At 62.7% G+C, this 40,779-nt stretch carries 36 protein-coding genes (1 of these 36 cut by a window edge); 25 read left to right on the forward strand and 11 right to left on the reverse strand.

Annotated elements, in window-relative coordinates; all coding sequences use genetic code 11:
- From ACCD05_RS23590 to murB, 9 genes are all read left to right on the forward strand, one after another.
- Window positions 1–435 carry the end of a peptidoglycan D,D-transpeptidase FtsI family protein gene (locus tag ACCD05_RS23590; RefSeq protein WP_047505809.1) on the forward strand. Its footprint begins 1,317 nt before the window's first position, so only the last 435 of its 1,752 coding nucleotides appear in the window; its start codon lies beyond the left edge, outside the window; it ends in the stop codon at window positions 433–435.
- A gap of 67 nt (window positions 436–502) precedes the next feature.
- Entirely contained in the window at window positions 503–1,963 is a 1,461-nt protein-coding gene (locus tag ACCD05_RS23595) for a UDP-N-acetylmuramoyl-L-alanyl-D-glutamate--2,6-diaminopimelate ligase (RefSeq protein WP_413395734.1), read from the forward strand.
- Window positions 1,960–3,393 (forward strand): UDP-N-acetylmuramoylalanyl-D-glutamyl-2,6-diaminopimelate--D-alanyl-D-alanine ligase, encoded by a 1,434-nt coding sequence (locus tag ACCD05_RS23600; RefSeq protein ID WP_047505805.1) that lies wholly within the window; start codon window positions 1,960–1,962, stop codon window positions 3,391–3,393. Before ACCD05_RS23595 ends, ACCD05_RS23600 begins: the two co-directional genes overlap by 4 nt.
- 22 nt (window positions 3,394–3,415) lie before the next feature.
- Window positions 3,416–4,516: a phospho-N-acetylmuramoyl-pentapeptide-transferase gene (mraY, locus tag ACCD05_RS23605; RefSeq protein ID WP_047505803.1), complete on the forward strand. Its 1,101-nt coding sequence runs from the start codon at window positions 3,416–3,418 to the stop codon at window positions 4,514–4,516.
- A 7-nt stretch (window positions 4,517–4,523) separates the two neighbouring features.
- Entirely contained in the window at window positions 4,524–5,936 is a 1,413-nt protein-coding gene (gene murD, locus ACCD05_RS23610) for a UDP-N-acetylmuramoyl-L-alanine--D-glutamate ligase (protein WP_413395736.1), read from the forward strand.
- 1 nt (window position 5,937) lies between these two features.
- Complete coding sequence (gene ftsW, locus ACCD05_RS23615; RefSeq protein ID WP_026282825.1) at window positions 5,938–7,092, forward strand: putative lipid II flippase FtsW; 1,155 nt, start codon at window positions 5,938–5,940, stop codon at window positions 7,090–7,092.
- Window positions 7,093–7,098: 6 nt separating this feature from the next.
- The gene (murG, locus tag ACCD05_RS23620; RefSeq protein WP_413395739.1) at window positions 7,099–8,229 is read left to right on the forward strand and encodes an undecaprenyldiphospho-muramoylpentapeptide beta-N-acetylglucosaminyltransferase; all 1,131 of its coding nucleotides are present in this window, start codon (window positions 7,099–7,101) and stop codon (window positions 8,227–8,229) included.
- Entirely contained in the window at window positions 8,226–9,641 is a 1,416-nt protein-coding gene (murC, locus tag ACCD05_RS23625) for a UDP-N-acetylmuramate--L-alanine ligase (protein ID WP_413395741.1), read from the forward strand. The genes murG and murC overlap by 4 nt, the downstream gene beginning before the upstream one ends.
- On the forward strand, window positions 9,638–10,612 hold the full coding sequence (murB, locus tag ACCD05_RS23630) for a UDP-N-acetylmuramate dehydrogenase (RefSeq protein ID WP_113010349.1): 975 nt from the start codon (window positions 9,638–9,640) through the stop codon (window positions 10,610–10,612). Before murC ends, murB begins: the two co-directional genes overlap by 4 nt.
- A 45-nt stretch (window positions 10,613–10,657) precedes the next feature.
- Here murB and ACCD05_RS23635 read toward each other — a convergent pair whose 3' ends face one another.
- Window positions 10,658–11,755 carry a metallophosphoesterase gene (locus ACCD05_RS23635; RefSeq protein WP_413395743.1) on the reverse strand — a complete coding sequence of 366 codons (1,098 nt, stop codon included), beginning with the start codon at window positions 11,753–11,755 and terminating at the stop codon, window positions 10,658–10,660.
- A 117-nt stretch (window positions 11,756–11,872) separates the two neighbouring features.
- Window positions 11,873–13,177, reverse strand: coding sequence for an MFS transporter (locus ACCD05_RS23640; protein WP_413395745.1), 1,305 nt, complete (start codon window positions 13,175–13,177; stop codon window positions 11,873–11,875).
- Between the two features lie 499 nt (window positions 13,178–13,676).
- Between ACCD05_RS23640 and ACCD05_RS23645 the strand changes: the two genes are divergently transcribed.
- The 8 genes from ACCD05_RS23645 (at window position 13,677) to ligA (ending at window position 24,973) form a co-directional block, all read left to right on the forward strand.
- On the forward strand, window positions 13,677–14,603 hold the full coding sequence (locus ACCD05_RS23645) for a D-alanine--D-alanine ligase (RefSeq protein ID WP_413395746.1): 927 nt from the start codon (window positions 13,677–13,679) through the stop codon (window positions 14,601–14,603).
- Window positions 14,591–15,523 carry a cell division protein FtsQ/DivIB gene (locus tag ACCD05_RS23650; protein WP_047505794.1) on the forward strand — a complete coding sequence of 311 codons (933 nt, stop codon included), beginning with the start codon at window positions 14,591–14,593 and terminating at the stop codon, window positions 15,521–15,523. The genes ACCD05_RS23645 and ACCD05_RS23650 overlap by 13 nt, the downstream gene beginning before the upstream one ends.
- Window positions 15,520–16,851, forward strand: a complete 1,332-nt coding sequence (gene ftsA / locus ACCD05_RS23655; protein WP_018897575.1) for a cell division protein FtsA — start codon at window positions 15,520–15,522, stop codon at window positions 16,849–16,851. The genes ACCD05_RS23650 and ftsA overlap by 4 nt, the downstream gene beginning before the upstream one ends.
- Before the next feature lie 57 nt (window positions 16,852–16,908).
- Complete coding sequence (gene ftsZ / locus ACCD05_RS23660; protein WP_111562103.1) at window positions 16,909–18,630, forward strand: cell division protein FtsZ; 1,722 nt, start codon at window positions 16,909–16,911, stop codon at window positions 18,628–18,630.
- A gap of 288 nt (window positions 18,631–18,918) precedes the next feature.
- Window positions 18,919–19,875 carry a UDP-3-O-acyl-N-acetylglucosamine deacetylase gene (gene lpxC / locus ACCD05_RS23665; protein WP_111562102.1) on the forward strand — a complete coding sequence of 319 codons (957 nt, stop codon included), beginning with the start codon at window positions 18,919–18,921 and terminating at the stop codon, window positions 19,873–19,875.
- A 273-nt stretch (window positions 19,876–20,148) separates the two neighbouring features.
- Window positions 20,149–21,015: an outer membrane protein assembly factor BamD gene (locus ACCD05_RS23670; RefSeq protein ID WP_026282828.1), complete on the forward strand. Its 867-nt coding sequence runs from the start codon at window positions 20,149–20,151 to the stop codon at window positions 21,013–21,015.
- Window positions 21,016–21,020: 5 nt separating this feature from the next.
- Window positions 21,021–22,694, forward strand: coding sequence for a DNA repair protein RecN (gene recN / locus ACCD05_RS23675; RefSeq protein WP_413395751.1), 1,674 nt, complete (start codon window positions 21,021–21,023; stop codon window positions 22,692–22,694).
- 116 nt (window positions 22,695–22,810) lie between these two features.
- Window positions 22,811–24,973 (forward strand): NAD-dependent DNA ligase LigA, encoded by a 2,163-nt coding sequence (gene ligA, locus ACCD05_RS23680; RefSeq protein ID WP_413395753.1) that lies wholly within the window; start codon window positions 22,811–22,813, stop codon window positions 24,971–24,973.
- A 52-nt stretch (window positions 24,974–25,025) separates the two neighbouring features.
- On the opposite strand, the gene ACCD05_RS23685 is transcribed toward ligA, so the two are convergent.
- Window positions 25,026–25,559, reverse strand: a complete 534-nt coding sequence (locus tag ACCD05_RS23685) for a GNAT family N-acetyltransferase (RefSeq protein ID WP_413395755.1) — start codon at window positions 25,557–25,559, stop codon at window positions 25,026–25,028.
- A 270-nt stretch (window positions 25,560–25,829) separates the two neighbouring features.
- On the opposite strand from ACCD05_RS23685, the gene ACCD05_RS23690 reads away from it, so the two are divergent.
- The 3 genes from ACCD05_RS23690 (at window position 25,830) to ACCD05_RS23700 (ending at window position 28,040) form a co-directional block, all read left to right on the forward strand.
- Entirely contained in the window at window positions 25,830–26,420 is a 591-nt protein-coding gene (locus ACCD05_RS23690) for a 3'-5' exonuclease (protein WP_112982016.1), read from the forward strand.
- A 147-nt stretch (window positions 26,421–26,567) separates the two neighbouring features.
- Window positions 26,568–27,062 carry a CreA family protein gene (locus ACCD05_RS23695; RefSeq protein WP_047505780.1) on the forward strand — a complete coding sequence of 165 codons (495 nt, stop codon included), beginning with the start codon at window positions 26,568–26,570 and terminating at the stop codon, window positions 27,060–27,062.
- A 108-nt stretch (window positions 27,063–27,170) separates the two neighbouring features.
- Complete coding sequence (locus ACCD05_RS23700; protein ID WP_413395773.1) at window positions 27,171–28,040, forward strand: aldose 1-epimerase family protein; 870 nt, start codon at window positions 27,171–27,173, stop codon at window positions 28,038–28,040.
- 88 nt (window positions 28,041–28,128) lie between these two features.
- On the opposite strand, the gene ACCD05_RS23705 is transcribed toward ACCD05_RS23700, so the two are convergent.
- Together ACCD05_RS23705 and ACCD05_RS23710 are read right to left on the reverse strand one after the other, a co-directional pair.
- Window positions 28,129–28,599, reverse strand: a complete 471-nt coding sequence (locus ACCD05_RS23705) for a chemotaxis protein CheW (RefSeq protein WP_037110830.1) — start codon at window positions 28,597–28,599, stop codon at window positions 28,129–28,131.
- 2 nt (window positions 28,600–28,601) lie between these two features.
- Window positions 28,602–30,566, reverse strand: a complete 1,965-nt coding sequence (locus ACCD05_RS23710; protein ID WP_413395757.1) for a methyl-accepting chemotaxis protein — start codon at window positions 30,564–30,566, stop codon at window positions 28,602–28,604.
- A gap of 304 nt (window positions 30,567–30,870) precedes the next feature.
- Here ACCD05_RS23710 and ACCD05_RS23715 point away from each other — a divergent pair, with 304 nt between their 5' ends.
- The 3 genes from ACCD05_RS23715 to ACCD05_RS23725 are packed head-to-tail and all read left to right on the forward strand — an operon-like array spanning window position 30,871 to window position 33,496.
- Window positions 30,871–31,473, forward strand: coding sequence for an SCO family protein (locus tag ACCD05_RS23715; RefSeq protein WP_413395759.1), 603 nt, complete (start codon window positions 30,871–30,873; stop codon window positions 31,471–31,473).
- Between the two features lie 4 nt (window positions 31,474–31,477).
- Entirely contained in the window at window positions 31,478–32,602 is a 1,125-nt protein-coding gene (locus ACCD05_RS23720; RefSeq protein WP_413395761.1) for an FAD-dependent oxidoreductase, read from the forward strand.
- Between the two features lie 15 nt (window positions 32,603–32,617).
- Window positions 32,618–33,496, forward strand: a complete 879-nt coding sequence (locus ACCD05_RS23725; protein ID WP_018897590.1) for a 50S ribosomal protein L11 methyltransferase — start codon at window positions 32,618–32,620, stop codon at window positions 33,494–33,496.
- Between the two features lie 64 nt (window positions 33,497–33,560).
- Here ACCD05_RS23725 and ACCD05_RS23730 read toward each other — a convergent pair whose 3' ends face one another.
- The gene (locus ACCD05_RS23730) at window positions 33,561–33,869 is read right to left on the reverse strand and encodes a hypothetical protein (protein ID WP_413395764.1); all 309 of its coding nucleotides are present in this window, start codon (window positions 33,867–33,869) and stop codon (window positions 33,561–33,563) included.
- A 291-nt stretch (window positions 33,870–34,160) separates the two neighbouring features.
- The gene (locus tag ACCD05_RS23735) at window positions 34,161–34,310 is read right to left on the reverse strand and encodes a hypothetical protein (RefSeq protein WP_018897591.1); all 150 of its coding nucleotides are present in this window, start codon (window positions 34,308–34,310) and stop codon (window positions 34,161–34,163) included.
- 285 nt (window positions 34,311–34,595) lie between these two features.
- On the opposite strand from ACCD05_RS23735, the gene ACCD05_RS23740 reads away from it, so the two are divergent.
- Window positions 34,596–36,431, forward strand: coding sequence for an aminopeptidase P family protein (locus ACCD05_RS23740; RefSeq protein WP_413395766.1), 1,836 nt, complete (start codon window positions 34,596–34,598; stop codon window positions 36,429–36,431).
- A gap of 47 nt (window positions 36,432–36,478) precedes the next feature.
- Here the strand turns inward: ACCD05_RS23740 and ACCD05_RS23745 are convergent, their stop codons facing one another.
- Both ACCD05_RS23745 and ACCD05_RS23750 read right to left on the reverse strand, forming a co-directional pair.
- On the reverse strand, window positions 36,479–36,787 hold the full coding sequence (locus ACCD05_RS23745; protein ID WP_018897593.1) for an AzlD family protein: 309 nt from the start codon (window positions 36,785–36,787) through the stop codon (window positions 36,479–36,481).
- Window position 36,788: 1 nt separating this feature from the next.
- A complete protein-coding gene (locus tag ACCD05_RS23750) occupies window positions 36,789–37,505 on the reverse strand; it encodes an AzlC family ABC transporter permease (RefSeq protein WP_018897594.1) in 717 nt (238 codons plus the stop codon).
- A 133-nt stretch (window positions 37,506–37,638) separates the two neighbouring features.
- On the opposite strand from ACCD05_RS23750, the gene ACCD05_RS23755 reads away from it, so the two are divergent.
- Window positions 37,639–37,887: a DUF2164 domain-containing protein gene (locus ACCD05_RS23755; RefSeq protein WP_047505768.1), complete on the forward strand. Its 249-nt coding sequence runs from the start codon at window positions 37,639–37,641 to the stop codon at window positions 37,885–37,887.
- Here the strand turns inward: ACCD05_RS23755 and pncA are convergent.
- On the reverse strand, window positions 37,884–38,510 hold the full coding sequence (gene pncA, locus ACCD05_RS23760; protein WP_413395769.1) for a bifunctional nicotinamidase/pyrazinamidase: 627 nt from the start codon (window positions 38,508–38,510) through the stop codon (window positions 37,884–37,886). The two genes, ACCD05_RS23755 and pncA, sit on opposite strands and share 4 nt — an antisense overlap.
- 103 nt (window positions 38,511–38,613) lie before the next feature.
- Window positions 38,614–39,915 carry a sugar MFS transporter gene (locus tag ACCD05_RS23765; protein ID WP_413395771.1) on the reverse strand — a complete coding sequence of 434 codons (1,302 nt, stop codon included), beginning with the start codon at window positions 39,913–39,915 and terminating at the stop codon, window positions 38,614–38,616.
- Window positions 39,916–40,779 lie beyond the last annotated feature (864 nt).

A 40,779-nucleotide genomic window follows, 5' to 3' on the forward strand; every position in this document is an offset into this window, starting at 1 on the left:
AAGCTGATCGAGCCGACCTTCCTGCCGCGCAATCGCGACCAGGCCGACGAAGTGGCCGAAGTGGTCGTCAAGAAGAGCACCAGCGACGACGTGCGCTATCTCTTCAAGGTCAACGGCGTGAAGGGCTCCGGCCGCAACGCCGATGTGCCCGGCTTCAACGTCGGCGGCAAGACCGGCACGGCCGACAAGGTCGTCAACGGCCGCTACGCTACCAACCTCAATTTCAACGCCTTCCTGGCGGCATTTCCGATCGAGAACCCGCAGTATGTCGTGCTGACCTTCTGCGACGAGCCGCACAATGGCGAAAAGGGCCAGAACATCGCGGCTTATACCGCCGCACCCATGGTCAAGAACATCATCTCCCGTGCGGCGCCAATCCTCGGTGTGGAACCGAAGTTCGGTGACGACGGATCGGCCATGTTGGTGTCTTATTGAGTCTGGATGAATGTCGCAGCCGATTCGCCATGGGGGCTCGACGGCTCGAGAGAAAAGTGTGCGTTCGATGAAACTGAGGGACATCGCCGGAAATGCGTTTCCGGAATTGAAGGAAGAACTGAACGGCCCGGTGGGCGCGCTGGAGATTTCCGGCCTTTCCGCCGACAGCCGCAAGATCGCGCCCGGCATGGCCTTCGTCGCCGTCGCCGGCACCAAGGCTGACGGCGCGGGCTTCATCGCCGACGCTGCCGCGCGCGGTGCCGCGGTCGCGATCGCCTCGCATCCGACCGAAGCCTCCATTCCCGTTCTCGTCGTCAGCGAACCGCGCCGCTTCCTGTCGCTCGCAGCCGCCAATTTCTACGGCAAGCAGCCGGAGACCATGGTCGCGGTCACAGGAACCGCCGGCAAGACGTCGGTCGCCTCCTTCACCCGCCAGATCTGGGCCTTTGCCGGCCACCCGGCCGCGATGATCGGCACAACAGGCGTCGTTTCGCCGACCCGCAACGATTACGGCTCGCTGACGACGCCCGACCCGGTGTCGCTGCATGCGCTGCTGGCTGAGCTGACCGATGAAGGCGTGACGCATGCCTCGATGGAGGCGTCCAGCCATGGTCTCGACCAGTCGCGCCTCGATGGCGTGAAGCTTGCCGCTGCCGCCTTCACCAATCTCGGCCGCGATCACATGGATTATCATCCGACGATCGAGGACTACATGGCCGCCAAGATGCGGCTCTTCGATACGCTGCTGCCAAAGGGTAACCCCGCCGTGATCTTTGCCGACGACGCATGGTCGGAGCAGGCGATCAAGGCGGCGATCGATGCCGGGCATGTGGTGCGCACCGTCGGCCGCAAGGGCGAATATCTGACGCTGAAGCGCGTCGAGCATTTCCGCCACAAGCAGGTCGCCGAAATCCACGCCGAGGGGCAGATCTTCGAGGTCGACATTCCGCTTGCCGGCGATTTCCAGGTCGCCAATACGCTTGTTGCCGCCGGCCTTGCCATGTCCACGGGCGTTCCGGCCAAGGTCGCGATGGCCGCTCTTGAGAAGCTGCAGGGCGCTTCGGGTCGTCTTGAGCTCGTCGGCCACAGCAAGGATGGCGCGCTCGCTTATGTCGATTACGCCCATAAGCCGGATGCGCTGTCGAATGTGCTTGAATCCGTACGTCCGTTCACGACCGGCCGCGTCATCGTCGTCTTCGGCTGCGGTGGAGACCGCGACCGCGGCAAGCGGCCAATCATGGGCGAGATCGCCTGCCGGCTCGCCGATGTCGTGGTCGTCACCGACGACAATCCGCGCTCGGAAGAGCCCGCATCGATCCGTGCCGAGATCATGGCCGCGGCCCCTTGCGCCACCGAGATCCCCGATCGCGCCCAGGCGATCCGCGAGGCGGTCGGCATGCTGAACTCCGGCGACACGCTGATCGTTGCCGGCAAGGGGCATGAAGAGGGGCAGACGATCGGTGGTGTCACGCTGCCGTTTTCGGATCACGCCGAATTGCGCAAGGCTTTGGAGGAGCTGAAATCGTGAATTGGCTTTGGACAACGCAGGACATGATCACGGCCATGGCCGGGCGCCCGTTCGGCACCTTGCCGGAAGGGATTACCGGGATCGCGATCGACAGCCGCTCGATCCAGCCGGGTGAGGCCTTCTTCGCGATCAAGGGCGATCGGGTCGACGGTCACGACTATGCGTCGATGGCGATGGCCAATGGCGCGGCTTTGCTCGTGGTCAGCGAGGCGCGCCTGCCGGCGATGGGGCGCCTGACCGTGCCGATGATCGTCGTCGAGGACGTGCTTGTTGCGCTCGGCAAGCTCGGGCTTGCGGCGCGGGCTCGTTCTCGTGCGCAGATCATCGCCGTCACCGGCTCCGTCGGCAAGACGACCACCAAGGAGATGCTGCGCCGGGTTCTGGCGCCATCGGGCAAGGTGCATGCGTCGGTCGCATCCTTCAACAATCACTGGGGCGTGCCGCTGACCTTGGCGCGCATGCCGCTCGACACCTATTTCGGCGTCTTCGAAGTCGGCATGAACCACCCGGACGAAATCCGCCCGCTGGTGAAGATGATCGAGCCGCATGTCGCTGTCATCACCACGATCGCGCCGGCGCATCTCGGCAATTTCAAGAGCATCAAGGAAATCGCGACCGCCAAGGCCGAGATCTTCGAGGGCGTCGTGCCCGGCGGCCATGCCGTGCTCAACCGCGACAACGACCAGTTCAATTTCCTCGACCGCACGGCGCAGGCCTGCGGCATTCAGCATATCCATTCCTTCGGGCAGCACGCCAAGGCCGATTTCCGCATGGCGGAGTTCAACGGCGGCGACCAGAGCTCGACCTTGTGGATCACCATCGACGGCGAGACGCATGAAGTCGCAATCGGCGCGCCCGGCAGGCACATCGCCGAGAACGCGCTGGCAGCCCTCGGCGTTGCCAGGATCGTCGGCGCCGACATGCAGTCGGCGATCGCGGCACTTGCTACGCTGCAGGCCGAAAAGGGCAGGGGGCGACGCCACAAGCTCTCGATCGGCCATGGCAGCTTCACCGTCATCGACGAAAGCTACAACGCCAATCCGACATCGATGCGCGCGGCAATCGCGCTGCTGGCGAGCTCCATGCCGACGGGATCGGGACGGCGGATCGCCGTGCTCGGCGACATGCTCGAGATGGGCGACTATTCGCAGAAGGTCCACACCGACCTCGCCGGGCCGCTGCTTGCCGCCGGCATCGAACATGTCTGGCTCGCCGGCCACGAGATGCTGGCGCTGAAGGAATCACTTCCCGAGAGCGTTTCGGTCGTGCATCGCGCGCAGACCGACGAACTCATCGACCACGTATTGAACTCTGTCGCGGTAGGCGACGTGCTGATGGTAAAATCGTCATTGGGCATCGGTTTCGGCAAGATTATTGCCGCGCTCCTTGACAAGTTCCCGCCATTTGCCGACACGCAACGCGAATTTTGAGCGGGTAAACAAGGGGCCCTGAATGCTGATTTGGCTAGTCGAACTGTCGGAACACCTGAAATTTCTGAACCTGTTCAGATACATTACGTTCCGCACGGGCGCCTCTCTCTTCACCTCCGCGCTGATCGTTTTCCTGTTCGGGCCGATGATCATCAACTCGCTGCGCATCCGCCAGGGCAAGGGTCAGCCGATCCGCGCCGACGGACCGCAGACGCACTTCAAGAAGGCCGGTACGCCGACCATGGGCGGCCTGATGATTCTCGCCGGCATCGTTGGTTCGTCGCTTCTGTGGGCGGATCTCTCGAACGTCTACGTCGTGGCGACGCTGCTCGTCACGCTCGGCTTCGGCGCGATCGGCTTTTATGACGACTATCTCAAGGTCAGCAAGCAGAGCCACAAGGGCTTCTCCGGCAAGGCGCGTCTCGGCATCGAATTCGTCATCGCCGGCATCGCCGTCTATTTCATGATGCGGGCGTCGCTGGCCTCGGGCCCCGCGGGTTCCACCTTCGGTTCGTCGATCGCGTTTCCGTTCTTCAAGGATTTCCTGATCAACCTCGGCATCATGTTCGTGGTCTTCGGCGGCTTCGTCATTGTCGGCGCCGGCAATGCCGTGAACCTCACCGATGGTCTTGACGGTCTCGCCATCGTGCCCGTCATGATCGCGGCCGCCTCCTTCGGCGTCATTGCGTATCTCGCCGGTAACGCCGTCTTCGCGAACTATCTGCAGATCAACTTCGTGCCCGGCACGGGCGAGCTGTCGGTCGTTCTCGGTGCCGTCATCGGCGCCGGCCTCGGCTTCCTGTGGTTCAACGCGCCGCCCGCCGCCATCTTCATGGGCGACACCGGTTCGCTGGCGCTCGGCGGCACGATCGGCACGGTTGCCGTCGCCACCAAGCACGAGATCGTCATGGCGATCATCGGCGGCCTGTTCGTCATGGAAACGCTATCTGTCATCATCCAGGTCGGCTTCTTCAAGATGACCGGTCGCCGCGTTTTCCTGATGGCGCCGATCCACCACCATTTCGAGAAGAAGGGCTGGACGGAAAGCCAGGTCGTGATCCGCTTCTGGATCATCGCCGTCGGCCTTGCCATGCTCGGCCTCTCGACGCTGAAGCTGCGGTAAGACGATCATGATCCCGGTCACCACGCTTTCTGGAAAAAAGGTCGCGCTCTTCGGGCTCGGCGGTTCCGGCTTCGCCACGGCGCGCGCCCTGATCCTTGGGGGCGCGGAGGTGACGGCGTGGGACGACAATCCCGACAGCGTGACCAAGGCCGCGGCCGAGGGGATCCACACCGCCGATCTGAGAACCATCGACTGGAACGCGCAGTCGCTGTTCGTGCTGTCGCCGGGCGTTCCCTTGACGCATCCGAAGCCGCACTGGACGGTCGATCTGGCGCGTGCCGCCGGCGTCGATATCGTCGGCGATGTCGAGCTCTTCGTGCGCGAGCGCCGGGCGCATGCGCCCGATGCGCCGTTCATCGCCATCACCGGCACCAACGGCAAGTCGACCACCACGGCGCTGATCGCCCATATCCTGAAGTCGAGCGGCCGCGACACGCAGCTCGGCGGTAATATCGGCACCGCCGTGCTGACGCTGGAGCCGCCGAAATCTGGACGGTTCTATGTCGTCGAGTGCTCCTCCTACCAGATCGATCTCGCGCCGACGCTCAACCCGTCGGCCGGCATCCTGCTCAACCTCACGCCCGACCATCTCGATCGTCACGGCACGATGCAGCACTATGCCGACGTCAAGGAACGGCTGGTTGCCGGCAGCGACGTCGCCATCGTCGGCGTCGACGACAGCCATTGCGAAATGATCGCCGACCGCATCGAGCGGGCAGGCGGCAAGGTCACGCGCATCTCCCGCCGCCACGCGCTCGCCGAAGGCATCTATGCCGAGGGCACGAAGCTCATCCAGGCGCAGGCGGGTGCCGCACTGCCGATCGCCGACCTCGACGGTATCCCGACGCTTCGCGGCAGCCACAACGCGCAGAACGCGGCGGCAGCCGTCGCCGCTTGCCTTGCAGTCGGCGTCTCGGTCGAGGATGTCCGCGCGGGTCTTGCGTCCTTCCCGGGCCTCAAGCACCGCATGCAGCCGGTCGGCCGGCGCGGCAATGTGGTGTTCGTCAATGATTCCAAGGCGACCAATGCCGATGCGGCCGCGCCGGCGCTGTCGAGCTACGACCGCATCTACTGGATCGCCGGCGGCCTGCCGAAGGCTGGCGGGATCACGACGCTCGCGCCGTTCTTCCCGCGCATCGCCAAGGCCTATCTGATCGGCGAGGCGGCCGCGGAATTCGCGGCCACGCTCGGCGAGGCGGTGCCTTATGAGATCTCGGGAACGCTGGACCAGGCGGTCGCGCATGCGGCCGAGGATGCGGGCAAGGACGAAAGCGGGCCATTGGCGGTCATGTTAGCACCGGCTTGCGCAAGCTTCGACCAATATAAGAACTTCGAAGTCAGGGGCGATGCATTCGTAAGCCATGTGGCAGCGCTCGACGGAATCACCATGCTGATCGGTTCGGCAACAGGAGAGAAGTGACATGGTAAGTCGTGCGGAACGCGGGGCATTGGCCGATTGGTTCTGGACCATCGACCGGTTCTTCCTGGCGATGTTCATCTTCCTGATGGGCATCGGCTTCATGCTGTCGTTTGCCGCATCGCCGGCGGTGGCCGAGCGCATCGGGCTTGAACCGTTCCACTTCGTCAAGCGTCACGCGGCCTTCATGATCCCGTCGCTGGCGGTGATGATCGGCCTGTCGTTCCTGACGCCGCGGCAGGTGCGCCGCACGGCAATCCTTCTCCTGATCGTCGCGATCGCCATGATGCTGCTCGCGCTGTTCTTTGGTGTCGAGGTCAAGGGTTCCCGCCGTTGGGTGACGCTCGCCGGTATCTCGATCCAGCCGTCTGAATTCATGAAGCCGGCCTTCGTGGTCGTCTGCGCCTGGCTGTTTGCCGAGCATGCGCGCCAGCCGGAAATCCCGGGCAATCTCTTCGCCATCATCCTCTTCGGCATGGTCGCGGCGCTTCTCGTGGCACAGCCCGACCTTGGCCAGACCATCCTTACCACCGCTGTCTGGGGCGGCATGTTCTTCATGGCCGGCATGCCGTGGCTGTGGATCATCGTGCTCGGCGCCGGTGGCGTCGGCGGTCTCGTCAGCGCCTATTACGTCTTCCCGCACGTGGCACTGCGTATCGACAAGTTCATGACCGGCGAGGGCGATACGTTCCAGATCGATACGGCGCGCGAAGCGATCATCCGTGGCGACTGGTTCGGCCAGGGTCCGGGCGAGGGCATCGTCAAGCGCATCATCCCCGACGCGCATACCGACTTCATCTTCTCGGTAGCCGCCGAGGAGTTCGGCATCATCTTCTGCATCGCTCTGGTCTTGCTGTTTTCGGCGCTCGTGCTGCGCGGTCTGTCGCATGCCTACAAGGAGCGCAACGATTTCAACCGTTTCGCCGTCGCTGGCCTCGTGCTGCAGATCGGCATACAATCCATCATCAACGTGGGCGTCAATCTCGAGCTGCTGCCGGCGAAGGGCATGACCCTGCCGCTGATTTCCTACGGCGGTTCGTCGATGGTCGCCATCTGCGTCACGGCCGGGTTCATTCTCGCGCTGACGCGCCACAGACCGGAAAAGCGTGCGCAGGAGCGGAGCCTGTTTCGCGTCGCGCACGGCATTCCGGCGGAGTAAGACCATATGAGCAAAGGCATCGTTCTGCTTGCCGCCGGGGGAACCGGCGGCCACGTGTTTCCGGCGGAGGCCCTGGCCTACAAGCTGAAGGAACGCGGCTATTCCGTGCATCTGGTGACGGACAGCCGGGCGGAGCGTTATGCCGGCAAATTCCCGGCCGACGAGATCCATGTCGTGCCGTCAGCCACGATCGCCTCGAAGAACCCGGTTGCCGTCGCGCGTTCACTGTGGACGCTGTGGAGCGGCATGCGGGCGGCGAAGAGGCTGATCGGGCGGTTGAAGCCTGTCGTGGTCGTCGGCTTCGGCGGCTATCCGACGGTGCCGCCGCTGCTCGCCGCGACGCGTCTTGGCGTGCCGACGATGATCCACGAGCAGAACGCCGTGATGGGCCGCGCCAACAAGGCGCTCGCCAATCGCGTCAAGGCGATCGCCGGCGGTTTCCTGCCCGAGAATGGCGGCGCCTTCCCCGAGAAGACGGTGACGACGGGCAATCCAGTGCGTCCCGCCGTCATCGAGGCGGCGAAGACGCCCTACACGCCGTCGCATGCCGGCGAGCCGTTCAATCTCGTCGTCTTCGGCGGCAGTCAGGGCGCGCAGTATTTTTCCAAGGCGATGCCGACGGCAATCAGCCTGCTCGACGACGATCTGCGCGCGCGGCTCCGGATCACCCAGCAGGTCCGTCCCGAGGACATGGACATGGTCGGCGATTGCGTCGCCAAGCTTCAGATGGGCGCCGCGTCCGACATCGCGCCCTTCTTCACCGATATGGCCGAACGGCTGGCCAAGGCGCATCTCGTCATCTGCCGCTCCGGTGCCTCGACGGTTTCCGAGATCTCGGTGATCGGCCGTCCGGCGATCCTGGTGCCTTATCCGCATGCGCTCGACCACGACCAGGCGGCCAATGCAGCGTCGCTGGCCGCTACCGGCGGCGCCAAGGTGATCGTGCAGGCCGAGCTCTCGTCCGAGAAGATCGCCTCGATCCTGACGCATACGATGAACGACCCGGAAAAGCTGGCGCGTATGGCCGCCGCCGCCAAGCAGGCGGGTAAACCTGACGCCGCGAACTTGCTTGCCGACATGGTAGAGGCTATTGCGGCGGGACGTACAATTGCAGAGTTCAAGGGGAAAAGCGCATGAAAATGCCGAAGGCCATCGGCCTCGTCCATTTCATCGGCATCGGCGGTATCGGCATGAGCGGGATCGCCGAGGTGCTGCACAATCTCGGCCATCGCGTCCAGGGATCCGACCAGGCCGATAGCGCCAACGTCCAGCGCCTGCGCGACAAGGGCATCGAGGTTTTCGTCGGCCACAAGGCCGAGAACCTTGGCGATGCCGAGGTCGTCGTCGTTTCGACCGCGATCAAGAAGGATAATCCCGAGCTCATCGCCGCGCGCGAAAAGCTGCTGCCCGTCGTGCGTCGCGCCGAAATGCTGGCCGAGCTGATGCGCTTCCGCAATGCGATCGCCATCGGCGGCACGCACGGCAAGACGACGACCACGTCGATGGTCGCGACGCTGCTCGAAGCCGGCGGGCTTGATCCGACCGTCATCAACGGCGGTATCATCAACGCCTACGGCACCAATGCCCGCATGGGTGAGGGCGAGTGGATGGTGGTCGAGGCCGACGAATCGGACGGCACCTTCCTCAAGCTTCCGGCCGACGTCGCCGTCGTCACAAACATCGACCCCGAGCATCTCGACCATTACGGCAATTTCGACGCCGTGCGCGCCGCGTTCCGCCAGTTCGTCGAGAACGTGCCGTTCTACGGCTTCGGCGTCATGTGCCTCGATCATCCCGAAGTGCAGGCGCTGGTCGGCCGCATCGAGGACCGCAAGGTCGTGACCTATGGCGAGAACCCGCAGGCCGACGTGCGCTTCATGAACGTGCGCATCGACGGCGCGCGCTCGACGTTCGACGTCGAGATCCGTCGCCGCCGCACCGGCCAGGTCATCAAGCTCGACAATCTCGTCCTGCCGATGCCCGGCCGCCACAATGTTTCGAATGCCACCGCCGCAATCGCGGTTGCCAATCGCCTGGGCATGTCGAGCGAGGATATCGCCAAGGGGCTTGCCTCCTTCGGCGGCGTCAAGCGTCGCTTCACGCTGACCGGCGAATGGAACGGCGTGCAGATCTTCGACGATTACGGTCACCATCCGGTCGAGATCAAGGCGGTGCTGAAGGCGGCGCGCGAGGCGTGCAAGGGCCGCGTCATCGCCGTGCACCAGCCGCACCGCTATTCGCGCCTTTCGAGCCTGTTTGCGGAATTCGCTGCCTGCTTCAACGACGCGGACAGCATTTTCCTGGCGCCGGTCTATGCCGCCGGCGAAGAGCCGATCGAAGGCGCCAATGCCGAAGCGCTTGTTTCGCTGATCAAATCGGGCGGGCATCGCGATGCGCGCTTCCTCGCCTCTCCCGAGTTGTTGCCTGAAATGGTCGCAGAGATTGCAAAGCCAGGCGATTTCGTGGTTCTGTTGGGGGCTGGGAGTATCACTTATTGGGCGGCAGCACTGCCCAAGCAACTGGAAGGCCTTTCGGGTAGATCCGCATGAAACAGGTGAATGGGCAAAAGCTTCTTGCGTCGCTGGGCGACGGTGTAAAGGACATCCGCGGGAGGATTACGCCGGATGCGCCGATGGACCGCGTCACCTGGTTCCATGCCGGTGGCCTCGCGGAACTGATGTTCCAGCCGCACGACGAAGAAGATCTGATCGCATTCCTCAAGATCCTGCCCGAGGACGTGCCGATGACCGTTGTCGGCGTCGGTTCGAACATTCTGGTTCGCGATGGCGGCATTCCCGGCGTGGTCCTGCGTCTTTCGGCCAAGGGCTTCGGCTCGGTTGAACTCGCGGGCGAAAACCGCGTGCGCGCCGGTGCCATCTGCCCGGACAAGCATGTCGCGGCCATGGCGATGGATAACGGCATCGGCGGTTTCCACTTCTACTATGGCATTCCCGGCAGCATCGGCGGCGCGGCGCGCATGAACGCAGGCGCCAATGGCGGCGAGACGCGTGATCGCGTCGTCGAGGTCACCGCGATCGACCGCAAGGGCAACAAGCACGTCCTGTCGAACGCCGACATGGGCTATGAATATCGCCATTCGTCGGCCGCCAGCGACCTGATCTTCACCTCGGTGCTGTTCGAGGGCTATGCCGAGGACCGCGCCAAGATCCGCGCCGACATGGATGCCGTGCGCAGCCATCGCGAGACGGTGCAGCCGATCCGCGAGAAGACCGGCGGCTCGACCTTCAAGAACCCCGAAGGCCACTCCGCGTGGAAGCTGATCGACGAAGCGGGATGCCGCGGGCTCGTCATCGGCGGCGCGCAGATGTCGTCGCTGCATTGCAACTTCATGATCAACAACGGCCAGGCGACCGGCTACGACCTCGAATATCTCGGCGAGCAGGTTCGCCGCGAGGTGTTCGAACATTCCGGCATCAAGCTGGAATGGGAAATCAAGCGCCTGGGCCTGTTCATGCCGGGCCGCGAAGTGCGTCCATTCCAGGGCGTGACGAGCGAGTAGGCTCCATGCCTGTCGGTGCCGCAAGCTGCGGCACCGCGATCTGCCTTAGCCGAAACGTTTGGTGAAGGCGGTGGTGAAGGTCACCCCGCCGACATCGTCGCTGGCGTCGCCGATCGCCACATCCATCACATTCCCCTTGATACGCACGAGGCTGAAGCCGCCCATGAAGGCGGCGCGCGCCTTGAAGACATCGATGCCGCCGGCCTGGTAGGCCATGCGCGTATCGTGCTCGTGGCCGTGGAAAATGCCGATTACGTTGTATCCTTCAAGGGTTGCAAGCAATTGCTGACGTTCTGATTCACCCCACCAGTGCGGCGCGCCGCTGCCCTCAACGGTGAAGGTGCTCTTTTCCGGATCCCAGCGTTCGAGCGAGAACTTGTCCCATCCATAGTGCTGGAAGATCACGACCGGGCGACCGTCGGCGGCGTAGGCTGCGAGATCGCGCTTCATCCAGTCGAGGCTGTTGGCGGTGCCCTTGGTATTGTCGCCGCCATAGCGCTGCGCCTGGATGAGGTGCAGTCCGCCCCAGTTCCAGGAGTAATTGTCGGAGGCCTCGTCGTAGTTGTCGACGGGCACGACCGGCTTGAAGAAGACGCTCGGCTTGTGGTTCAGCTGCACGTAATCACGCAATTCGTCGCGGTACCAGTCCACCTGCGGGGGATGGCCGTCCTGGTCGAGATCGTGGTTGCCGAGACCGACATAGACGGGGAAGTGGATGTGGTCGGCGCCCGGTCCCTGCTGATAGCGATGCGAGAACTGCAGGAGTTGCGACCCCTCCGCGAATTCCGCCATCTGGCCGCCGCCGTCATCGGTGACGTCGCCGCAGACGATAACGCCTTGCGGCTTGGCGATCCGCTGGCCAGCGAGAGCAAAGCCCGTGGGCTTGCCTGATATCGTTTCCGGCCATGTCTGGTGGTGGATGTTGTTCAGCGCCCTGATGTGGCGCAGCAGGTTGGCGTCGGTCTTGCCCTCGGCCTCGCAATTCGGGCTGAGACCGTCGCCGATACGGCAGGCGTGGATGTCGTTGATGACGAGGAAGGTGACGTCGGTATCGGGGACGTCGGCAGCGCGGGCGAGGGGCGGGAGAGATAGCGACAGGCTGGCGCCCAGGCCATGCGTCAGCAGCGATCGTCGTGTCAGCATTCGTCTCTCCCCGGCCATTGATCGCATCGAAAATAGTGGCAGGGCGTTAACAGACAACAACGAAAAAGGCCGCGGCGGTTTCCCGTCGCGGCCCCGAATTTGCGATCGGCGCTTCGATCAGACTTCGTCGCGACCGGAGGCCAGGATGCAGATCAGCGTGATGACGGCCGAGAGGCCGAGATAGTAGCCGACGTAGAGCATGCCGTAGTTCGCCTGCAGCCAGGTGGCGATGTAGGGCGCGAGCGATGCGCCGAAGATGCCTGCGAGGTTGAAGGTGATCGACGAGCCGGTGTAGCGCACGGCGGTCGGGAAGGGGGCTGCGAGTGCCGTGCCGATCAGGCCGTAGGTCATGCCCATCAGCGCCATGGCGACGATCGCGAAGACCAGAATGCTGCCTTCGCCGCCAGCCATCAGGCCGGGGAGCAGGAAGGAGAACAGGCCGATCAGGACGGTCGTCAGGATCAGCATTTCGCGGCGGCCGAAGCGCTCGGCGAGCTTGCCGATGATGGGGATGAAGATGCCGAAGGAGATCGAGCCGACGATCTGGATCTCGAGCGCGTCGAGGAACGGGATCTTCAGGACCTTGACGTTGTAGGAGAGCAGGTAGGCCGAGCCGATGTAGAACAGCACGAAGGTGGCGAGCGCCACGAAGGTGCCGAGGAACAGGCTGCGCTTGTGCTTGCGGAAGACTTCGGCAACGGGAACGGCGACGCGCTCCTGCTTGTCGATGGCCTTCTGGAAGTCAGGCGTTTCGGTGATCGAGAGACGGACCCACAGGCCGATGACGATCAGGACGATCGAGGCGATGAAGGGTACGCGCCAGCCCCAGGCCAGCAGCTGTTCCTGCGGCATGAACTGCAGCAGCACCCAGAAGATACCCGAGGACAGGAAGAGGCCGAGCGGTGCGCCGAGCTGCGGGAACATGCCGTACCAGCTGCGCTTGCCCTCAGGTGCGTTTTCTGTTGCCAGCAGCACCGCGCCACCCCATTCGCCACCGAGGCCGAAGCCCTGGCCGAAACGGCAAAGCGCGAGAAGCAGAGGCGCGAGAACGCCGATGGACTCATAAGAGGGGAGCAGGCCGATGATGACGGTGGAGATACCCATCGTCAGCAGGGCCGCGACCAGCGTCGTCTTGCGGCCGATCCTGTCGCCGAAGTGGCCGAAGACCACGGCGCCGAGCGGGCGGGCGAAGAAGGCGATGGAGAAGGTCGCGAAGGAGGCGAGCAGCGCGGTGGTCGGATCGTTGTTCGGGAAGAACAGCGTCGGGAAGACCAGCACGGCGGCCGTCGCGTATACGTAGAAGTCGAAGAATTCGATGGTGGTGCCGACGACGCTTGCGATCAGAACGCGTGCCGGCGAGTTGAGCGGTGCACTGTTCGATGAAGCTGATGTCGGCGATACTGGAGATATCGCGTCTGACATTTTCATTCCAATCGGGATTTCGGTTGTATGCCTTTGGGAGGCTAGGGGCTCATAACGCAATTTTAGTTCGGCGCAAACGTTAATCGCGCAATAAACCGACAAAAACTAGGGTGCTTCCTTTTGGGGCCGGAACGCCGGGCGCCCGATCGTGCTCCAATCCGTGTTTCCAGCGGGTGCAGGCGCGATTTGAGGCCAGATTTGCGCCGGCGCAATTCCTGCTGCGCCCGGCGTTCGCGGCCTGCTTGGCACGATCGCTTAAACTTTTTGTTTCGCTTTGACATATCGGCGGTAGCGCTTGGCGCTGCGGGGTTTTCACGTTTCGCCGGCTGCGCCCGAGTGTCACAATTCATGCCACTGCAGCCAGGAAGTTAACAAAAGTAAACGCTTCGTTAACCATAATGACGCTCTAATACACGTGCGCCAGGCGAGCCAGATTCGGAAGAAAGCCAGCTTGGTGCAAGCCTTGGAATGCAAAGTACGGATTATTTTGGGGGTATCTATGAGTCGCAAGCATGTCGCTGTCCTTATGGGCGGATTTTCCTCGGAGAGGCCTGTCAGCCTTTCGTCCGGGGCGGCGTGCGCGGATGCTCTCGATGCTGAAGGCTTCCAGGTTACCCGTATCGATGTAGATCGCGACGTCTCCGCCAAACTCTCCGCTCTCCGTCCCGATGTGGTGTTTAACGCGCTGCATGGGCCGTTCGGCGAAGACGGGCTGATCCAGGGTATCCTTGAATATCTCGAAATTCCCTACACTCACTCCGGCGTTCTGGCCTCCGCACTTGCTATGGATAAGAGCAAGGCAAAGGGTGTCGCTGCTGCCGCCGGCATTCCTGTCGCGCAGTCGCAGGTGATCAACCGCTTCGCTTTCCCCGCCGAACATCCGATGAAGCCGCCTTATGTGGTGAAGCCGGTGCGCGAGGGTTCGAGCTTCGGTGTTGTCATCGTCCAGGAGGATCAGTCGCGTCCGCCGCAGATCATCGGTTCGGCCGAATGGCGGTATGGCGAGGAAGTTCTGGTCGAGCGTTACGTGCATGGTCGCGAGCTCACCTGCGGCGTCATGGGCGATCAGGTGCTGGGTGTGACCGAGATCGTTCCGCAGGGTCACAGCTTCTACGATTACGATTCCAAGTATGTGGCCGGTGGCTCGAAACACGTCATTCCGGCGAAAATTTCACCGAATATTTACCAAAAAATACAATCATTGTCCCTAAGGGCGCATCAAGCAATTGGTTGCCGTGGAGTGAGTCGGTCGGATTTTCGGTACGACGATCGCTTCTCCGAAGACGGCGAAATCATCTGGCTGGAGATCAATACTCAGCCAGGCATGACTCCAACCTCGCTTGTGCCCGAAATGGCCGGTCATGCCGGCTACTCGTTTGGTGAATTTCTTCGTTGGATGGTGGAGGACGCTTCTTGTTCTCGGTAACGGTCAAAAGGATGGGGCGCCCAAGCCATCAAGCCGAGCCTTCCTATGCTGAAGGCGATGGGCGCATCGTGCTGCCGCGGCCTCTGCGTCGCGTCGTCCGCTTCCTTGTCAGCCTCGGTAGCGGCCGCATCTACATTCCTGCCCATACGGGTACGGTGTCGGCGCTGGCGTTCTTCGCCGCGACTGGTCTTTATGGCATGTCTCTGGGTGGTCACACTGAGGTTGTCGCCCAGGCGACGACGGCTGCCGCCGGCTTTGCCGTCGAGGACGTGAAGGTATCCGGCAACTCCGAGACCTCCGAAATCGATATCCTCCAGCTGATCGGTCTCGACGGTACGACCTCGCTCGTGGCGCTCGATGTGGATGCGGCGCGTCAGAAGATCGCGAAGCTCCCCTGGGTCGAGAGCGTCGAGGTCCGCAAGGTCTATCCGAAGACGATCGAGGTTAAGCTCAAGGAGCGCGAAGCCTACGCGATCTGGCAGCATGGCGCCGAGCTCTCGCTGGTCGAGAAGGGTGGGGCGGTCATCGCGCCGCTTCGCGACAACAAGTTTTCGCAGCTTCCGCTGGTCGTTGGTCGCGGCGCCGAAGTGGCTGCCGCTTCGCTCGCCGACGAGTTCTCCAAGTGGCCCGATATCAAGGCGCGCGTGAAGGCCTATGTCTGGGTTTCCGGCCGTCGCTGGGATCTGCACATGGATAACGGCGTCGTCGTCAAGCTGCCGGAAGACGATGTCGACCAGGCGCTGGCGCGCCTTTCGAAGTTCAACGGCGAGCAGGCGCTTCTCGATCGTGATATCGCGGCCGTCGATCTTCGCCTCTCCGACCGTATGGCCATCCAACTGACGCCTGAAGCCATGGAGCGCCGTCAGCTTGTTCTCGATCAGCGCACCAAGGATTTGAAGAAGGCGGGGCAGAATATATGAGCTTGTTCGGTTCGTCCCATTTTGGATTGCCGCGCCTGAAGCCGCTTTCGTCCAAGCGGTCGCACGTCGTTTCCGTGCTCGACATCGGTTCGACGAAAGTCGTCTGCATGATCGGCCGGCTGACGCCGCGCGAGGAGAGCCAGATCCTCCCCGGTCGCACGCATAACATCGAAATCATCGGCATTGGCCACCAGCGTTCGCGCGGTATCAAGACCGGCGCGATCTCGGATCTCGATGCGCTCGAAAGCGTCATCCGCCTCGCGGTCGATGCCGCCGAGCGCATGGCTGGCCTCACCGTCGAGAGCCTGATCGTCAACCTGACGGCCGGACGCCTCACCAGCGACATCTACACCGCCACCATCGATCTCGGCGGCCAGGAAGTCGAGCTGAACGATCTGAAGAAGGTTCTGGCGGCAGCCTGCCAGCAGTCGCTGCGCCAGGATCGCGCCGTGCTGCACTCGCTGGCCACCGGTTTCTCGCTCGACGGCGAACGTGGCATTCGCGATCCGTTGTCGATGTACGGTGACGTTCTCGGCGTTGACATGCATGTCGTGACCGCTGAGCGCACGGCTCTGAAGAACCTCGAGCTCAGCGTCAACCGCGCGCACCTGTCGGTCGAAGGTATCGTTGCTACGCCTTACGCGTCCGGCCTTGCCGCTCTTGTCGACGACGAAGTCGAACTCGGATGTGCCGCGATCGACATGGGTGGCGGCACGACGACGATCTCGGTCTTTGCCGAAGGCAAGCTGGTGCACACGGATGCCGTCGGTCTCGGCGGTCATCACGTCACAACCGATCTGGCCCGTGGCCTTTCGACCCGCATCGAGGACGCCGAGCGTCTGAAGGTGGTTCATGCCTCGGCCATGGGGAACTCTTCCGATGAGCGCGAGCTGATCTCGATCCCGCCGATCGGCGAGGACGATCGCGATCTGCCGACGCAGGTGCCGCGCGCACTGGTGTCGCGGATCGTCAGCGCCCGCATCGAGGAGACGATGGAACTCATTCGCGACCGCATCCAGCGCTCGGGCTTCAGCCCGATCGTCGGCAAGCGCGTCGTGCTGACAGGCGGCGCAAGCCAGCTGACCGGCCTTGCCGACGTTGCCCGCAAGATCCTTGCCCGCAACGTCCGTATCGGCCGCCCGATGGGCGTCTCGGGTCTCCCGACCGCTGCCAAGGGTCCGGCCTTTTCGACGGCGGTCGGCCTGATGATCTATCCGCAGGTTGCGGACCAGGAAACACATGCGTCACAGAGCGGTCTGCTCATGTCGCTTGGCGGAAATAGCAGCCGCTTCGCCCGGATGGGCCAGTGGCTGAAGGAAAGCTTCTAGAAATTGAGTGAATTGGCCGGCGTGGCGATGCGGCCATAAAGAGAAGGAACGGTTACCATGACTATCAAGCTGCATACGCCAGATATCACTGAGCTGAAGCCGCGCATCACCGTGTTCGGCGTCGGCGGTGGCGGTGGCAACGCTGTCAACAACATGATCTCCGCTGGTCTCCAGGGCGTCGACTTCGTCGTTGCCAACACGGATGCCCAGGCACTGACGATGACCAAGGCAGAGCGCATCATCCAGCTCGGCGCCAGCGTCACCGAAGGTCTCGGCGCGGGTTCGCAGCCGGAAGTCGGCCGTGCAGCTGCTGAAGAATGCATCGACGAAATCGTCGATCACCTGAACGGCACCCACATGTGCTTCGTCACCGCCGGCATGGGCGGCGGCACCGGCACCGGTGCGGCTCCCGTCGTTGCACAGGCCGCCCGCAACAAGGGCATCCTGACGGTTGGCGTCGTGACCAAGCCGTTCCACTTCGAAGGCGGCCGCCGCATGCGTCTGGCCGAAGCGGGCATCCAGGAACTGCAGAAGTCGGTCGACACGCTGATCGTCATTCCGAACCAGAACCTGTTCCGTATCGCAAACGACAAGACGACCTTCGCCGACGCATTCGCGATGGCCGACCAGGTTCTCTACTCGGGCGTTGCCTGCATCACCGACCTGATGGTGAAGGAAGGTCTCATCAACCTCGACTTCGCCGACGTCCGTTCGGTCATGCGCGAAATGGGCCGCGCGATGATGGGTACCGGCGAGGCTTCCGGCCAGGGCCGCGCGATGCAGGCTGCGGAAGCGGCGATCGCAAACCCGCTGCTCGACGAAACCTCGATGAAGGGCGCACAGGGCCTGCTGATCTCCATCACCGGTGGTCGCGACCTCACCCTCTTCGAAGTCGACGAAGCTGCTACCCGTATCCGCGAAGAAGTCGATCCGGATGCGAACATCATCCTCGGCGCGACCTTCGACGAATCGCTTGAAGGCATCATCCGCGTTTCCGTCGTTGCCACCGGCATCGACCGCGCGATGAACCAGGACGCCGGCAAGACCTTCCAGCCGGTCCAGAAGCCGATTATCCGTCCTTCGGCGGCCGTCGCTCCGGCTCCGGCCGCAGTCCAGCCTGCCCCTGTCATGCAGCAGGCACCGAAGGCCGACCAGATCGCGCAGACCATCCGCATGGCCGAAGCCGAAATGGAACGCGAACTCGACATCCACGCTCCGCGCGCGGCTGCCCCGGTTCATCAGCAGCCTGCTCCGCAGGAAACCTTCCGCCCGGCGAGCAAGATCTTCGCAGCTCCGGAAGCCGCACCGGTCATCCGTCCGGCTCCGGTCCAGCAGCAGGCACCCGTGATGCAGCAGCCGGCTCCGCAGCCTGTGATGCACCAGCCGGCGCCGGTCATGCAGCAGCCTGCTCCTGTCATGCAGCAGCAGCCGGTCCGCATGCCGAAGGTCGAGGATTTCCCGCCGGTCGTTCAGGCCGAGATCGATCATCGTTCGCAGCCGGCACCGGTGTCGCATGCGCATGAAGAGCGCGGTCCGATGGGCCTCCTGAAGCGCATCACCAACTCGCTTGGTCGCCGCGAAGAGGAAGTCGCTCCCGAGATGACGTCGGCTCCGGCAGCGTCCTCGCAGCAGCGCCGCCCGCTGTCTCCGGAAGCAAGCCTCTATGCTCCGCGTCGCGGAAACCTGGATGATCAGGGCCGCGCCGTACCGCAGGCCCGCATGATGCAGGAAGACGATCAGCTCGAAATTCCGGCCTTCCTTCGCCGCCAGTCGAACTGATAAAGACACGCAGAATCGCCACGCAACAGCCCGGGAGTTCGCTCCCGGGCATTGTTGTATCAGGCACTCCGATTTGCGCCTGATTGCCTTGTGATTTCAAATGCATGCTTTCGTAACAATGCGAAAGAAACAGTGATTTGGATTGCGGAGCGGGCACACGTATGTATGGGCTGACAAACCGTCTACGTGCGCCTTGACGCAGCACTGCGATGGAGAGAATAAGCCTTGGCGGATGAGTTTCGGCATACGGGTCGTAGCGGATCGCCAGGGATAATAAAGGCAAGATTAATGGTTATTGGCATGTTGGGTTTTCAAACGACGGTATCGCGTCCGGTCACTCTTTCGGGGATCGGCGTTCATTCGGGTGCCGACGTTTCGATTACCTTCAACCCCGCTGAAGCCGACACTGGTGTCGTATTCAATCGCATGCATGACAACGGCGAAGTCACCGAGCTTCGCGCTGTTTCCTCGCAGGTCGGCAATACCGACCTTTGCACCGTTCTCGGCTTTTCTCCGGCGCGCTCCGTCGCGACGGTCGAACATGTGATGGCCGCCGTCTACGCGCTTGGCCTCGACAACGTCGTCATCGAAGTCGACGGCGCCGAAATGCCGATCATGGACGGTAGCTCGATGCCGTTCATCGACGCCATCGAACAGGTGGGTCTGGTATCGCTCGGCGTCAAGCGCCGCTACATCCGCATCACCAAGCCGGTTCGCATCGAGCATGGCGGCTCCTGGAGCGAGTTTCGTCCCTATGACGGCATGCGCTTCGAAGTCGAGATCGATTTCGACACGCCGCTGATCGGCCGCCAGAAGTGGGAAGGCGACATGACCGCCGCCACCTTCAAGTCGGAACTGTCGCGCGCCCGCACCTTCGGCTTCATGCGTGACGTCGAACGTCTCTGGGCCTCGGGCCACGCGCTCGGCTCGTCGCTGGAAAATTCGGTCGTCATCTCCGATGATCACACGGTCATCAACGTCGAAGGCCTGCGCTACGCCAAGGACGAATTCGTGCGTCACAAGACGCTTGATGCCGTCGGCGACCTGTCGCTTGCCGGCGCTCCCTTCATCGGCTGCTACCGTTCTTATCGCGGCGGTCACAAGATGAACGCCAATGCGCTTAAGGCGCTGCTCAGCGATCCGACCGCCTATGAAGTGGTCGAGACCTCGGCACCGCGCCAGCGTGTTGCCCCGCGCGATTTCATCCGCGTCAACGCTCCTGAATTTGCTCCCTGGTCGGCTTGACCTCCGTCGCATTCTTTAGGCCAGGGCCGCCTCCTTTGGGAGGCGGTTTCTTTATGTGCAACAGCCAAGTGTGATTCCCGATAGACCTTTCGCGGCAGATATTTAGCTGGGCATAATCGAGAATTATCCGGACAAAACAGGCGATTATCGGCGGGGTCGCCACAAAAATGCGTTAATGCATCATCAATGCGTTGCTCTGGCCATGCATTTGTGGCTAGAAACGCCAGCGAGGCGTGGCTGCCGTTGAGGGATGGCGGCTCTTGGGATGTTCCGATGGGTTATGCAGGGTCTGAAAGTATGATGAAGACAGCGCGTGCTTTGTTCGCATCGCTCCTGGTGCTGAGCGCAGGTGCCTTGATTTCCGGATGCCAGTCGGACCCCGATATCGATATTACCAAGCTCGGCCTGCAGAGCGATCCGCCTGATGTTCTCTACAATCAGGGTCTGGCCAACATGAAGGCCGGCAACATGGCGGAAGCCGCGCGCAAGTTCGATTCGATCGACCGCGAAAATCCGTTCTCGGAATGGGCCCGCAAGGGTCTCGTGATGAGCACCTTCGTGAAGTACCGCCAGGGCCGCCTCGACGAAGCGTTGGCCTCTGGTAACCGCTACATGGCGCAGTATCCGAAGTCCAAGGATGCCGCCTATGTGCAGTACCTGATCGGTCTCACCTATTCCAAGCAGATCGTCGACGTGACGCAGGACCAGCGTGCTGCGTCCAGAACCGTCGAGGCCATGCAGGCCGTGATCGATAACTATCCCGATTCCGAATATGTCGACGACGCGCAGGCGAAGATCCGCTTTGCCCGCGACCAGCTCGCCGGCAAGGAAATGCAGATCGGCCGCTACTACATGGAGCGCAAGGAATACCTTGCCGCCATCTCGCGCTTCCGCATCGTCGTCGAGAAGTACCCGAACACGAACCAGGTCGAAGAGGCGCTCGCGCGTCTGGTCGAGGCCTATTACGCGATGGGTATCGTCGAGGAAGCCCAGACGGCAGCCGCCGTTCTCGGCCACAACTACCCCGACAGCCAGTGGTACGCGGATTCCTACAAGCTGCTGAAGAGCAACGGCGCAGAGCCGCGTGAAAATCAGGGCTCGTGGATTTCGCAAGCCGGCAAGAAACTCCTCGGTACTTAAAGCCGATGCTGATCCAGCTTTCGATCCGCGATATCGTCCTGATCGAGCGGCTGGATCTTGCCTTCGAGGCGGGTCTCTCCGTTCTGACGGGGGAGACCGGCGCCGGCAAATCCATCCTGCTCGACAGCCTGTCGCTCGCCCTTGGCGGGCGCGGCGATGGTGGTCTCGTCCGCCATGGTGAGGACAAGGGGCAGGTGACGGCCGTTTTTGACGTCGGCACCGACCACCGGGCGCGCGTGCTGTTGCGCGACAACGGCATCGACGATGACGGCGACCTGATCTTCCGCCGCGTGCAGAGCGCCGATGGCCGCACCAAGGCCTATGTCAACGACCAGCCGCTCAGCGTGCAGCTGATGCGCCAGGCCGGCCAGATGCTGGTCGAGATCCACGGACAGCATGACGACCGCGCTCTGGTCGACACCCACGCCCACCGCATGCTTCTCGACGCCTTCGCCGGCATCGCCGACGAGGTGGCCGGCGTCTCGCAGCTCTATCGCGTCTGGCGTGATACGGAGCGCACGCTGAAGAAGCACCGCGAGAAGGTCGAGGCGGCGGCGCGCGAGGCGGATTACATCCGCTCTTCCGTCGAGGAGCTCGACAAGCTGGCCCCACAGGACGGCGAAGAGGATGAGCTCGCCGAACGCCGCCAGAAGATGATGAAGGCCGAGCGCATCGCCGGCGATATCGCCGAGGCCTCCGAATTCCTCAACGGCAATGCCTCGCCCGTGCCGCATATCGCCTCGCTGGTGCGCCGGCTGGAGCGCAAGAGCCATGAGGCGCCGGGCCTGCTCGAAGACACCGTGGCGCTGCTTGATGCGGCACTCGACCAGCTCTCCAACGCGCAGATGGAAGTCGAAGCGGCACTGCGCAAGACGGAATACGATCCGAAGGAACTGGAGCGCGTCGAGGAGCGGCTTTTCGCGCTGCGCGGCGCCTCGCGCAAATATTCGGTGCCGGTCACCGAACTGCCGGCGCTTGCGATCCGCATGAGCAACGATCTGGCCGATCTCGACGCCGGCGAGGAAAAGCTTGCCAAGCTCGAAGCCGAGGTCGGCGTCGCGAAGGTCGCCTATGAGGCGGCCGCGCAGGTGGTCTCGGCCAAGCGTCACCAGGCAGGCGAAGCCCTTGCCGCAGCCGTCATGGCGGAACTGCCGGCGCTGAAGCTCGAGCGCGCCCGCTTCATGGTGGAGATCGCCTCCAACCCGGAAGAAGCGGCGGCCGAAGGCATCGACGTCGTCGAATTCCACGTCCAGACCAACCCGGGCACACGCCCCGGTTCGATCATGAAGGTGGCGTCGGGCGGCGAGCTCTCGCGTTTCCTGCTGGCGCTCAAGGTGGCGCTTGCCGATCGCGGTTCGGCGCCGACGTTGGTCTTCGACGAAATCGACACGGGCGTCGGCGGTGCTGTCGCCGATGCGATCGGTCAGCGGCTGAAGCGGCTGTCGGCCAAGGTTCAGGTTCTCTCCGTCACCCACGCGCCGCAGGTGGCGGCACGGGCCGCGACGCATCTGTTGATCTCCAAGGGGCCGGCTTCCGAGGGCTCCGAAAAGATCGCCACCCGGGTGGCGACGATGGAGCCGCACGACCGCACCGAGGAAATCGCCCGCATGCTGGCCGGCGCTTCGGTGACCGAGGAGGCGAGGGCGGCCGCCAAGCGGTTGTTGACGGCGGGCGAGTAGGTCGCCGGCCGCGACAAATTTCGCGCGACACGTATTCGGCTGTTGGCGGTAACCGCCTGACGCTTTTGCCGTGACAAAAATTGCTCTAGAAAACGACTCCTCAAAGGGAGTTTGCCATGTCCGCCGCCAACCAAACGCCTGTCGAAACCCTGAGCGAAGAACAGGCCGCCGCAGAGCTTGCCTTTCTGGCAGCCGAGATCGCCAGCAATGACGAGCTCTATCATGGCAAGGACCAGCCGGCGATTTCGGATGCCGAGTACGATGCGCTGAAGCGGCGCAACGATGCGATCGAACAGCGCTTTCCCGAACTCGTTCGCGACGACAGCCCGTCGCGCCGGGTCGGCGCAGCCCCATTGCCCACCTTCGCGCCGATCACCCATTCGCGGCCGATGCTGTCGCTCGACAACACGTTTTCCGACGAGGACGTGCAGGATTTCATCGGCTCGGTCTACCGCTTCCTCGGGCAGCTGCCCGACGGCTCCATCGCGTTTACCGCCGAGCCGAAGATCGACGGCCTTTCGATGTCGATCCGCTACGAGAACCGCAAGCTTGTGAGCGCCGCGACCCGCGGCGACGGCACGACGGGCGAGAACGTTACCGCCAATGTGAAGACCATCAAGCAGATCCCGAACAAGCTGCCTGCGGATGCACCCGATATCGTCGAGGTGCGCGGCGAGGTCTATATGGCGAAGAGCGACTTCCTTGCGCTCAACGCGCAGATGGAGGCCGATGGCAAGCAAACCTACGTCAACCCGCGCAACACGGCGGCGGGATCGCTGCGCCAGCTCGACGCCAAGGTGACGGAGAGCCGCAAGCTGCGCTTCTTCGCCTATGCCTGGGGTGAGATCTCCGAGATGCCATCGGATACGCAGATGGGCATGGTCGAGACCTTCGGCAAATGGGGTTTTCCCATCAATCCGCTAATGAAGCGGCTGTCTTCGGTCGAGGATATTCTCGGTCATTACCGCGAGATCGGTCTTCAGCGGCCGGATCTCGATTACGATATCGACGGCGTCGTCTACAAGGTCGATCGTCTCGACCTGCAGCAGCGCCTTGGCTTCCGCTCGCGCAGCCCGCGCTGGGCGACCGCACACAAGTTCCCGGCCGAGCAGGCGTTCACGACGGTGGAAAACATCGATATCCAGGTCGGCCGCACTGGTGCGCTGACGCCGGTGGCGCGGCTGACGCCTGTCACCGTCGGCGGCGTCGTCGTCACCAATGCGACGCTGCACAACGAGGATTACATCAAGGGCATCGGCAATTCCGGCGAGCGCATCCGCGAGGATGATCACGATATCCGCATCGGCGACACCGTCATCGTGCAGCGGGCGGGCGACGTCATTCCGCAGGTGCTCGACGTGGTGATGGAGAAGCGACCGGCGGGGGCTGAGGCCTATGTGTTTCCGAAAACGTGTCCGGTTTGCGGGTCGCATGCGGTGCGGGAGCGCAACGAGAAGACCGGCAAGCTCGATTCCGTCACCCGCTGCACCGGCGGCTTCGTCTGCCGGGCGCAGGCGACCGAGCACCTGAAGCATTTCGTCTCGCGCAACGCCTTCGATATCGAGGGTTTTGGGACCAAGCAGGTTGATTTCTTCTTCGAGAGCGAGGACGAGGCGCTGAAGATCCGCACGGCGCCGGATATCTTCACGCTGAAGAAGCGGCAGGAGGCCTCGACGCTGACCAAGCTCGAGAATATCGACGGCTTCGGCAAGGTCAGCGTCAAGAAGCTGTTCGACGCCATCGACGAGCGCCGCTCGATCGCGCTCAACCGCTTCATCTACGCGCTCGGCATCCGCCATGTCGGCGAGACCACCGCCAAGCTGCTCGCCCGCCACTACGGCACCTACGAGGCTTTCGAGACGGCGATGAAAGAAGCGGCGTCACTGGCCGGTGACGCCTGGCAGGACCTGAACAATGTCGAGGGCATCGGCGAGATCGTCGCCCGTGCCATCGTCGAGTTCTACAAGGAGCCGCGCAATCTCGATGTCGTCGGTCGCCTGCTGGACGAGGTGACGCCCGAGGCCGCCGAGCAGATCGCCGCTTCCGACAGCCCCGTCGCCGGCAAGACCGTCGTCTTCACCGGCAGCCTGGAGAAATTCACCCGCGACGAGGCCAAGGCGCGCGCCGAAAGCCTCGGCGCCAAGGTCGCTGGCTCGGTCTCGAAGAAGACCGACATCCTGGTCGCCGGCCCCGGCGCCGGATCGAAGCTCGACAAGGCAAGGGAACTCGGCGTCCAGACGATGGACGAGGACGGGTGGCTGGCGTTGATCGGTGGGTGAGGTATCAGGTGTTTGGTAGACGGTGATCGGTTGATTGCCGACCACCGTACTCTCATCGCAACCGCCCCATGGCATAGGCGTCGACGTACTCGCCGGCGCGATACCCGAAGGATTTCAGCAGCCCCTCCTGCTCGAAGCCGAACTTTCGGTAGAGCGCGATGGCCGGCTCGTTGTCGGTGTAGACGGTGAGCTCAAGGCGCTTGATGTCGAGCCAGTCATCCGCCGCCTCGACCATTGCCGCCAGCAGCCTTCTGCCGAAACCGCGGCCGACGAAATCATCATGCACGCCCATGCCGATGCTTGCGACGTGCTGCCGGCGTCCCGAAAAGCGGTTGAGACCTCCGGTGGCGACGATCCTATCGTCGAGCGTCACGACGAGGTTCAGCGCGCCGGGCGAGGGGTTCTCCGCGTGCTTGCGGACCTCGTTCACCGATGGGTAGGGCAGACGCAGCGTGCCGGCACGATAACCGGGCAGGTTCGTCAACTCGGCGAGTGCTTCGGCGTCCGATGAAAGCAGGGCGCGCACGCGGATGTCTCCGGCCGGTGCGGCTTTATTAGGCTGCGGATTTTCAGGGTCTCTGGGCATTCTGGCTCTCCTTTGTCGATACGAGGAGAGCCGGTTCCAAAAACCCTGCTCGCCTCGGCAGGGTTCTCGGGATGATCGCTATGCGTTCAATACAGCACAGCACCCGCGCACCCTTGGTGGGGCGTGGTGATATGAAGGGTCATCATGGTTGCGTTGGCGATCATGGCGCAAGGTTGCGATATGTCGTTACCTTTGTCAACTCATCCGGGTATTTGCCTCGTAGGCCGGCTGCCGGTATGTCTGGGAGATACTAGAGAATCGGACATCCCCTTGAAAACCATCGCCATCGATTTCGAAACAGCCAACGAGCAGCGCGGCAGTGCCTGTTCGGTCGGGCTTGCCTGGATCGAGGACGGGGTGGTGACCAGGGTGGAGGAGCGGTTGATACGGCCGCGGGAGATGCGGTTTTCGGGTATGAACATCGCCATCCACGGCATCCGGCCTGAACATGTCGAGGATGCGCCGGAGTTTCCTGAAGTGATGGACGAGTTCGTCGATGATTTCAGGGGCGCGACGATGATCGCGCATAACGCTTCCTTCGATTTCAGCGTCTGGCGCGCCTGCTTGGATGGCTACCGGCAGGCCTATCCGGAGCTTACCTATCTCTGCAGCCTGAAGATGTCGCAGCGGATCTGGCCGCATTTCCTGTCGCATCGGCTGAATATCCTGGCCGAGCATCTCGGGCTGCGTTTCGTGCACCACAATGCCGCCGAGGATGCGGCCGTCTGCGCGCAGGCGGCGATTGCCATGGCGCGGCATGTGGGGGCTGCGGCGGTGCATGCGATCCCCGAATTCATTGGCATGAAGCCGGGGCGATTGACGTCGCGCGGCTATGAGCCCTGTACCTGCCGGAAGGGATAGCGGCGTGGGTTCCTGTTGGCGGTGAAGCCGGCGCGGTGTGCCTCGCTTCCTGGGCTCAATTCATGGGTATGGGGTTTCTTGCCATGCGGCGGGCTCCGCCTATCTTAGCTTGCGCAACATTGAAGCGCCGCTGAGGGAAATACCGCCATGTCCAGACTTCGCAATCTCGTCCTCTCCGCAGCCATTCTGGCTGGTGTGTCCGCAGGCGCCGCGTACGCCGATGTCGTCGGCAAGGTGGGGGTCGACTGGATCGGCAACGATATCCTTGTCGATGCGGTGGCCGACCCCGAGGTGAAGGGCGTCACCTGCCATGTCAGCTATTTCGACCGCAGCGTGATCGATCGCGTCAAGAACGGCAACTGGTTCGAGGATCCTTCGAACAGCGCCATTTCCTGCCATCAGACCGGGCCGATCGAAATCGGTGATATCGACCTGTCGAAGGGCGGGGACGAGGTGTTCAAGTCGGGCATTTCGCTGGTGTGGAAGAAGCTCGTCGTCACCCGCATCTACGACAAGCAGAACGATACGCTGATCTATCTGGCGCATTCGCGCGAGCTCACCAACGGATCGGCGAAGATGGCGATCTCCACCGTGTCGCTCTACGGGCAGACGGTGACCTGGAAGAACGGCAAGCCGCAATAGGGCGCGCAACTTTCGGTGAAGCCCGCTCTTGTCGTCTTGAGCGATATGGCAATCGTCATACGGCGCGGATAAGGTCCGCGCCGGAGATTTAATGCGAGAGGACTGATGATGGCTGGTAACTACAGGATAGCAAACGAGTTTCTGAGCGTCGACGTATCGTCGCTGGGCGCCGAGATGCAGGCGCTGGATACCAGCGATGGCCGTTCGCTCCTGTGGAACGGCGATGCGGCCTTCTGGAGCGGGCGGTCGCCGATCCTGTTTCCGATCGTCGGCAAGGCGCCTGACGATGCGGTCGAGATCGAGGGCAAGAGCTATCCGATGAACCAGCACGGCTTTGCCCGCCGCGCCGAGTTCGCGCTTGCCGCGTCCAGCGATACGATGTGCCGCTACGAACTTGCGGCGTCGGAGGCGACCAAGGCGGTCTATCCGTTCGATTTCGTTCTGGCGGTGGAGCACAGCCTTGAGGGGCGTACGCTGACGGTGGCTGCCGAGGTCACCAACCGCGACCAGCGGCCGATGCCGTTCGGGCTCGGCTTCCACTCCGCCTTCGTCTGGCCGCTGCCGGGCGCCCAAGGGAGCGATCATGTGATCACGCTCGACAATGGCGCCGAGCCCGCGCTTATCCGCCTGTCCGGCGGGCTGTTGTCGTTCGCCAAGCATCCTTCGCCGTTCAGGCAAGGGCGGCTGGTGCTTGATCACAGGATGTTCGATGAGGACGCGATGGTCTTTCCTGAGGGGGCCGGCGAGGGGCTGCGCTATAGTGCCGAGGGCGGGCCGACGCTGCATTTCAGCTTCGAGAACCTGCCCAATCTGGCGCTCTGGCAGAAGCCCGGCGCTCCGTTCATCTGCATCGAGCCCTGGCATGGCATGGCGGCCGAGAATGGCGGCTCCAAGGCGCTTGCCGAGCGGCCCTACAGCCAGACGCTTGAAGCGGGCAAGACCGCGCGCTTTGCCTTCTCCGTCGAGATCTCGGGCTAGGCTTCGGTCAACCGCTGCCGATTGAAACGAAAACAGCCCGCGACGGATTTCGTCGCGGGCTGTTTTGCATTGAAGCGTTCGATCCGGCTTACGCGGCTTCGCGGGCCAGTTCGTCGGCGATGACGGTGTCGAGGTTGAGGAAGCAGACCATGGTCTTCTCCAGGGCCACGATGCCGCGGCAGAAGGCGCGCTGTTCTTCCGGAATGATTTCCGGTGCGGGCTGCAGGTCTTCGCTCTTGATGGTCATCATGTCGGAAACCTGCTCGACCAGCAGGCCGACCAGCTTGCCGGCGATGTCGGTGACGATGATGGCCGAGCGCTCGGAAGGCTCGGTCATCTTCATGCCGAGGCGGCAGGCCATGTCGATGACGGGGATGACGGCGCCGCGCAGGTTGATCAGGCCGAGAACGTAGGGCGGCGTGTGCGGCATCGGGGTCACCGGCGCCCAGCCGCGGATTTCGCGGATCGCCATGATGTCGATGCAGAATTCCTGCTCGCCGAGATGGAAGGACACGATCTCCAAATGAGAACCGGTCTGGTTGATGACAGTGCTATTCATGATCAAAATTCTTCCCAGTTGTCTCCGGCCGGAGCGGCCATGGCTCGTGCGGCGTTGCCGCCGCTGAATGCGCCCGCGACCTTGCCGATGAGGGCTCGTGCGGGAGATGATTTCGGATGCGAGGCTGCTGATGCTTCCCGCGGCGTGTGATGGGCATTCATGCCCTCGCCGATATTGAACGTGCCGATCAGCTGGATCAGGTGGTCGGCGTCGGTGGCAAGCGTATGGCTTGCCGCGTTCGTCTCTTCCACCATGGCCGCGTTTTTCTGCGTGACCTGGTCCATCTGGCTGATGGCTGTATTGATCTCGTTCAGTCCTACCGATTGTTCGCGTGCAGAGGTTACGATTGATTTAACATGTTCGTCGATCCGCGAAACATCTTCGCCGATTTCGCGCAAAGCCTGTCCCGCAGCCGTCACCAGCTCGCCGCCGGTCTTCACTTCGGCGCCGGATTTGCCGATCAGCGTCTTGATGTCCTTGGCGGCGTTGGCGGCGCGCACGGCGAGTTCACGCACTTCCTGGGCAACGACCGCGAATCCCTTGCCGGCTTCGCCCGCACGCGCCGCCTCGACGCCTGCGTTCAGCGCGAGCAGGTTGGTCTGGAAAGCGATCTCGTCGATGACGTTGATGATCTGGCCGATCTCGCGCGAGGCGGTCTCGATGCGCTCCATCGCCGCCATGGCGTTGTTGACGACGATATCGGACTTGGCGGTGTTCTCACGGGTATGGGCGACCATCTGGCCGACGCTCTCGGCGCGGTTGGTGGCGTTGCGCACGGTGGTGGTGATCTGGTCGAGTGCGGCCGATGTCTGCTCCAGCGAGGCTGCCTGCTGCTCGGTGCGCTTGGCGAGGTCGTCGGCGGCCGAGCGCATCTGCCGGCCGTTGGCCTGGATCGATGTGCCGTTGCGGGTGATCTCGGTCATCGTCTGGCGCAGCGTCGCGGTGGTCTGGTTGAAGTCGGCGCGCAGGCCCTCCAGCTCCGGCTTGAAGGCGTTCACGATCGTCGCGGTCACATCGCCGGCGGCAAGGCGCTTCAGGCCCTGGCCGAGCGCTGTGACGGCGGTGTTGAGCGCTTCGGTGTCGGCGAGCTTGGCGGCGTCGCGGCTGCGGCGCTCGGCGTCCGATTGCTGGCGTTCGCTTTCGCTGCGCTGTTCGAGCGCGCGCTTGTCGATCGCCGCCTGCCGGAAGCCTTCGGCGGCGCGGGCCATGTCGCCGATCTCGTCGCCACGTTGGGTGGCGGGCACGGGGCTGTCGAGATCGCCATTGGTGATCCGTTGCATGCTGGCGCGAACGCTTTCGATGCCGCGGCGGATCGAGCCGCCGTGGATGTACTGGAGGCCGGCCATGCACAGCATGGCGATGATGCCGAGGCCGATCTGGATGTAGACGGCATCCTCGGAGATCGCGTTTGCCTGTTCGATCCGCTTCTTGGCGATGGCGCCGCCGTCGATTGCGAGCTTGTCGAGCGTCGCGGTCAGCTTGTCGCCGCCGCTGTCGATGGCGTCGTCCAGCTGGTCGAAGGCGGCTGCCGGAGCACCTGTCTCGACGGCATTCTTGAGGTCGCCGAGGATGCTCTGCTTGAGGGCGGCGACATCGCCGTCATAATTCGAGACGAGGGCGGCTGCGTTCATTTCGTCGGCGAGCAGGCGCATCTGGCTGGAACCGCTTGAGAGCTGCGCGATCGAATCGTTCATCAGCTTCAGGCGTTCCGCCGTGACCACCTTGCTGTCGCGATCGACGATGGTGTCCATCGCCGCCAGAATGAGCGTGAGGTTGGCGGTGCGCATCTCGTTGATGTAGTCGACGCTTGCCTGGATTTCGTTGGCCCGATCGAGCGCCTTGCGCACCGTGATGTTTTCATACCATCCGATGCCCATCATCGCGCCGAAGCCGATCAATGCCGCGCCGGCGAGCGTTCCGAGCCTCTGGCTGACGGAAAGGCTCTTACGCACTGTCATGTCTGTCATGTGAAGACTTGTCCCCTCCCGCGATGAGCGCGGTCATGTTCTCATTCGCCAGCAAGCGGATATGCGGGATCAAGCTCCAGCCGGACATCATGTCAGTCGAACGGCGAGCGTCCTATCCGGGGCTAAATATGCCAATGACTTTTTAAGTATTTGCTAACGATAAACGGCCGGTCTGCGATTGCGCTCAGCATGGGGTGAGGCAATTCATCACGGCTCGAAAAACGTCTTGTTGAATTGCGCGGCCGTCGGTGACGCGATATCAGGCAAGCGGAAGGGATCACTCCCTCGGGTGAGGAATTTATCGATGAGAACAGTGCGTATCGCCGTCTGGGTTGCCGTGTTTCTGATGGCCGGCATCCTGGGATGGCTGACCTTGAATGTGACGCAGACCAAGGAGGTGGCCTCCGACGGTCCGTTCGGCGTGCCGTTCACGCTTGTGGCGCAGGATGGCAAGCCGATCACCGAGCAGGCGTTTCGCGGCAAGCCGTCGGCGGTGTTCTTCGGCTTCACCCATTGCCCCGAGGTCTGCCCGACGACGCTGTTCGAGCTGGATGGCTGGTTGAAGCAGGTCGATCCCGATGGCGACAAGCTGCACGCCTATTTCGTCAGCGTCGATCCGGAGCGCGATACGCCCGATGTGATGAACCAGTATGTGTCGAACGTCTCCAAGCGGATCGTCGGCATTTCGGGGGCGCCCGACAAGGTGGCGGACGTGATCAAGGGTTACCGCGTCTACGCCAAGAAGGTGCCTGTCGACGAAAACAACCCCAATGGTGACTATACGATGGATCACACGGCCTCGGTGTTCCTGCTCGATTCCCAAGGGCGTTTCGCTGGAACGATCGCCTATGGCGAAAATCCCGATACGGCGGTAAAAAAGCTGGAGAACCTCGCCAACAAGGGATGAGATCATGGCGCCGGGGCATCGCAGCATTCTGATTGCAGGCGCCGGCACGACCGGTCTCACCGTTGCCCTCGAGCTCGCCCGACGCGGCTTTCGCCCGCGTGTCGTGGATAATGACGTCGGTCCCGTTCCGCTTGCCGAAAGCAGGGCACTGGGCGTCAATGCGCGGACGCTGACGCTGCTTGGTCCATCGCGGGTGACGGATGCCATCCTGCAGGAGGCGCAGCAGATCGCGCAGTTTCGCGCGACCTCCGAGGGGAAACGCCTGGCGACGGTCGACACGACCAAGCTGCCGGGGCGCTTCAGCGCCATTTACGCGCTGGCGCAGGGACACACCGAACGGCTGCTCCTGAGCAAGCTCGATGATTACGAGGTCGATCCCGAATGGCAGACGGCGATCGAGAAGGTATCCGGGGATACCAAGCCCGTCGTCACGCTGCGCAAGCCTGACGGGACGGTCGAAACCGCCACCTTCGATATCGTCATCGGGGCGGATGGTGCGCATTCGGTGGTGCGCAAGGCTGTCGGCATCGGCTTTCCGGGCGAGGCGCTGGAGAGCAGCTTCTATCTGGCCGACTTTCGCTACAAAAAGGAGATCGATCCGCATTTCATCGAGATGCAGCTGGTCGATCCAGGCATGATCGGCAGGATCCCTGTCGAGCGCGATGTGCTGCGCTTCATTTCGACGTTGCCGGATTTCGGGCAGAAGATCGTCCATCCCGGGCCGGTGGCGGAGCGTCTCTGGGCCTCGGAGTTTCGCATTCATTTCCGGCATGTCGAACAGATGGCCAAGGGCAATGTGTTTCTGGCAGGCGATGCCGCGCATATCCATTCGCCCGCCGGCGCGCGCGGCATGAATCTAGGGATCGAGGATGCCTGCTGGCTCGCTTATCTGATTTCCGAGGGGCGCGAAAGCGAGTACAGCCGGTTGCGGCTGCCGGCGGTGAAGACGGTGCTGAAGCAGACGCGGCAGCTGACAAGGCTGATTGCGATGCGCAATCGACTGGCTATTTCGATCCGAAACCTTGCGGTGCCGGTGCTTTTTAGACTACCTGCATTCCAACGAAGATTGCTGACCGGCGTTGCGGGATACGACACGCCGCCGCCGCCGTGGATCGACGGCGCGTTGTAACGGGAAAGACCGACCTTGAGTGAAATCCGCCTCTATGTGACGACGACAGAAGTGCTGGCCGGGGAAGTGCTCGACCTTTTGTCCGAGGTGTTCGGCGAAGAAGACTTCGCCATCGCCACCACCGAAATCGACGAGAAGAAGGACATCTGGGAAGCCTCCGTCTACATGATGCAGGTCGACGAGGATGACGTTCGCGTCCGCGTCGAGGCGGCGCTTTCCGAAGCGTTCCCGGATATGACTGTCGAGCGCGAGGTCATCCCCGATGTCGACTGGGTGGCGAAGTCGCTCGAGGGGCTGAAGCCGGTGCGGGCAGGGCGCTTCCTGGTGCATGGTTCGCACGACCGCGACAAGGTGCGCTCCGGCGATATCGCCATCGAGATCGATGCCGGCCAGGCCTTCGGGACCGGCCATCACGGCACGACGGCGGGCTGCCTCGAGGTTATCGACCGGGTGGTGCGTTCGCGTCGGGTGCGCAATGCGCTCGATCTCGGCACCGGCAGCGGCGTGCTGGCGATCGCGGTGCGCAAGCTAAAGAACATTCCGGTTCTCGCCACCGACATCGATCCGATCGCCACCCGTGTCGCGGCCGAGAACGTGCGCCGCAACGGCATCGCGTCGGGCATCGTCACGGAGACGGCGCCGGGGTTTCATTCGACGGCGTTCTCGAACCACGGTCCGTTCGACCTCATCATCGCCAACATCCTGGCGCGGCCGCTGATCAAGATGGCGCCGCAGCTCGTCACGCATCTGGCGCCGGGCGGATCGGTGATCCTGTCGGGTATTCTGGCATCGCAGCGCTGGAAGGTGCTGGCGGCCTATAATGGCGCGCATCTGAGGCATGTGCGCACCATCTGGCGCAACGGCTGGGTGACGATCCATCTCGACCGGCCGTAAGGTCTGGATCCAGGTCCGCATAAAAAAAAAGCCCCGAGCGCCTGATTGGCCTCGGGGCTTTCAACTAGAATTGTGCCTGGTATGCCGCTAGATGCTCTGGAAACAATTCTTCATAAAGCTGATGATCTATCCCGAGGATGGTGACGAGGATCTCACCCGCTTCCTTGGAATAGTCTTCGATAACAACGCCTCCGCTTGACGGAATCGATACTCCATCGAACTTGACGGTCAGAACGCCCCTCTTGATTAGATCAGCATGGAAGGAGGGCGTCGTCAGCAGGTTGCCAAAGGCAACGCCCATAGGCGGATCGCCGCTCTCAAGAGAGCTGCTGCCGACCAAAACGTCATTTGCATAGATTTCAAATCGCTTCATGTGCACCGGTTGTCCCCTAAGATCGCCAGAAGACCACCATCCGCGATTTGAACGAATAACAAGAAGGGGCCTGGCCCGATTCCACATTTCAGTTAGCGGCTGGCCTCGGGGCTTTTGCATTTCAATCGCGTCACGTCGCGACAAAAAGAAAAGGCGGCGCCAATGGCACCGCCTTGCGACCGGTTTCCCGATCATGTCTGCGAGCTTGATGAGGAGGAGTGCTCAAGCAGACGTCTACTTATTCTGATCGCCGTTCCGGTGAGGGAGGAGGAGAGCGGAGCGGCGCGTTGCTCAGAATGCGTAGCTTCTTGCGGCGCCAGCGAGAATGGTGCGGGGGCCTTCGTTCAGCGGGCGACGAGCGCCGATGATATGACGGACAGTCTGGCGCTCGCCAGCCTGTACCGGGCTGCTGTAAGCGGAGCGCGACAGAGAGGCAGTCATTTCAAAATTCCTTTTGTTTCCGGTTCACTTTGAACCATTCGATGAGCGCCTTATAACCGATTGAAAAAATCGAGGCAGAGGGTTTGTCTCATGGGAGCCATGCAGCCAATGCATAAAGCGTGCCAAGCCGGTGAATTGCGCCTCATTTCCGCCCAAATATTACGCGGCTTTCGGTTGTCGGCGAGACGTGGTTTTTCTCCCGTTCGCGTGATTTTCCGATAACATAGCGGCATTCCGCCTGCCGGATTCGTGTTGAATGTCGGACCAAACATCAGGTTTTTGAGCATGTACCAGTCTTTCGAAGTCACCTCCACGCCACAATTCGGCCGCGATCGCACCTCTGCGCTGCGTGCAAGTTTCGACGATCTTGCGATTGACGCCTTTCTTGTCCCCAGGGCGGACGAGTTCAACGGCGAATATGTGCCGGCCTGTTCGGAGCGGCTGGCGTGGCTGACGGGCTTTACCGGCTCGGCCGGCATGGCGCTGGTGACGCGCACTGAGGCGATCGTATTCGTCGACGGTCGCTATGTGACGCAGCTCGCCGAGCAGGTGGACGGGTCGGTTTTTACGGGCGGCGATCTCGTTAACGAGCCGCCGCATCTGTGGCTCGGCAATCACGGCGCCAAGGGCCTGCGGCTCGGGATCGACCCGTGGCTGCATTCGGGCGCCGAGGTCAAGCGTCTGGAGAAGGCGCTGGACGCGATCGGTGGTTCGCTGGTCATCCTTCCGCACAATCCGCTCGACCGGCTCTGGGCCGACCGGCCGCAGGAGCCGCTGGGCGCCGTTGCCATCCAGAACGTGGCGCAGGCGGGTATTCTCGCCGATGAGAAGATCGCCAAGATTGCGGCCGATCTTAAGGCCAAGGATATCAAGGCCGTTCTGATCGCCGATCCGTCGTCGGTCGCCTGGATCTTCAATATTCGCGGCGCCGACGTGCCGCACACGCCGCATCCGCTGGCGCGCGCCATCATCTACGCCGACGGCAAGGCCGATCTGTTTCTTGACAAGCGCAAGACCGGGATCGAGCAGGAGGCCTATCTGGCGCAGATGTGCGTGCAGCTGCCGCCATCGGCGCTCGAGGACAAGCTTTCGGCTGTCTCAAAGGCTGGCGGCCGGGTGCTCGTTGATCCTGATCTCACCTCCTACGGCCTTGCCAGCATCATCCGCGCGGCTGATGGTGTCGTGGTCGAGGGCAATGATCCGGCGAAGCTGCCGCGTGCGGTGAAGAACAGCGTCGAGATCAACGGGTCTGCGGCGGCGCATCTGCAGGATGGCGCGGCGATGGTCGAGTTCCTGTGCTGGCTGGCGCAAACCAAGCCCGGCACGATGACCGAGATCGAAGTCGCCGAGAAGCTCGAGGCGGCGCGTGCCAAGGTCGGGCAGAGCATGCAGAACCCGCTGAAGGACATCTCCTTCGACACGATTTCCGGTGCCGGACCGCACGCGGCGATCATGCACTACCGGGTGACGACCGAGAGCAACCGCAAGCTTGAGGCGGGCGAGCTGTTCCTGATCGATTCCGGCGCGCAGTACATCAACGGCACCACCGACATCACCCGCACGGTGGGCGTCGGTACTGTTTCGGAGGAGCAGAAGCGGTTCTTCACGCTGGTGCTGAAGGGGATGATCCAGATCAGCACGGCGCGGTTCCCGAAGGGGACGCGCGGCTGCGATCTCGATCCATTGGCGCGTATCGCGCTTTGGCGGGCAGGGGCCGATTTCGGCCATGGCACGGGTCACGGCGTCGGCTCGTATCTCTCGGTTCACGAGGGGCCGCAGCGGATCTCCAGGATGTCGACGCAGGAGCTTCTGCCGGGGATGATCCTCTCGAACGAGCCGGGCTACTACCGGCCAGGCGCGTTCGGGATCCGCATCGAGAACCTGATCTATGTGCGCGATGCAGAGCCCGTCGAGGGCGGCGACATGCCGGTGCTGAGCTTCGAGACGCTGACCTTCTGCCCGATCGACCGCAGCCTCGTCATTCCCGAGCTACTGACCCATGACGAGCTGCACTGGTTCAACGACTATCACGTGAAGACGCGTGAGGCGCTGATGCCGCTGATCCACGACCACGAGGTCAAGGCGTGGCTGGAGAATGCGACGCTGCCGCTGGAATACTGAGAACTATCGAAGTTGTGGGGGCGGCGACCGTTTGATCGGTCGCCGCGTCAGCCGCCGATCGTGTGGCGCCAGGCCATGACGACCGCCCAGGCGGCGACCAGCATCCATGTGTGCGAGACGCGCAGGCCGACGAGCAGGGCAACGACCAGCGCCAGCTTGGTTTCCCAGCCGCCGGTGAAGAAGGCGGGGGCGACGAGCGTGGTCAAGACCGCTGCCGGCACGGCGGCAAGGGCTGCTTCCATGCGCGGCGGAATGCGCTTCATCGTGGTGATCAGGATATAGCCGCCGATACGCGTCGCATAGGTTGCGACGGCGGCCGCCAGGATGATCAGCAACATGTGGGGATCGAAGGTCACGTCACACCTCGTGCAGATCGGATTCGAGTTCCTGCGCCGTCGGCGGCGGCGGGAACAAAGCGGCAAGCAGGATGCCGGCGGCAGCGCCGAGGCTCACATGCCAGGGCGAGCCGACATAGTGATAGGCGACGACCGAGGCGACGGCGCTGACGGCGGCCACGGGAATGAAGTTGTCGCGGTGGCGGAAATCGAGAACGATGCCGAGGAAATATGCCGGCAGCAGGATATCGAGCCCGATCGACTTCGGATCGCCGATATAGCGGCCGAGCGTGCCGCCGAGCAGGCTGACCAGCGTCCACGGAACATAGATGATCAGGCCGAAGCCGAGATACCAGGAGAAGGTCACCGGTTTTCCGGCTTCGCCGCGCTTCACCGTCTCGGCGAACTGCGGGTCGACGAGCAGGAAGAAGGTGAAGAACTTCTGCAGCTTGGTGAAATGCTTGATGTAGGGCGCGATCGCCGCCGAATAGAGCACGTGGCGGAAATTGACGGCGAGGATGGAGGCGACAATCAGCCATGCCTGGACGTCATGGCCGAAAAGCTCGAGGCCGACCATCTGGCTGGCGCCGGCATAGACGGTGGCGCTCATGAAGGTGAGTTCGAAGAGCGACATGCCGTGATCGGCGGCCAGCGCGCCGAACAGCGCGCCAAACGGGGCGGAGGCCAGCGCAATGGGGAAACCGCCGCGCAGGCCGTCGATAAAATTCGCGCGTGACATCGGCGATCATCCTCCTGGAATTTGGAACCCCTCTAAGGGGAGGCGGCTATGGCCGCAAGCGAATTTCCTTGATTGACCGATCGATTTCGCTGAACGGTGCCAATGCAGTAGCCGTGAAGCAAACGAGGGGACGATGAAGCCGATCGAATTTTCCAAGGACGAGAAGGCGGCGTTGATCGCGCGCATCCAACATCACTTCGACCGCGAACTCGACCAGCCGATCGGTTTGTTGAAAGCCGAGCTGGTGCTTGATTTCTTCGCCAAGGAGGTAGGGGCTGCCTATTATCGCCAGGGCATCGACGATGCGCAGGCGGCGCTGGCGCGGCGCATCGATGATTTCTCCGATGATGTCTATCAGTTGCAGCGCGAGGCCGGCGATTAGTTTTCGATCAGCTGCTCGCTGGTGACGACGTCGATGCCGCTTTCGCGCATCTCCTTGATCGCGGTGGCCACACCTTCCGGCGTGATGCCGCGGCTGGCGTCCTCGATGAAGCGAACCTTGACGCCGGGGAGCATTTCGAGCGCATCGAGCGCCGAGAACTTGACGCAGTAGTCGGTCGCGAGGCCACAGAGGTCGAGCTCGGTAACGCCCTGTTCCTTCAGATAATCGGCAAGGCCGGTGATGGCATGCTGGTCATTGTCGCGGAACGCGGAGTAGCTGTCGACGTGGTGCTTCTCGCCCTTCTGGAAGATCACATCGATCTCGGGCACCCTGAGCTCGGGATGCAGTTCGGCGTCTTTCGTGCCCTGTACGCAATGATCCGGCCACATCATCTGCGGCTTGCCTGAGAGTTCGTGGAGTTCGAAAGGCTGTTTGCCTTCATGAGAGGAGGCGAAGCTGCCGTGGCCTTCCGGATGCCAATCCTGCGAGGCGACGATCAGGTCGTATCGGTCGCTTGCGATCAGCCGGTTGGCTATCGGGACCACCTTGTCGCCATCGGGAACGGCGAGGTTTCCGCCGGGGCAGAACCCGTTCTGGATGTCGATCAGCAGCAAGGCCTTCATTGGCAGTTTCTCCACCTATTGTTGCACGGCAACATGCCAAGACGTGTGTGATGGCGCAAGAGTGGAAACGCCCCGCCAGGACGGCGGGGCGCGATTTTATCGATCAGGCGTGACGCGCGATCTGGTGCGATACCGGGCGGTGACCCTTCAGGCCATAGAAGACGATGTATGCGTAGCACACGATCGGCATCAGGAAGGCGAGGTGGATGCCGATCGTATCGGCAAGAACGCCCTGAAGGACAGGCAGGAGCGCGCCGCCGACGATCGCCAGGCACAGGATGCCGGAGCCCTGGCTGGTGAACTTGCCGAGGCCATAGAGACCAAGCGAGAAGATCGTCGGGAACATGATCGAGTTGAACAGGCCAACCGCGAGGATCGCCCACATTGCGGTGTGACCGGTCGTGAACACAGTGACGAGCAGCAGGATGATGACGGCGGCCGCGTTGAAGGCCAGCGCCTTGCCATCGTCGACATAGCGCATGGCGACCGCGCCGATGAAGCGACCGACCATGGCGCCACCCCAGAAATAGGAGACGTAATGGGCGGCGTCGGCCTCGGAGAAGCCGGCGATGTCGGGCTGGCTCATGAAGTTGACGAGGAAGCTGCCGATGCTGACTTCGGCGCCGACATAGACGAAGATGCCGATGGCGCCGAGCACGAGGTGGCGGAACTGCCAGGCAGAACCACCGCCGACGATCGGTTCGATCTCCTCATCGCCTTCGACCTGCGGCAGCTTGAGGGCCGCGAACACGGCGGCAAGCACCAGGAAGGCGGCTGCGAGCAGCATGTAGGGGAACTTCACGGCGCCGGCTTCGGCGATCCTGATCGCGTCGAGCTGTTCGGGCGTGGCGCCGGAAACGGCCGCGGTGGCCGCCGACAGGATGAGGAAGGCACCGAAGATCGGCGCGACCGTCGTGCCGAGCGCGTTGAAGGCCTGGGTCATGGTCAGGCGGCTGGCGGCGGTATCCGGCGGGCCGAGAACGGTAACGTATGGGTTGGCCGCGACCTGCAGCAGCGTGACGCCGCATGCGAGCACGAAGAGCGCGCCGAGGAAGAGGCCGTAGACGCGGTAGCTGGCGGCCGGAACGAAGAGCGCGCAGCCGATGGCGGCGACGATCAGGCCGAGCACGATGCCCCACTTATAGCCGATACGCTTGACGATCGCGCCCGATGGCAGCGAGGCGATGAAATAGGCGCCGAAGAAGCAGAGCTGAATGAGCATCGACTGCGTGTAGTTCAGCTGGAAGACGTTCTTTAGATGCGGAACGAGAATGTCGTTCAGGCAGGTGATGAAACCCCACATGAAGAACAGCGATGTCAGGGCAATGAGCGCAAACTGATAATTGGCTGCCGGAGACGACGATGCGGACGTCTTCGCAGCATTGCTTGTTGTTATACTGGCCACTTTGGTACCTCCTGTTGTGGACGCCGGGTATTTTCCTTTGAATGCCGTTGTCAAAACGGGCCGGCGGTGGCTCGGCGGGGCGCTCTGGGAGAAAGCGTGCAGCAAGCCACGATGCGTCATATACGCGCAATTCTCAGATTTCGATAGTATTCAAAGTATTTTGTTGTGCTTTGCGGTAAAATGTTTCGCATTTGCGAGATGAGGGGTGGGGGAGAGGGTGTTTTGGGGGTGTTTTGTAGCGAGCCACCTCCCGGTTGTGCCGTGTGTTACCCCCCTCTGTCCTGCCGGACATCTCCCCCACAAGGGGGGAGATCGACTCGTGGCTTGCTCGCCAACCAAACAATGAGCGTAGAGCGAGCGGGAGAACCCAGCCAATCTCCCCACCTGTGGGGGAGATGCCCGGCAGGGCAGAGGGGGGTATCACACGGCACGAAGCCAACCATCATCCGACGCACACCAAAACCGCGCGCGAAGCAAAACCTCGCGACGGTCGGCGTCATGAAACGGGAAGGGCAGGCGGTTTGGTATAGGTGGTATTGGTTGTCAGGCTGTCCGCCTGCCCGATCACCTCGGTTTCCGGTTCGCCCGACCCGACAGGAGCGTCTCTCGGATCGGTCTTACCGGTGGATCATCGGCCCTGACGGCGTCCAATCCCCTTGGCAATCATCACCACACGCCGGATTTCGAGCGGCTGAGCATCCGGTTCGCGACCCGGCTCCCAGTGCGGTGACGAGGGGAGTATGGCGCGGTGGTGTGGGGTGGGGATGAGAAAAGTGCGATGACGGGGTTAAGGGTGTTGAGCGGGTTGAGGGATTTGTTTTGTGGGGTGGGTGGTTGTGCCCGTGAGGTGGGGTGGTGGTATGG

The sequence above is a fragment of the Rhizobium sp. Rhizsp42 genome, assembly GCF_047304155.1.
Lineage (GTDB): Bacteria > Pseudomonadota > Alphaproteobacteria > Rhizobiales > Rhizobiaceae > Rhizobium.

Excerpts from the sequence above, each read along its gene's own strand:
- ACCD05_RS23595 (WP_413395734.1), top strand. The coding sequence starts at position 503 with ATGAAACTGAGGGACATCGCCGGAAATGCGTTTCCGGAATTGAAGGAA.
- mraY (WP_047505803.1), top strand. The coding sequence starts at position 3,416 with ATGCTGATTTGGCTAGTCGAACTGTCGGAACACCTGAAATTTCTGAAC.
- murD (WP_413395736.1), top strand. The coding sequence starts at position 4,524 with ATGATCCCGGTCACCACGCTTTCTGGAAAAAAGGTCGCGCTCTTCGGG.
- ftsW (WP_026282825.1), top strand. The coding sequence starts at position 5,938 with ATGGTAAGTCGTGCGGAACGCGGGGCATTGGCCGATTGGTTCTGGACC.
- murG (WP_413395739.1), top strand. The coding sequence starts at position 7,099 with ATGAGCAAAGGCATCGTTCTGCTTGCCGCCGGGGGAACCGGCGGCCAC.
- murC (WP_413395741.1), top strand. The coding sequence starts at position 8,226 with ATGAAAATGCCGAAGGCCATCGGCCTCGTCCATTTCATCGGCATCGGC.
- murB (WP_113010349.1), top strand. The coding sequence starts at position 9,638 with ATGAAACAGGTGAATGGGCAAAAGCTTCTTGCGTCGCTGGGCGACGGT.
- ACCD05_RS23635 (WP_413395743.1), bottom strand. The coding sequence starts at position 11,755 with ATGCTGACACGACGATCGCTGCTGACGCATGGCCTGGGCGCCAGCCTG.
- ACCD05_RS23640 (WP_413395745.1), bottom strand. The coding sequence starts at position 13,177 with ATGTCAGACGCGATATCTCCAGTATCGCCGACATCAGCTTCATCGAAC.
- ACCD05_RS23645 (WP_413395746.1), top strand. The coding sequence starts at position 13,677 with ATGAGTCGCAAGCATGTCGCTGTCCTTATGGGCGGATTTTCCTCGGAG.
- ftsA (WP_018897575.1), top strand. The coding sequence starts at position 15,520 with ATGAGCTTGTTCGGTTCGTCCCATTTTGGATTGCCGCGCCTGAAGCCG.
- ftsZ (WP_111562103.1), top strand. The coding sequence starts at position 16,909 with ATGACTATCAAGCTGCATACGCCAGATATCACTGAGCTGAAGCCGCGC.
- lpxC (WP_111562102.1), top strand. The coding sequence starts at position 18,919 with ATGGTTATTGGCATGTTGGGTTTTCAAACGACGGTATCGCGTCCGGTC.
- ACCD05_RS23670 (WP_026282828.1), top strand. The coding sequence starts at position 20,149 with ATGGGTTATGCAGGGTCTGAAAGTATGATGAAGACAGCGCGTGCTTTG.
- recN (WP_413395751.1), top strand. The coding sequence starts at position 21,021 with ATGCTGATCCAGCTTTCGATCCGCGATATCGTCCTGATCGAGCGGCTG.
- ligA (WP_413395753.1), top strand. The coding sequence starts at position 22,811 with ATGTCCGCCGCCAACCAAACGCCTGTCGAAACCCTGAGCGAAGAACAG.
- ACCD05_RS23685 (WP_413395755.1), bottom strand. The coding sequence starts at position 25,559 with ATGCCCAGAGACCCTGAAAATCCGCAGCCTAATAAAGCCGCACCGGCC.
- ACCD05_RS23695 (WP_047505780.1), top strand. The coding sequence starts at position 26,568 with ATGTCCAGACTTCGCAATCTCGTCCTCTCCGCAGCCATTCTGGCTGGT.
- ACCD05_RS23700 (WP_413395773.1), top strand. The coding sequence starts at position 27,171 with ATGGCTGGTAACTACAGGATAGCAAACGAGTTTCTGAGCGTCGACGTA.
- ACCD05_RS23705 (WP_037110830.1), bottom strand. The coding sequence starts at position 28,599 with ATGAATAGCACTGTCATCAACCAGACCGGTTCTCATTTGGAGATCGTG.
- ACCD05_RS23710 (WP_413395757.1), bottom strand. The coding sequence starts at position 30,566 with ATGACAGACATGACAGTGCGTAAGAGCCTTTCCGTCAGCCAGAGGCTC.
- ACCD05_RS23715 (WP_413395759.1), top strand. The coding sequence starts at position 30,871 with ATGAGAACAGTGCGTATCGCCGTCTGGGTTGCCGTGTTTCTGATGGCC.
- ACCD05_RS23720 (WP_413395761.1), top strand. The coding sequence starts at position 31,478 with ATGGCGCCGGGGCATCGCAGCATTCTGATTGCAGGCGCCGGCACGACC.
- ACCD05_RS23730 (WP_413395764.1), bottom strand. The coding sequence starts at position 33,869 with ATGAAGCGATTTGAAATCTATGCAAATGACGTTTTGGTCGGCAGCAGC.
- ACCD05_RS23735 (WP_018897591.1), bottom strand. The coding sequence starts at position 34,310 with ATGACTGCCTCTCTGTCGCGCTCCGCTTACAGCAGCCCGGTACAGGCT.
- ACCD05_RS23740 (WP_413395766.1), top strand. The coding sequence starts at position 34,596 with ATGTACCAGTCTTTCGAAGTCACCTCCACGCCACAATTCGGCCGCGAT.
- ACCD05_RS23750 (WP_018897594.1), bottom strand. The coding sequence starts at position 37,505 with ATGTCACGCGCGAATTTTATCGACGGCCTGCGCGGCGGTTTCCCCATT.
- ACCD05_RS23755 (WP_047505768.1), top strand. The coding sequence starts at position 37,639 with ATGAAGCCGATCGAATTTTCCAAGGACGAGAAGGCGGCGTTGATCGCG.
- pncA (WP_413395769.1), bottom strand. The coding sequence starts at position 38,510 with ATGAAGGCCTTGCTGCTGATCGACATCCAGAACGGGTTCTGCCCCGGC.